Source organism: Singulisphaera rosea (assembly GCF_054877945.1).
In genome coordinates this window covers 1-57,671 of record NZ_JBTYIP020000042.1, presented here as the reverse complement: position 1 = coordinate 57,671, position 57,671 = coordinate 1, and the positions used below count along the sequence as shown (strand labels likewise).

Annotated in this window: 37 protein-coding genes and 2 pseudogenes (1 of these 39 running past the window's edge); 25 read left to right on the top strand and 14 right to left on the bottom strand. The window is 66.1% G+C overall.

Annotation, left to right across the window (positions count from 1 at the left end):
* The 4 genes from ACYOEI_RS38105 to ACYOEI_RS38090 form a co-directional block, all read left to right on the top strand.
* Positions 1 to 1,503: the 3' end of an efflux RND transporter permease subunit gene (locus ACYOEI_RS38105; RefSeq protein ID WP_462855717.1), read on the top strand. It extends 1,668 nt beyond the left edge of the window; the window shows 1,503 of its 3,171 coding nt (coding positions 1,669-3,171); its start codon lies beyond the left edge, outside the window; its stop codon occupies positions 1,501 to 1,503.
* A gap of 13 nt (positions 1,504 to 1,516) precedes the next feature.
* Entirely contained in the window at positions 1,517 to 2,887 is a 1,371-nt protein-coding gene (locus ACYOEI_RS38100) for an efflux RND transporter periplasmic adaptor subunit (RefSeq protein WP_462855715.1), read from the top strand.
* Positions 2,888 to 3,116: 229 nt separating this feature from the next.
* Positions 3,117 to 4,730 (top strand): TolC family protein, encoded by a 1,614-nt coding sequence (locus tag ACYOEI_RS38095; protein WP_462855714.1) that lies wholly within the window; start codon positions 3,117 to 3,119, stop codon positions 4,728 to 4,730.
* Positions 4,731 to 4,759: 29 nt separating this feature from the next.
* Complete coding sequence (locus ACYOEI_RS38090; protein ID WP_462855713.1) at positions 4,760 to 5,416, top strand: hypothetical protein; 657 nt, start codon at positions 4,760 to 4,762, stop codon at positions 5,414 to 5,416.
* A gap of 135 nt (positions 5,417 to 5,551) precedes the next feature.
* On the opposite strand, the gene ACYOEI_RS38085 is transcribed toward ACYOEI_RS38090, so the two are convergent.
* Positions 5,552 to 5,971, bottom strand: coding sequence for a RidA family protein (locus tag ACYOEI_RS38085; protein WP_462855712.1), 420 nt, complete (start codon positions 5,969 to 5,971; stop codon positions 5,552 to 5,554).
* A 296-nt stretch (positions 5,972 to 6,267) separates the two neighbouring features.
* On the opposite strand from ACYOEI_RS38085, the gene ACYOEI_RS38080 reads away from it, so the two are divergent.
* From ACYOEI_RS38080 to ACYOEI_RS38070, 3 genes are all read left to right on the top strand, one after another.
* Complete coding sequence (locus ACYOEI_RS38080; protein WP_462855711.1) at positions 6,268 to 6,600, top strand: FKBP-type peptidyl-prolyl cis-trans isomerase; 333 nt, start codon at positions 6,268 to 6,270, stop codon at positions 6,598 to 6,600.
* A 235-nt stretch (positions 6,601 to 6,835) separates the two neighbouring features.
* Positions 6,836 to 7,294 carry a hypothetical protein gene (locus ACYOEI_RS38075; RefSeq protein WP_462855710.1) on the top strand — a complete coding sequence of 153 codons (459 nt, stop codon included), beginning with the start codon at positions 6,836 to 6,838 and terminating at the stop codon, positions 7,292 to 7,294.
* A gap of 314 nt (positions 7,295 to 7,608) precedes the next feature.
* Positions 7,609 to 10,473 carry a sigma-70 family RNA polymerase sigma factor gene (locus ACYOEI_RS38070; protein ID WP_462855709.1) on the top strand — a complete coding sequence of 955 codons (2,865 nt, stop codon included), beginning with the start codon at positions 7,609 to 7,611 and terminating at the stop codon, positions 10,471 to 10,473.
* A gap of 209 nt (positions 10,474 to 10,682) precedes the next feature.
* Here ACYOEI_RS38070 and ACYOEI_RS38065 read toward each other — a convergent pair whose 3' ends face one another.
* The gene (locus ACYOEI_RS38065) at positions 10,683 to 11,711 is read right to left on the bottom strand and encodes a S41 family peptidase (protein ID WP_462855707.1); all 1,029 of its coding nucleotides are present in this window, start codon (positions 11,709 to 11,711) and stop codon (positions 10,683 to 10,685) included.
* Between the two features lie 229 nt (positions 11,712 to 11,940).
* Between ACYOEI_RS38065 and ACYOEI_RS38060 the strand changes: the two genes are divergently transcribed.
* Positions 11,941 to 14,994, top strand: a complete 3,054-nt coding sequence (locus tag ACYOEI_RS38060; RefSeq protein WP_462855705.1) for a hypothetical protein — start codon at positions 11,941 to 11,943, stop codon at positions 14,992 to 14,994.
* Positions 14,995 to 15,000: 6 nt separating this feature from the next.
* Here the strand turns inward: ACYOEI_RS38060 and ACYOEI_RS38055 are convergent, their stop codons facing one another.
* Positions 15,001 to 16,866, bottom strand: coding sequence for a GspE/PulE/PilB domain-containing protein (locus ACYOEI_RS38055; RefSeq protein ID WP_462855704.1), 1,866 nt, complete (start codon positions 16,864 to 16,866; stop codon positions 15,001 to 15,003).
* A gap of 209 nt (positions 16,867 to 17,075) precedes the next feature.
* Between ACYOEI_RS38055 and ACYOEI_RS38050 the strand changes: the two genes are divergently transcribed.
* A complete protein-coding gene (locus ACYOEI_RS38050) occupies positions 17,076 to 17,885 on the top strand; it encodes a 3-keto-disaccharide hydrolase (RefSeq protein WP_462855703.1) in 810 nt (269 codons plus the stop codon).
* 523 nt (positions 17,886 to 18,408) lie between these two features.
* Here the strand turns inward: ACYOEI_RS38050 and ACYOEI_RS38045 are convergent.
* Positions 18,409 to 19,599: an acetate/propionate family kinase gene (locus ACYOEI_RS38045; protein WP_462855702.1), complete on the bottom strand. Its 1,191-nt coding sequence runs from the start codon at positions 19,597 to 19,599 to the stop codon at positions 18,409 to 18,411.
* Positions 19,600 to 20,030: 431 nt separating this feature from the next.
* Between ACYOEI_RS38045 and ACYOEI_RS38040 the strand changes: the two genes are divergently transcribed.
* The 10 genes from ACYOEI_RS38040 to ACYOEI_RS37995 all read left to right on the top strand — a co-directional run bounded on the left by ACYOEI_RS38040 (position 20,031) and on the right by ACYOEI_RS37995 (position 31,201).
* Complete coding sequence (locus ACYOEI_RS38040; protein WP_462855701.1) at positions 20,031 to 20,777, top strand: hypothetical protein; 747 nt, start codon at positions 20,031 to 20,033, stop codon at positions 20,775 to 20,777.
* Between the two features lie 91 nt (positions 20,778 to 20,868).
* Positions 20,869 to 22,122: a pyridoxal phosphate-dependent aminotransferase gene (locus ACYOEI_RS38035; RefSeq protein ID WP_462855700.1), complete on the top strand. Its 1,254-nt coding sequence runs from the start codon at positions 20,869 to 20,871 to the stop codon at positions 22,120 to 22,122.
* A 166-nt stretch (positions 22,123 to 22,288) separates the two neighbouring features.
* Positions 22,289 to 23,398, top strand: coding sequence for a TlpA family protein disulfide reductase (locus ACYOEI_RS38030; RefSeq protein WP_462855699.1), 1,110 nt, complete (start codon positions 22,289 to 22,291; stop codon positions 23,396 to 23,398).
* A 397-nt stretch (positions 23,399 to 23,795) separates the two neighbouring features.
* On the top strand, positions 23,796 to 25,358 hold the full coding sequence (locus ACYOEI_RS38025; protein ID WP_462855698.1) for an N-acyl-D-amino-acid deacylase family protein: 1,563 nt from the start codon (positions 23,796 to 23,798) through the stop codon (positions 25,356 to 25,358).
* A 66-nt stretch (positions 25,359 to 25,424) separates the two neighbouring features.
* Positions 25,425 to 26,366, top strand: a complete 942-nt coding sequence (locus tag ACYOEI_RS38020; protein ID WP_462855697.1) for an STM4015 family protein — start codon at positions 25,425 to 25,427, stop codon at positions 26,364 to 26,366.
* A 6-nt stretch (positions 26,367 to 26,372) separates the two neighbouring features.
* On the top strand, positions 26,373 to 27,533 hold the full coding sequence (locus tag ACYOEI_RS38015) for an STM4014 family protein (RefSeq protein ID WP_462855696.1): 1,161 nt from the start codon (positions 26,373 to 26,375) through the stop codon (positions 27,531 to 27,533).
* Positions 27,530 to 28,177 (top strand): HAD family hydrolase, encoded by a 648-nt coding sequence (locus ACYOEI_RS38010; RefSeq protein ID WP_462855695.1) that lies wholly within the window; start codon positions 27,530 to 27,532, stop codon positions 28,175 to 28,177. Before ACYOEI_RS38015 ends, ACYOEI_RS38010 begins: the two co-directional genes overlap by 4 nt.
* Entirely contained in the window at positions 28,174 to 28,983 is an 810-nt protein-coding gene (locus tag ACYOEI_RS38005) for an STM4013/SEN3800 family hydrolase (RefSeq protein WP_462855694.1), read from the top strand. The genes ACYOEI_RS38010 and ACYOEI_RS38005 overlap by 4 nt, the downstream gene beginning before the upstream one ends.
* Positions 28,980 to 30,299, top strand: coding sequence for an STM4012 family radical SAM protein (locus tag ACYOEI_RS38000; protein WP_462855693.1), 1,320 nt, complete (start codon positions 28,980 to 28,982; stop codon positions 30,297 to 30,299). The genes ACYOEI_RS38005 and ACYOEI_RS38000 overlap by 4 nt, the downstream gene beginning before the upstream one ends.
* Positions 30,296 to 31,201 (top strand): STM4011 family radical SAM protein, encoded by a 906-nt coding sequence (locus tag ACYOEI_RS37995; protein WP_462855745.1) that lies wholly within the window; start codon positions 30,296 to 30,298, stop codon positions 31,199 to 31,201. The genes ACYOEI_RS38000 and ACYOEI_RS37995 overlap by 4 nt, the downstream gene beginning before the upstream one ends.
* 519 nt (positions 31,202 to 31,720) lie before the next feature.
* Here ACYOEI_RS37995 and ACYOEI_RS37990 read toward each other — a convergent pair.
* Positions 31,721 to 31,900, bottom strand: a complete 180-nt coding sequence (locus tag ACYOEI_RS37990) for a hypothetical protein (RefSeq protein WP_462855692.1) — start codon at positions 31,898 to 31,900, stop codon at positions 31,721 to 31,723.
* An 86-nt stretch (positions 31,901 to 31,986) separates the two neighbouring features.
* Positions 31,987 to 33,279, bottom strand: coding sequence for an aldo/keto reductase (locus tag ACYOEI_RS37985; protein WP_462855690.1), 1,293 nt, complete (start codon positions 33,277 to 33,279; stop codon positions 31,987 to 31,989).
* Between the two features lie 433 nt (positions 33,280 to 33,712).
* Between ACYOEI_RS37985 and ACYOEI_RS37980 the strand changes: the two are divergent.
* Both ACYOEI_RS37980 and ACYOEI_RS37975 read left to right on the top strand, forming a co-directional pair.
* Positions 33,713 to 34,009: pseudogene (locus ACYOEI_RS37980) on the top strand (TetR family transcriptional regulator C-terminal domain-containing protein); the annotation flags it as partial.
* Positions 34,010 to 34,140: 131 nt separating this feature from the next.
* Positions 34,141 to 34,478: pseudogene (locus ACYOEI_RS37975) on the top strand (transposase).
* 102 nt (positions 34,479 to 34,580) lie between these two features.
* On the opposite strand, the gene ACYOEI_RS37970 reads toward ACYOEI_RS37975, so the two are convergent.
* Both ACYOEI_RS37970 and ACYOEI_RS37965 read right to left on the bottom strand, forming a co-directional pair.
* Positions 34,581 to 35,753: an NHL repeat-containing protein gene (locus ACYOEI_RS37970; RefSeq protein WP_462855689.1), complete on the bottom strand. Its 1,173-nt coding sequence runs from the start codon at positions 35,751 to 35,753 to the stop codon at positions 34,581 to 34,583.
* A gap of 103 nt (positions 35,754 to 35,856) precedes the next feature.
* Entirely contained in the window at positions 35,857 to 36,633 is a 777-nt protein-coding gene (locus tag ACYOEI_RS37965) for a helix-turn-helix transcriptional regulator (protein ID WP_462855688.1), read from the bottom strand.
* A gap of 543 nt (positions 36,634 to 37,176) precedes the next feature.
* Here ACYOEI_RS37965 and ACYOEI_RS37960 point away from each other — a divergent pair.
* Positions 37,177 to 37,647 carry a thiol-disulfide oxidoreductase DCC family protein gene (locus ACYOEI_RS37960; RefSeq protein ID WP_462855686.1) on the top strand — a complete coding sequence of 157 codons (471 nt, stop codon included), beginning with the start codon at positions 37,177 to 37,179 and terminating at the stop codon, positions 37,645 to 37,647.
* 295 nt (positions 37,648 to 37,942) lie between these two features.
* Here ACYOEI_RS37960 and ACYOEI_RS37955 read toward each other — a convergent pair whose 3' ends face one another.
* Entirely contained in the window at positions 37,943 to 39,130 is a 1,188-nt protein-coding gene (locus ACYOEI_RS37955) for a trans-sulfuration enzyme family protein (protein ID WP_462855685.1), read from the bottom strand.
* Positions 39,131 to 39,188: 58 nt separating this feature from the next.
* Entirely contained in the window at positions 39,189 to 40,349 is a 1,161-nt protein-coding gene (locus ACYOEI_RS37950; RefSeq protein ID WP_462855683.1) for a PP2C family protein-serine/threonine phosphatase, read from the bottom strand.
* A 410-nt stretch (positions 40,350 to 40,759) separates the two neighbouring features.
* Here ACYOEI_RS37950 and ACYOEI_RS37945 point away from each other — a divergent pair, with 410 nt between their 5' ends.
* Positions 40,760 to 43,417, top strand: coding sequence for a M16 family metallopeptidase (locus ACYOEI_RS37945; RefSeq protein WP_462855682.1), 2,658 nt, complete (start codon positions 40,760 to 40,762; stop codon positions 43,415 to 43,417).
* 97 nt (positions 43,418 to 43,514) lie between these two features.
* Here ACYOEI_RS37945 and ACYOEI_RS37940 read toward each other — a convergent pair whose 3' ends face one another.
* From ACYOEI_RS37940 to ACYOEI_RS37930, 3 genes are all read right to left on the bottom strand, one after another.
* Positions 43,515 to 47,765 carry a tandem-95 repeat protein gene (locus ACYOEI_RS37940; RefSeq protein WP_462855680.1) on the bottom strand — a complete coding sequence of 1,417 codons (4,251 nt, stop codon included), beginning with the start codon at positions 47,763 to 47,765 and terminating at the stop codon, positions 43,515 to 43,517.
* A 601-nt stretch (positions 47,766 to 48,366) separates the two neighbouring features.
* Complete coding sequence (locus tag ACYOEI_RS37935; protein ID WP_462855679.1) at positions 48,367 to 52,776, bottom strand: tandem-95 repeat protein; 4,410 nt, start codon at positions 52,774 to 52,776, stop codon at positions 48,367 to 48,369.
* A gap of 584 nt (positions 52,777 to 53,360) precedes the next feature.
* A complete protein-coding gene (locus tag ACYOEI_RS37930; RefSeq protein WP_462855677.1) occupies positions 53,361 to 55,244 on the bottom strand; it encodes a hypothetical protein in 1,884 nt (627 codons plus the stop codon).
* 355 nt (positions 55,245 to 55,599) lie between these two features.
* Here ACYOEI_RS37930 and ACYOEI_RS37925 point away from each other — a divergent pair, with 355 nt between their 5' ends.
* The gene (locus tag ACYOEI_RS37925; protein WP_462855676.1) at positions 55,600 to 56,085 is read left to right on the top strand and encodes a hypothetical protein; all 486 of its coding nucleotides are present in this window, start codon (positions 55,600 to 55,602) and stop codon (positions 56,083 to 56,085) included.
* A gap of 484 nt (positions 56,086 to 56,569) precedes the next feature.
* The gene (locus tag ACYOEI_RS37920; RefSeq protein ID WP_462855675.1) at positions 56,570 to 57,115 is read left to right on the top strand and encodes a hypothetical protein; all 546 of its coding nucleotides are present in this window, start codon (positions 56,570 to 56,572) and stop codon (positions 57,113 to 57,115) included.
* 288 nt (positions 57,116 to 57,403) lie between these two features.
* Here ACYOEI_RS37920 and ACYOEI_RS37915 read toward each other — a convergent pair.
* Positions 57,404 to 57,671 (bottom strand): hypothetical protein (locus ACYOEI_RS37915; RefSeq protein ID WP_462855674.1); only part of this gene is annotated, 268 nt, incomplete at its 5' end.

The following is a 57,671-nucleotide window of genomic DNA, read 5'->3' as shown; positions in this document are numbered from 1 at the left end:
CTGACGGCCTCGCTGGTGCCGAACCTCGGGGCCGAGTTCATGCCGGAGCTCGAAGAGGGTAACCTCTGGGTCCGTGCCCTGATGCCGAGGACCGTGTCCCGAGAGGAGGCGGCCCGGCTGGCCCCCCGGCTCCGCAAGCTGATCGCCTCGGTCCCGGAGGTGCGCGGGGTGATGTCGCAGGTGGGCCGTCCCGATGACGGGACCGACGTCACGAGCTTCTTCAACCTCGAGTTCAACGTGCCGCTCCGGCCGATGGAGGAGTGGCGCGAGGGGATGACGCGGCTGAAGATCGAGGAGGAGCTCACGAAGAAGTTCGAGGACTTCCCCGGCATCAGCTTCAGCTTCTCCCAGCTCATCCGCGACAACATCGACGAGGCCCTCTCGGGCATCAAGGGGGCGAACTCGGTCAAGCTGTTCGGCGGCGAGCTCGACAAGCTCGAGGAGGTCGGCCAGCGGGTCGTCAACACGCTCAAGACGGTTCCCGGCATCGAGAACGTCGGGCTCTTCCACATCGTCGGCCAGCCCAACCTGGAGATCCGGATCGACCGCCGCGCCTGCGCCCGGTACGGCGTGAACGTCGAGGACGTCGAGAGCGTGATCCAGGTCGCGATCGGCGGCCGGGCCTTTTCGGAGATGGTCGAGGGGGAGAAGCGATACGACATCGTCCTGCGGCTCCCCGCCGACCTCCGCAACGACCCCGAGGACATCGAACGGATCCCGATCGACGTCCCCGGCCACGGGGGGAAGTCCAAGGGGCGGATCCCGCTCTCGCACCTCGCGACCGTCGAGCCGCACAAGTCGGGGGCCTCTTATATTTATCGCGAGAACAATCGGAGATATATCCCGATCAAGTTCAGCGTGAAGGGCCGCGACCTGGCCTCGGCCATCGACGAGGCGAGGCACAAGGTCGAGGACCCGAAGGCGGGGGCGAAGCTCCCGGACGGCTACCGCGTCGAGTGGTCGGGCGAGTTCGCCCAGATGCAGGAGGCGAACAAGCGGCTGATGATCACCGTGCCGCTCTCGGTGGTGCTGATCATGGTGCTGCTCTACACGATGTTCAACTCGATGAAGGACGCCTTGCTTGTCATGGCGGGCGTGGTGACGGCGATGATGGGGGGCATCTGGGCGCTCCACCTGACCGAGACGGCATTCAGCATCTCGGCGGCGGTCGGGTTCATCTCGATCTTCGGGGTGGTGGTGCAGAACGGGGTCCTCCTCGTCAACGACTTCAACCGCATGCGGGCCGAGGGGGTGCCCGTGCGAGAGACCGTCGAGGTGGGCTCGGAGACCCTGCTCCGGCCGGTCGTGATGATCTCGCTGACGGCGATCCTCGGGCTCTTGCCCGCGGCGCTGGCGGACTCGGTCGGCTCGCAGGCGCAGAAACCCCTGGCGATCGTCGTCGTGGGGGGGATGCTCGCGGCGATGCTCCTGCCGCAGTTCCTGATCCCGATCCTTTATACGTACTTCCCCGCCCGCGGCCCCCGCACCGACGTCGAACAGTGAGGACTCCATGACCATGTCGCGATCGGAAGCCGCCACGGCCACCAGGCCGGAACACGCCGAAAGCCACTCCACGGCCAACGGACGTCCCCAGGGGCGGCCGAAGCGGAGGTTGCTTTCCGTGTTGGTCAAACTGGTCTTCACCCTCGCCCTGGTCGCCGGCGCGTCGTACGCCGCGTGGAAGTACCCGGATCAGGTCCAGGAGGTGCTGCGGGTGGTCTCGGGGTCCAAGGCCGCCCGGCCCATCCCGCCGACCATCCACAGCCCGGAGGGGCCCCGGCCCCCTTGGGACGGGCTGATCACCCTCACCACGAAGGCCGAATCGTCGATGGGCGTCCAGGCCGTCGAGGTCAAGGCCCAGACCGACCCGATCCGCCTCGAGCTCCTCGGCAGGACCGAGTACATCACCGACACGCTGACCAAGGTCCGCCCCATGTTCAAGGGGCGTGTCGACAAGGTCCACGCCACCGTCGGCCAGACCGTGAAGAAGCGCGACGTCCTCATCGACCTCTACAGCACCGACCTCGCCGAGGCCAAGAGCGCCTACGACATCGAGCGGATCCAGTGGATCTACGACAAGAAGCTCCTCGAAGCCCGCGAGGCCCTGGTCGGCACCAAGGCGATCTCCCAGCAGCTCTTCGAGGAGACCCGGAACAACGAGATGAAGAGTCGGCGCGAATACGAGGTCGCGCGCGACAAGCTCCACGTCTTCGGCCTCAGCGACGAGGACGTCGAGCGGGTCACGGAAGAGTCGGGGGCCCAGAAGGCCCGGATGACCATCCGCTCCCCGTCCGACGGCTTCGTGATCGAGCGCGACGTGGTCCCCGGCAACCTCTACGACGAGAACGATACCCTGCTCGTCATCGCTCCGCTGGACAAGCTCTGGGTCTGGGGCAACGTATTCGAGAGCGACCTCGATTTGGTCGTGCTCGGCCAGTCCTGGGAGATCCGCTTCCCGTTCCTCGAGAAGACGCTCCAGGGGAAGGTGGAGTACATCTCCAACCGCGTCGACCCCGACACCCACGCCGTGCGCGTGCGGACCTCGATCCCCAATCCCCAGAATCGGCTCAAGTCCGACATGCTCGTCCGGGGCATGCTCGAGATCCCCCCCGCGCCCGGCCAGACGGTGATCCCCAGGACCGCGTTGGTCGTCGAGGAGGGACGTTATTACGCCTTCGTCCGGACGAGCCATGAACCCGACCGGTTCGAACGTCGGGAAGTCGGGGTTGCGCAAGAGAAGGACGACCATGCGGTCATCACCCACGGGGTCAAGGCGGGAGAAGCCGTCGTCTCGGTGGGTGCGCTCATCCTCGCCCAGATTTATGACGATTTGAGAACTTCGCAGACCGGCGGTCCCGTCTCCCCCGAAGGGCCGGGCGTGGACTGACGGGCGGTCGACGAAATCATATTTCTTCGAATACAAGCCCGAAGCGCAAGCGAGTGAATGTCCCTCAAGTTTTGTAGGGTGGGCACTGCCCACCATAGATGACGGAAGGGTCGGTGGGCGATGCCCACCCAACGGGACCTTCCCGACGACCTACGATCGACGAGCCATCTCGACCAGGAGGGTCGGGGGCGGGTGTGAGCGTTGGGAAGAGGATAAGGGGTGACCAAGGATGGGAGTTCGCACGAAACCGGCCCGAGGGCGAGGCGCCCCGTGGTCGATCCCGGCGCTCTGGCTTGCCATCGCCCTGGTCGATGCCGGCGCCTATGCGCAAGGCCCTTCCGTCGACGTCTCGCCGCCCCCTGGCGTCTCCGAAGGACGGGGACGACTGGGGCCCCACCTCGGCTCGGCGGGGATCTCGGGCGCGGACGCGGGGCCGGGCGCCGAGGAAAACCAACCGCTCAGCGGACGGCTCGGGCCGTCGGGGAGCCGGGCGCCGGTCGGGGGCCTGAACCCGACCGTCCGGCCGAACGGCGAGCCCCCGGCACGGTTCCGCCCGCAGGTCCTCGAGCCGGCCTCGGTCCCCCGCTATGGTGAGCTCGAGATCCCGAGTGCCTCGGACTCGCCGCCGACTCCCGGCGGCATGACTCTCGACATGGCGATCGACCAACTGATCCGCCAGAACCTCAAGCTCATCGCCCTGCGCCACGAGATCCCGCTCGCCGAGGCCGACCTCCTGACGGCCAGTCTCCGCGCGAACCCGATCTTCTACGCCGACACCCAACTCCAGCCCTACGGACACTACACCCGGAGCAACGCCGGCGGCCCTGCGCAGTACGACGTCAACATCACCTACCCGCTCGACGTGACGCGCAAGCGGAAGGCCCGGACCCTGGTGGCCGAGAAGGCCAAGCGCGTGACCGAGGCCCAACTCCAGGACGCCGTCCGACTCCAGGTCGACAACCTCTACACCGCCTATGTCGACGTCGCCGCCGCCGAAGAGACTTTGCGCTACAGCAAGAAGTACCTCGAAGGCATCGCCCGGCTGCTCGACCTGAACCGCGACCTCCTGAAGCGAGGCCAGGTCACCGAGGCGACCACCGACGCGATCCGTTCTCAGGTCGAGCAGGCCCGGCTCCAGGTCCGGGCGTCGACCCAGGCCCTCGGGCGGACGACTCGGGTCCTCGCCCAGCAGCTCAACATCCCCCGCGCCGACGCCGCGTCGCTCCGCGTGCAGGGCACCTTGCGCGACGCCAGGGAACTCCCCCGACAGGCCGATGACCTGATCCGCACCGCGCTCGAGTCCCGGCCCGACCTGATCGCCATGCGGCTCGGTGTCCAGCGGGCCGACGCCGACGTCCGGCTGGCGCACGCCAATCGATTCTCGGATGTTTATATCCTGGCCCAGCCCTACACATTCCAGGACAATCGCCCCTACGGCCTCAAAAGCCCGACCTCGTGGGCCCTCGGCGTGACCGTTCCGCTGCCGGTCTACAACCGGAACCAGGGCAATATCCATCGCAGCCACATCAACGCATCTCAGACCCGCGTCGAGCTCGCCGACGCCGAGCGCGAGGTCGCCGACGAGGTCGACGAGGCGGTCCGCGAGTTCCAACTCAGCCACGAGGCGATGCTCGACCTCGAGCGCGAGATCATCCCCGCGTCCCGACGGGTGCGCGACTCCGCCTTCCGGCGGTTCCAGGGGGGAGAGACCAGCGCCATCGAGTATCTCGAGGCGCAGAAGGATTACAACGAGGTGGTCCGCCAGTACCGCGATTCGTTGGTGCGACACCGGCGGAGCATGCTCGACCTGAACACGGCCGTCGGGGTCCGTGTCCTGCCTTGATGAGGACGCGCGAAAGGAGTTCTCTACGGATGGAGATCGGAAACGATCGCAAAGCCGCCCGGAGGCCCGGGCCTCGGGTCGAGCGGCTCGAGTCGCGCGACCTCCCGACCGCGCCCACCCTCCTCGCCGGCTCGACCGGGGCGAGCATCGTCGCATCGCTCGCGCCTTCGACGCAGCAGGCCGCGGACGTCGCCCAGGTCCCCACGCGCCACGAACAGTTGCGCGAGGCGTTCTCCGCCAGGTTCGCGGGCTCTTATGTGACCGGCCGAGGCCGGTTCACCGACGAGGCTTCGCAGACCTTCCTCAAGGGAGGGGGCAACTCCAACGCCTTCCTCCACGGCGATCTCCAGATGGCCTTCTACACCCCCAAGGACCCGGCCAACCCGACCCCAGGGACCGCCGCGTTGATCGTCAAGAACGTCTCGAACAGCGGCAACCTCCTCGTCCTCGACCTCCAGAGCGACGGCCACTCCGTCGACCGCGCCGGCCGCCCGACGCGGTTCACCTGGACGGTCGACGGCTCCAGCGGCGGCACCTTCAGCGGCGCCACCGGCCAGGGGACGGTCCAGATCTCCTACCGCCCCGGCGGCAAGCTCCCCGGCGGCTCGACCGGTGCCGGCTCCTTCGGCGCGACCTTCCGGGGCTCGATCATGACGACCAGCATCACGAACGTCCTCAGGACGTGAGTCCCTCTCTCGAAACCCGGTGCTTTCTTCAACACCGGGTTTCTGTGGGATAAGGTGTTGCTGTTCCGAGAGGGTGCTCGGTTTCGACGTCGTTAGAAACCCGGTCTTGAAGAAAAGACCGGGTTTCGGGGCCGTTCAACCCAGGACGATCGCGTCGGCCTCGATCTCGACGAGGGCGGCGTCGTCGATCAAGCGGGCGACTTCGACCATGGTCGTGGCGGGGCGGATCGAGCCGAAGACCTCGCCGTGGGCCTCGCCGACTTCCTGCCATCGGGCGATGTCGGAGACATAAATGCGGGTCCGGACGACGTCCGCCATCGTGCCGCCGAGCGCCTCGATGGCGGCCCTGAGGATCGTCAGGGCCCTCTGCGCCTGGGCCTTCATCGAAGGGGCGAACGTGCCGTCGGGCTCGATGCCCACCGTCCCCGTGACGAAGATCGCGTTGCCGGCCCGGACCGCCCGCGAGTAGCCGATGACGGGCTCCCACGACGACCCGGTCGAGGCATACTGGCGGCCTTCGCGCTCGGTCACGGTCACTTTCACCGAATTCGGCATGATTCTCACCCCGGTCGTTCGAAGAGGTCCAGTTCCGTCGGACGATTGACGGGCCTCGAGGCGCCGAGAAGAGTTCCTCGCATTCAAGAACTCCTGCGCTTGGCCCGGCCCAGATTATCCCCTCGGGGGTGGATTCCGCAACCGACCTGTCCTGCGGGCGACGCCCGAGTCCGTCGTCGGGTTGCCCGCCTCGCGTGTGAGGGGTTACCATGTCGGCATTCGGGTCGGAGCCCGCGCCGAGACATCCTCCGCCGCGGCCCGCCCTCCTCTCCACGTCGCGACGGAAAGGGACGGCCATGGCCGACTTCAACACGCTGATCAAGGACATCAAGGTCGGGACCGGTCCCGAGGCCAAGGCGGGCGACATCGTCACGGTCCACTACACGGGCACGCTGACCAACGGCTCCAAGTTCGACAGCTCGCGCGACCGCAACGACCCGTTCCAGTTCACCCTCGGCCAAGGGCGCGTCATCCGAGGCTGGGACGTCGGCGTCGCCGGTATGCAGGTCGGCGGCCGACGCACCCTGACCATCCCCCCAGAAGAAGGCTACGGCTCCCGAGGCGCCGGCGGCGCCATCCCGCCGAACGCCACGCTGGTGTTCGACGTCGAGATGCTCAAGATCGTTTGAACGTTTGCCCCGAAACCCGGTTGGCTCAAGGGGCAAAATCGGTGCTGGACGTGGCGGATCAAGGGTAGCACCGGTTGGAGCAACCGGTGCTACCCAGATTACGCAGGAGCGACACCACACAGCCGACGCGTGTGACAGCACCGATCTCGTCCCTTGAGCCAACCGGATTTCTGACGTGGTCAATGCCGATGTCGCGCTCGCAGAACGGCCGACACCTCTCCGCAGAGTTGCCGTGATGAACTCATTCTCCGACGTTTCCGCGGTGCGTCGCCTCGACCTCCTGCGGGCCGAGCTCAATGCCAGCGCCGCGGGCTACTGGCGGCTCGCGGGGGATCACCTCGAACAACTCGCCTTTTCCCCCGCCTCCGACCTCCCCGAACAAGTCGCGCGGGGCTTCGCCGAGGCCACCCGATCCGTCCCCCTTTCCCAAGCCAATCTGGGCATCGTCCGGGCGGCCCTCACGGGCGAAGTGGCCGTCTCCCTGGCCCGCGACCTTCCCGCCGACTCCGGTTCCGGCTACTGGATCCGCGCCTTCGGCGCCTCCCGATCTGTGGCTGTCCCGCTCCGCGACCCCGCCGGCTCCGTCCGCGCGGTCCTCTCCCTCGCGCTCGGCGACACACCCGATGACATCGCCGTGGCCGAACGCATCGCCTCGACCGCACGAACCTGGCCCCCCCTGCCCTACAGCGGTTAACGTCCGGGTCGCTCCTCTTTGATACAAGCCCGAAGCGCAAGCGAGTGAATCTTCGTCGAATTCTTGCGATCGGATTCACTCGCTTGCGCTTCGGGCTTGTAAAAGTCATTCCGAAGGAGGCATCTGGTGGACGCAACCCGATCGTGATCCTCTCTAACCGGACCTCAAGGGATCCGGTAGGGAGGCTGTGCTCCGTCGTCGTTGCAGGGCGAGGGCTTTCTCCGTAAGGAGAAAGGAAAGTTTGCAAGATCCCGGCGACTTCGGAGAAGTAAGACGACAAAGCGGTCGGAGGAATCTCCCAAGGGAGCGTCGTCATGCGAAGCGAGTGTTCCAGGACCGTTCAGAGCCGGCTCGAGGTCCTGTTCAACGACGGAAACCTTGCCGCGCTCACCGATGCTCAATTGCTCGACCGTTTCGTCACGCGCCGCGAGGAGGCGGCGTTTCAAGCACTGGTGCTCCGGCACGGAGGCATGGTGTTCCAGGTCTGCCGCGCCCTCCTGGACAATCGTCACGACGCCGAGGATGCCATGCAAGCCACCTTCCTCGTCCTCGCCCGCAAGGCTCCGCTCCGCGATCCCGAGTCGCTCGGTTGCTGGCTCCACGGCGTGGCCTACCAGGTCGCTCGGAAGTCGAGATCACGCGCCACGCTCCGCCGTCGTCGCGAGCGTGAGCTCGGTTTGGCCCAGGGGCGAGATCCTGCATTTGATCGGCAAGGGAACACCCTGATTGCCCATGAAGAGAATGCCATCCTCCACGAGGAGATCGCGCGCTTGCCCGAACACTATCGCGTTTCCGTCGTGCTCCACTACCTCGAAGGTCGGACGCAGGACGAGATCGCGCGAAGATTGAGGTGCCCCCTCGGCACCGTGAGCGCCCGGATCTCCAGGGCCCGCGACTTGCTCCGCTCGCGGTTGGCTCGCCGAGGAGTGGCGCCCGCGGCCGTGCTGACGTCCCTGGGCGTCTCCGATACGACTTCGCTTTCCGCCGAGCTTCTCCGGTTGACCGCCCAGGCCGCCTGCCGATTCGCGGCGGGGAGTGCTCCCCTGAGCTCGTCGGTTTTGGCGGCGAACGCCGTGCTTCGTCATTCCTTCTGGATGCCGATTCTCAAGCTGGCAACCTATGCAGCGATCCTGACCCTGGCGGCGGTCGGCCTCACGACACAACGAGCGCCCGCGTCCGACGAGCCGGCTCCGGGTCAATCACCGGCTGCATCCGGCCCGACCTCGGCTCGAAGCGAGACGCCTCCCGTGGCTCCCTCGGCCCCGGCCTCGGATGCGAAGATCAGGGGACGCATACTCGACCCCGATGGCAAGCCCATTGCCAACGCCAAGGTCGCCTTCGTGACATCGGTGAACGTCCCGAGGGGCGGCCCTCTTTCCCGCATCGTGATCCCCTCGCAGGCGACCACCGACACCGCCGGCCGATTCGAGCTCACGCCGCCCGCACGCAATCCCGGAGACCGAGCGCAAAGGTACGTCCACGCCGCGGCGCCCGGCTACGCGTTCATCCGCGCTGTGCTCCCGGCCGTTGCGGCGAAGCCGGAAACACTGGAGTTGAGGCTGAAGCCCGAGCAGCCGATACCCATCCGGTTGATCGACCTGCAAGGGAAGCCGGTCGCCGGCGTCTCCATTCGCGTCGTGCACCTTCTCGACGCTCCCCCGACCCCGATCACCGCGCGCCAGCGATATCCCGAACCGCCCCTCATCACTGCGGCCGTCTGGCCGGGTCCTTTCCCGTCCGACAACGACGGTCGCTCGACCCTGCACGGGCTTGGCCGGAATATGGCCGCGATCGTGGACGTTGCAGACGACCGCTTTGCTCGCGAGCGCTTTACGGTCGTCACCGGCGAAAACTCCCTGCCCGCGACGCTGGTCCTCGCCCCCGGCCGCACGCTTGCCGGCCGCGTCCTCGACTCGGACACAGGCCAGCCGATCGCGGGGGCGACGGTCATCCTTCAGGCCGACCAGGCGTCGCAGGGATCGGCCGAAGTTCGTTCCGATGCCGATGGAACCTTCTCGTTCGTCGCCCCGCCGGGCGACCGTGGTTCCCTGCTCGCCTTCGCCCCGGCCGGATCCAGCTACCTCCCGTCGCGGATGACCGTCAATGCGACCAGAGAACTCGGCCGGTCCGTCGAGGTGAAACTCACGCGCGGAGTCATCATCCTCGGGCGGGTGATCGAGGCGTCGGCGAACAAGCCGGTGGGAGGCGTCGCCATCGAGTATCGGCAACAGCAGGTTGATAACAAGTATTTCCGTGTTGAGTATTTGGCAATCGGGGCCAGTCTTGGCAACGCACTGACCGGCCCCGACGGCACGTTCTCGCTCGTCGTCCCGCCGGGCCCGGGCACATTGCTGGCTATCGCCTCGAGCACGGACTATATCACCCTCGAGACGAACACCGGCTTGCTCGGAAAAAGAGAGCCCGGTGGTGTTCGGCTCTATCCGCACGTGATGGTCCACTTGAATGCCAATCTCCCGACGGCTCTCGACCCGAAGGCCGACCAACCGACTGGGGAAGCGAACGTCGAGCAGGTGGAGATGACGCTTCGTCGTGGTCGTGTCCTTGACGCGCGGGTGGTTGACACGGCCGGCGTCCCCGTGGCAAACGCGGTGCTGGTCTGCCCGACGGGGCTCACGGTGGGCCTCCACAATGGGCAACAATCGCAGCCGATCCGCGACGGTTTCCTCAAAATCCCCGGCCAGGACCCCGACCAACCGGTCACGGTCTACATCCTCGACCGCGAGCATGCCCTCGGCGCCCGCGCGGAGCTCCGCGTCAAAGCCTCCGGCGAACCCCCCGTGGTCCAACTCGAACCCTGCGGCTCGGCCCGGGTACGGTTCCTGTACGAGCACGGCGAGCCGGTCGCGGGCCGCCCCCTCTTCGCCGACGGTGTGATGATGACCCTGGAACTCATCGTTGAGCCCGGCGTCCCCAACGTCCCGCCGAGCAACAAGCTGGGGGCCTCGGCTATTTACAGTGTGAACCTCGACCGAGCCCGCCACAAGGCACTCCGCACCGACAACGAAGGCCGCGTCACCTTCCCCGCCCTGATCCCCGGCGCGACCTACCGGGCGTTGGCCGTCGAAGGTCGAGCCCACGGCTACGTCGACTTCACCGTCTCCGCCGGCCAAACCACCGAGGTCGGCGATGTCGTCATGAAGCCTCGCGGGCTGCAATGAAGCCGCCCGGTTCGTCTTGCGGGGATTGTTGATCACCTCCCATGCATGGACCTAGGAGAGGCCTTGCCTCGCGCTTGGCGACGCGCCGGATGCCCACGCCGTGGGCGAGCCGATCGTCGCGACCGTCCGAACCTGGCTCCCCGCGCTGTCCTGGCCTCGAACACATCGCCTTGGAGTTCGTTCACCGCCGTGGACGACGGCCGGGCAGATCAGCGTTGAGTCCGGAGGTACGCGACGGCCTCCGCCAGCACGAGTTCTTCTTTCGGAGGGGCGGTCGGGGTCTTGATGGCGAAGTCGGGGACGACGCCGACGATGGTCTGGTCACCGTTCGGGCGGACGAAGTGGGCTTTGGGGTACGAGACGACGACCTTGGTGTTGGGGAGCGTGAAGCTGACGATGGCGGCGAAGCTCGTGGGGAGGTCGGACGTCTCTTCGCCGAGGACCTTCGCGATCCCGTCGTCCTGGAGTTGGGCCGCGAGGCACGTCGACATCGAGTCGCTGTGCCGGTTCACCGGAACGTAAACCTTCGCGCGGAAGTTGGGATCCCGCTGGGGACGCACTTGGGTCGGCGGCAATTCGAACCGTTCGCCGTCCTTGTGCGTCCGAGTCGCTTCCACCAGAGGGGCCAGCGCCTCCAATTGCTTGGGATCGTTCTTGGCCCTCGCGGCCGATTCTTCGATCGAGGCGCGCGTCTGGCGGCTCATCTTCATCCGGAAGACGGAGCAGAACCGCGAAGGTTTCTCGGCGAGCCGCGCGATGAGGAGGTCGCTGAACGAGTTGTCCCCACCGGGGTCGTCGCGCAGGTCGATGATCAGGTCACGCGCCTTCTTAGCGATCATTTCCCGAAAAGCCCCGTCGAGGAATTCGGAAAACTTCGTCGTATCCATGTCGATGCGGTTATCGACGAGGTTGAAGAAGACTCCCGGCCGCATGTACGCAACCCCGTCCGAGAGCCATCGGAACTCGCGCGAGCCGTCCATCTTGTTCGCTGCCGCCGAGATTTCTCCCGCCGGTGCGGCGGTGACTTCGAGCTCGCGGACGGCCCCGTCTCCCAACTTCACGCCCAGCCGGAACGTGTCGACCCGGCCGATGGCGAACCACAGCCGGTTTGCAAACCCGGCCTCGAGCAGAGCCCCGGTCATATAAGGACGCTCGGCCGAGGCGTATCTCCCGAGCGTTTCGAGCCATTCCGTCATCGGCCTCCCGTTGATCGAGACCAACTCCGACAAGTTGTCCATCGGGTAGACCCGGTGGTGGATCGGGCTGGGGCCGTGGCGTGCGTCGGCTCGTCGGGGAAACCCGAGAGCTTCGCGCCGAACCGCTGGACTCTTGCCCAGATCTCCGCGAAAATCTCAGAGGAGGGTGAGGGGCTCTCCCGAAACCCAGTTTTTCAGCAGAAACCGGGTTTCGGGACGGCGTGGATTTTCGTGGATGAATTGCGCTGGGGTGGGGGACGCGTAGCGGACGATGGTTCCCGATTATTACGCGATGTTGGGCGTGGAGCCGGAGGACGACCGGGAGTCGATCGAGGCGGCGCTGGCGCGAAGTCAGCCGACCTGGTCGTCGGGGACGAGGAATCCGAAGAACAAGCATACGTACCAGTCGCGCCTGGACCAGATCCCGGCGATGCGGCAGGCCTTGCTGGGCTCGCCCGAGGCGAAGGCGGCGTATGACGCCGAGCTTGCGGCCGCGAAGAGGGTGGAGCGGGACCGGAAGCTCGACGCGCTGCAGAGGCTCGTGCGGCTCCGGGCCGCGAAGGGGGGGCTGACGGTCGCGGACCGGACGCTCCTCCGCGAGCAGGCCGTCGCGATCGGGCTGACGCACGACGACCTCGACCGGCTCGCCGAACCGATCCCCCCCAAGGCCGAGGCCCCGGCCGAGGAGGACATCCCCGATCCCCCCGCCGACGTGCTCGACCCGGCGATGAGGCGCCAGATCCGCGTGACCCTCGAGCACCTCCGCCGCCGCGACCTGTATGACGCCCTCGGCCTGACCCGCGATGCGCCAACTTCGGAGATCGCCGCGAAGGCCGACGCCGAGCGCAGGCGATGGATGCAGAAGGCGCAGGTCACCGCCGAGAAGACGGCGTGGCTCGAGTTGGTCTCGCACGCGCAGTCGCACCTGACGACGACCGCAGCCCGAGGTCGATACGATCGGACGCTCCTCGCCGAGGCGGAGGACGAGCTCGGCGAGTCGATCTCTTTCGCGCTGCGAGGATTGACCCGGCTCGACCCGGGGACAAGGTCGGCCCTGCTCGATGAGGCGGCCGCGCTCGGGATCGCGGCCGATCGCGTCGATCGACTGATTGCCCGGGCCTGCCGGACTCTCGGTGTTTCGCGCGACGTCGGTCTCGCGGCTCCCATCGCGACGTCGGGGCCGCCCCGGCTCTTGCGGTGCAGGAACTGTGCGGGGGTCACGGATTTCGGCATCGTCTCGCGCGCCACGAAGCCCGAGTGCAAGCACTGCCGGGCCCCGCTCCGGTGGGACTGCCCGATCTGCCACAAGTCGCGCTGGGTGGATGAGCCCCGGTGCCTTTGCGGGTTCCCGCTGGAGCAGGTCGAGCCGTTGGTCCGGCGGTTCGAGGCCGCGCAGCAGGCGTTCCGGGCCCGCGACCTCGACGCGGCCCAGGCACACCTCGAGCGGATCCAGGACTTCGCGCCGAAGCACGTCGGCACGCGGAAGGCCCTGGAGAAGGTCCGCCAGCATCGCGAGGAGCTCGACCGGGCGCGGACGGCCTGGGAGTCGGCCCGCGCGTCGGGGCACTGGGTCGCGGCGGGCAAGGTGATCGAGGCCTGGGAACGCCTCGTCCCGCCCGATCACCCCGAGGTCCGCGCCGCCCGAGACGAAACAAGGCGCGTGCTCCGCGAGGCCAGGGCCGCCGTCGCCCGAGGGCGAGCGGTCATCGCGACCGACCCGAAGGCCGCGCGAGGGTTCTTCCGCCAGGGGCTTGCCCAGGTCGCGGACCTGACCGAAGCCCTCGACGAGCTCAAACGCTGCCCTCCCGATCATCCGACCGATCTCGTCGTCGAGTTCGAAGCCGGCCGCGTCCGGCTCCGCTGGGCACCTCCCGCTCCAGACGGCCTCGGGCCGGTCTCGTTCGTGATCGTCCGCAAGACGGGGGGGCCGGTCCTCCACCTCGCCGACGGCGTGAGGATCGCCGAGGTCTCCGCGACCGAGTACGAGGATCGCGACGTCGTCGCGGGCGGGACCATCGGCTACGCGGTCGTGTCGAAGCGGGGATCGGTCGAGTCCATCGCCGCAACCTCGGCCGCCCCGATTCTCTTGCTCGCGTCGGTGGCGGACGTGCGCGTCGAGGCGGGGGACCGCGAGGTCTCGATCGTGTGGAGTGTCCCCGAGCAGGCCGCCGACGTGCGGGTCGTGCGCAAGGTCGGCTTGGCCCCGACTGGCCCGCTCGACGGCGAACGGGTCGAGGCGCTCCGCGACCGCCTGCACGACCGAGGGCTCGAGAACGACCGGGTCTACCACTACGGCCTCTTCGCCACCTACGCCACCGCCGAAGGCCCACGCCGGGCCGCCCGCGGGGTCTTCGTCTCGGCGCAACCGCATCCTCCCACCCAGGTCCTGGCCTCGCCGACGCTCTTGCAGGATCCCGACGGCCGGGTCCGCCTCGACTGGATCGAACCGAGCCGGGGGATGGTCCGGATCCTCCGCACCCCGTCCCCCCTGCCCCACGCGCCCGGCCATCGCCTGAGGGTCTCCGAGGCCGAGAGTCTGGGGGGCCACTGGCTCGAGGCCAACGGGCCGGAGCGGGCGTACGACGCCGAGCCTCCCGCGTCCGGTCTCTGCCACTATACGCCCTTGCTCGCGACGGCGGGGATGTTGACGGTCGGACACGGCGTCGTCTACTCGTGCGTCCCCGACCCGTCCGACCTCCGCGCCAACCGGATCGGCCACGGGCGGGTCCTGATGCGCTGGCGCTGGAGCCCGCAAGGGGCGCAGTCGTGGATTATCGCCCGCGCGGGCGCGCCGCCGATCGGGCCGCTTGACCCCAAGGCGGTGCGTACGGTCGTCCACGAGGCCGAGTACAGCCGGCTCGGGCACTACACCCTGAACCTCCCCTTGAATCAGGAGGGGCCGTGGCACATCCGGGTGTATAGCACGGCCCAGGTGTCGGGCGAGACGCTGACCTCGCCGGGCCTCGACCCGACGGCGCGGATCGTCGTCCCGGGGCCCCACCCTGAAGTCACGGTGTCTTACGACTTCCGCCGCCCGAGCTTCCCCGGCCGTCCTTGGTCGCTGACCTTCCGGACCGAGCCGGCCGGCGCCGAGATCCCCCCGACGGCCCTGGTGACGCACCCGAGGACCGTGCCGCTTTCGGTCGACGACGGCCAGATCGTCGCCCAGTTCCCCGCCGCCCGAGACGGCTCGACCTTCCCGATCCAGTCCAAGGTCGACTTCACCCGGCACCGGGCCCGGATCTTCGCCGACCCCCACGTCCAACCCGACAGCCTCCCCCCCATCCGCCTCCGCCACCCCGAGAACGGCACGACTCGCGTTTGACTCGCGTCAGGAAGGGTCGACCGGCGTCCCATTCGACCGCTGGGCCGAGTCGAGGTGCAGGTGGGTGACCCCTTGGGGGCCTCGGAGCTCGATGACGCGATCGGCGCGGGACTGGGTCAGGTAGGCGGTCAGGTCGACGCCGAGGGCCCGCAAGGCGTCGAGGTGGGCGCGCATCTGGGTGTCGCGTTCTTCCTGGATCCGGCTTCGCACCTCGGCGTCGAGCTTGGCCTGTTGCCGATCGAAGGCGGTCCGGGCCTCCCGGTCGCGGAGCTCGGCTTCCTGGCGGAGGCGTGCGAGCCCGGCCTCGTGCTCGACCTCGCTCGACTGCTCGCCCCGACGCTTCCCGGCGCGGAAGAGCTGGCTCTCGAGTCGGAAGCTCTCGAGGTCCTGGGCCTGTTGCTCGGTCGCGCGGTCGAGTTGGAGCCGAGTCCTCGCCTCAATCGCCTGGTCGTGCATCTGCTGGAGCCGGTCCGGTGCGCCGTAGCCTCGGTAGACGACCTTGGTGATCCGGTATCCGCACTGGCCCCCCCGGCCGGTGAGCTGGCGGTACGTCTCGAGCTCGTTGAGCTTGTCGGTGTTCCGCTTGAACGACTCGAAGTCGTGCCGGCCGGTGAAGTCGACGACGTCGGAGGTCGCGGCGTTGACGAAGTCGCCGATCGGGTCGTGGGTCGCCTCGAGCATCCGGTCGATGTCCGTCAACTCGAAGAAGATCATCAGGCGGATCGTGAGCACGGCGTCGTCGGCCGTGCGGACGTCATGGACGTCGTGGTACATCTGGTCGGGCATCAGCCAGAGCTTCTGGAAGACCAGCCCACGAGCCTGCTTGCGGGCCCCTTGCGAGCCCCCTTCGGAGGAGTGCCAGGCGAACGTGTGGAGCCACTCGCCGGGCCTGGGCATGAACAGCGTCGGCCCGTACTCGATCCGGCGCTGGACGGCGGCCGTCCCCTCCTTGCTGCTGTAGACGACCACGGCCTCCTTGGCGGCGATCTGGAGGGCATCCTGGGCGGTGACCTCCTGGTGGACTCGGGCGTCGAACCAGACCTCGGACGGCCCCGGGAGGTGCTCCTGGCGGCCGTCTCGGTAGCGGACGATCAGGTATTCGCCGGGGTGGGCGACGAAATGCGGCATGGACTGGAATCGGTTCCGCCCCCGCCAGACGCGCTTCGGCCCGACGACCACGTCCATCGTCCCGTTCGACCGCTTCATGAGGACGCGCTGGCCTTCTTCCACGACATACGTGAACACGCCGAGGCCTCCTCCATCAGAATGCGTCAGATCAAGACCGGGGGCCGCTTTCGCCTCCGCGACGGCTTCCTGGCGGGCTCTCGCGGCCCATGTGGGCTCCGCCGCCACACTCTTTCGCAAGGCTCCGCCGATTCTTGCGTGTCCGCGGGGTGCGGCCATTGCGGGGGCCGGTGCGAGGGTCGCCCCGAACGGCTGGTCGTCGAAGTCAAACTCCTGCAACAGCGAGTCGACGCTCTCCGACTCCGTGGCCGGGCCGGTGTAATGGAGGGCGATGAATGCGTCGATCTCTTCGCGAGTGGCCTGGGCGAGCCGGATCCTGCGTGCCGTCAGCGCCGAGAGCCGATCGCTCAGCGCGACGTTCTGGATATCCGTGGTCGCGACCGTGAGGACCTCGCCCTGGGCCGAGACTGGGACGACCCGGTACTCCCTCACGAACGACTCGGGCAAGAGCGCGAGGACGTCCGTGGGGACGCGCTGACCTCGCCAAGATGGCCCTCGCCCCAGACTCGTCAACGATGGTGGCGGCATCATCGACGGAGGCAGCGGGGGCTGGGCCGGCGCCGGCGCAGCGGGGCCGGTCCTCGCCTCGTTGATCGCCCCTCGAGTCGCCAGGTACTGATACTTCATCACGCCCCCCGCGATGTCCTCGGGCCACCCTTGGCGGGGGCCGTCGAGAACGGAGACCGGTCCCCCATCTTATCCGCAGTCCCCGACCCGATGCGAGACGGCGATGGTCCGCGGTCGGGGAGTCTCCAACGCCCCCTCGGTTCCCCCTGACCGCCCTGCTATCCTGGGGCCGAGTCCTCGACGGACAGACTCTCTCGGAGCCCCTCGCCATGAAAACCCTGCGTCCACGACCCCTGCTCGTCGCGTTGCTCTCGACCTCGGCCCTGACACTCGCCCTCGCGTCGTCGACGCGGGCCGAGGAGCCGTGGATCTCCCTCTTCAACGGGAAGGACCTCTCCGGCTGGAAGTTCCGGAACCCGGCCGCGAAGAACCTTTGGGTCGTCTGCGACAACGTGGCCGTCGACCCTTCCGACGCGGCGAAGCTCGTGCCGGTCGGCAAGGGGGGCGGACCCGACGCGGCCCTCCTCTGCGGCGGGGACGGCCGGAGCTCCGACATCATGACCTCGGCCGACTTCGACGACTACGAGCTGCACCTGGAGTTCACCGTCCCCAAGGGGAGCAACTCGGGCGTCTACAACCGGGGCCTCTTCGAGATCCAGATCTTCGACAGCTTCGGCGTCAAGACGCCCGCATTCCACGACTGCGGCTCCCTCTACGAGCGTGCGAAGCCCGCCGAGAACCTCGCCAAGGCCCCCGGCGAGTGGCAGACTTACGACATCACCATGAAGGGTAAAAAACTCTCGCTGACCTGGAACGGCCGGGTGGTCTACCGCGACAAGGACGTCCGCTTCGGCGAGACCGACAAGGCCGCCTTCGAACGCCTGACGGCCGAGAATCCTGGCAGACCCTCGGCGCTTCGCGTCCACCTCGAGGAGAAGGACGGCAAGTACTTCGGCCACTTCGGCTACGGCGGCACTCGCTCCGGCCTCGACGGCCCCGACCGCCCCGGCCCGATCCTCTTCCAGGGCGACCACGGCCCCGTCGCCTTCCGCAACATCCGCATCCGCCGGCTCGACTGACCGAGATGGGTGGAGAAGGGATAAGAAGGAAGTCGAAAGCTACCCACAGATGACGCCGATCGCCGCAGATGAGAGTCTTCTGAGATTGAATTTTCATCTGCGGCGATCGGCGTCATCTGTGGATAGGATCGCCTGCCTCATGAGGCGAAGTCCGTTTGAATCGAATGCGACGAGTCGTGCAATCCTCGAATCGCGTGAACTCGAGAGGATCCCGCTTCTCGGTACAACCCGGCCGATCCGCTTGCGGCAATGTCGTCGCCGCGACGAGGGCCTGGGCAACCCAGGGTTTGGCATGTCCTTTGCGGTTTCACAGACATGCTGCTCTCCTTAGTAGACCCCGTCGCGAGGGGCCAAGCCTCGCGACGGGGTTTTTCCTTGCGCCCAACGCCTTCACAGGCCAAAAAGACGAAGGGCTGCGTGAAAGTTTGGGAAGTCCCGTCCTCTCTCGATCCCCTTCTTACAATCGACGAAAAAACGGATCAGGTGGATCGTGAGGGATCGTCCCAGGGAAGGAATTCTGTGCTCAATGGGCGAGCCCGACGCGTCGAGTCTCGCGGGCGATCATGAGCTCTTCGCGGGTGTGGATGACGAGGATTCGCGTCGGAGAGTCCGCAAAGGCGACGTCACGATCGGTCGGCCCTTCGGCGTTCCTGGCAGGGTCGAGCCGGATCCCGAGGAAGGCCAGGCCGTCGCAGGCGGAGGCGCGGAGGGCCGCGGAGTTCTCGCCGACGCCGGCGGTGAAGATCAAGGCGTCGGCGCCGCCGAGGGTCGCGGCCAGGGAGCCGATCGCCGAGCGGACCCGCGCCGCGTAGATCTCCAGGGCGAGTCGGGCGCGGTCGTTCCCCTGCCGGGCGGCGGCCTCGACCTTGCGGTAGTCGGAAGACACGCCCGAAACGCCGAGCAAGCCCGAGCGATGGTTCAGCGCGTCGTCGAGTTGGTCGGCGTGGAAGCCTCGGCGCTGGAGCAGGTGGAGGAGCAGCCCCGGGTCGACGGAGCCCGAACGCGTCCCCATCATCAGGCCGTCCAAGGGTGTGAAACCCATGGTGGTGTCGAGGGCACGCCCCCCACGCACGGCCGTCGCGGAGCAGCCATTGCCGAGGTGGCATGAGATGAGGCGGAGCCCGCTCGGGTCTCGCCCCAGCACCTCGGCCGCCCTCCCCGCGCAATAGGCGTGGCTGATCCCGTGGAACCCGTACTTGCGCACGGCCCAGTCCTCGTGCCACTCGTAAGGGAGGGGGTAGACGGCGGCCGAACGCGGCAAGTCGGCGTAGAACGTCGTGTCGAACACCGCAACCTGCGGGATCTCGGGCCGCGCCTTCACCATCGCCTCGATCACCGCGACCGCTTGCGGGTTGTGCAGGGGGGCCAACTCGTCGAGCCGGGCGATGGCGTCGATCACGCCCCGGTCGAGCCGCACGCTCTCGCGGAAAGTCGGCCCGCCGTGGACGACCCGATGGCCGACCGCCTCGATCGTCGACATCTCCCGGCCGTCCGACTTCAGGGCCTCGAGCGCCGCGATCGCGGCCGAAGCGTGGTCCTTGGCGTGGCAGGGTGTCCGCCGTTCGCCACCTCCGCTCGTCCGCACGACGAGCTCCGACGAGTCGTCGCGGCCGTGCCAGTCGACCTCGCCCGAGGTCTGCGCCTCGGGCGAGTCGGCGCCGAAGAGGCCGAATTTCAGGCTGCTCGATCCGGCGTTCAGGACGAGGATGTTCACGAGGCCTGCTCCCTGTCGCGGATTCTGAGTCGGGCGGGCCATCGGCGGACCCGATACCCGTCTCGGCTCTACTGCTGCTCTTACCACGAGCGAGCCGCGGTGGTCCAGCATTCCTTCTACGGCTTGGGTGCAGGCCGAGCGTCCTGTGTCGGTCGTGGCCCTGAAGTTAGGTTCGCAGGCTCAGCGGGGCCGGGAAGGCCGTCGAGCCATCAGTCCCTTCGAACCGATTCTGGGTGGCTCGTCCGGAAGTAACTTTCCCCAATCTTCCCAAAGTGTGGTACCGAGTGGCGACAGGCCCACGCCGCGGAGCCCTTGGTTCCGCCTTGCCGTCGCATCTGGTACAATGGAAGTTTCTTCGCACGACGGAACTTCCGCTCGTCCTCCGGCCGCCCGGAACCGGCACTGGTGGACGAGCTTTCAGGATCAGACGGATGAACCGGTACACTCAAGACGCCGACGACTTTTATGTGAATATGCACCTAAATACGGAAATGGAGCTTCCGACGGGCCGCGACACGGTCCTGCATTATTTCGAGCAGATGAAGAAGGCGTTCCCGGAGCTGCGCAACTTCTACACCAGGGAGAGCGGCGACCTCGTCCTGGAGGGGGATAAAGAGCAGGAAGCCTATCGCTGGCTGGCGATCGAGACGAAGCGGCTGTGCTCGGGGCACGTGAACCCGGACTCGCCCGAGGATGCGTACCGCCAGCACGAAACCGTCCTGGAGCTGGCACCGCACCTGCTGATGATCAGCCTGCTCGACTGCGAGGCGCTCGACGTGATGTACGGGTTCGACTTCAACTACGAAGGGAACCACGACGAGGTGGTGGCCGATGCGCTGGGGTTCAGCCCGGGGTTGGAGGGCCTGCTCGAGATCCCCGGCGGGCGGGTGATCAACTACGAGCCGTCGGTGACCTTCGCCCTCGACGAGGCATGCCGGCTCCAGTGCCGGCTCTCGATCGGGACCCGGACGAACGACTACCAGGTCCGCACCGGTGACTTCTCCTCCGACGACCAGATCAGCGTCTACTTCACGGTCCGCCAGTACTGGGGGACGGGCCCCGAGCAGTCGTTCCTCGACTCGTTCCGCCGTCAGCGCGAGGTGGGCGAAGAGATCGTCCTGAACAAGGTGATCCCTCGGATCATCCAGCCGCTCGCCCAGGCGATCGCCTCGCGGTAAGCTCGTCGGAACGTCGTCCGGGCGCCTGCCTCCCATTCGTTCGTCGAGGCGGGCGACGTCTTCTGAAGGGCACGACGAGGGGGGCGGATCGATGGTGAGACTCAGCACGCTGGCCCGGAACCTGACCGCCGAGACGGCCTTCACCGTCCTGGCCATGGCCCGGGCGCTCAAGGCGAAGGGGAAGGATGTCGTCGAGCTCGAGATCGGCGACAGCCCCTTCCCCAGCCCGCCGCACGCCAAGGCGGCGGGCATAAAGGCGATCGAGGAAAATCAGACCGGCTATGGCCCGAGCCTCGGCCTCCTGGAGTTCCGGGCCGCCGCCGCCCGGTTCGTGAACGCCGAGTTCGGCTTCGACGTCTCGGCCGAGCATGTCGTCGTCGCCTCGGGCGCGAAGCCGTTCGAGCAGTTCTTCGCCGAGGCGCTCCTCGACCCCGGCGACGGCGTCCTCGTCTTCAGCCCGCACTTCCCGACGTACGTCCCCAACCTCGACCGCCGGGGAGCCCGCGCCGTCCTGTCGCCGCTCCGTGCGGAGGACCAGTTCCGCCCTCGCGCCCAGGCCGTGGCCGATTTCCTCGCCAACGATCCTAAGCCCCGTGCGATCTTCCTGAACTCGCCCCACAACCCGACGGGCGGCGTCGCGACCCGGGCCGACCTCGAGGCGATCGCCGACTTGGTGCGCGGCACCGAGGTCATGGTCTTCTCCGACGAGCCCTATTGCCACATGGTCTGGCAAGGCCGCCACGAGTCGATCGGGGCCCTGCCAGGGATGCTCGAGCACACCGTCGCCGCCTATACCTTCAGCAAGTCCTACAGCATGAGCGGCTGGCGGATCGGCTTCGCCGTGGCGCACCCCGAGGTCGTCGAGGCCATGGGCAAGCTGATCAACACCACGTCCTCGTGCAGTCCACTCTTCGTCCAGCGCGGGGCCCTGGCCGCACTCGAGCAGGACGCCGAGACCCGCGACGACTACATGGGCCGGTTCCGCCGCAAGGTCGAGCGTCTCGCGGAAGGCCTTGCCAAGATCGACGGCTTCCGCGTCGCCCCTCCCGTCGGGACCTTCTACGTCTTCCCCGACGTCCGGGCCGTTTGCAACCGCCTCGGAATCACCTCGCACGGCCTGGCCCTCTACCTCCTCGAAGGCGCCGACGACGCCTTCGGCGTCGCCTGCCTCGGCGGCGAATCCTTCGGCGCCGCCGGCCAGGGCTTCCTCCGCTTCAGTTGCGCCGAGGCCGACGAACGCATCGACCAGGCCCTCGCGTTCCTCCCCGAAGCCCTCACCCGCACCGATCGCGTCGCGCGGTTCCTTTCGACGCATCCCCAGTTCAAGCTTGCCACGCCTTACTGAGGTGGCGGTCGACTCTCGGTCCTCGCGGACGGGCGGAATGGCCTCCGGCGGGAAGACGCGGTAACATTGTTGGATCCCATCCGTGCCGGAGGGTTGGTCGGAGACGAGCGGGCGACTTCTCACGGTGCGACCACGAATCGGACCGCAAACTCTCCCGGAGGGATCGATGGCCGGACCGTTCGCTCGAAAATGCGGCACGCTCGCGCTGGGCACCTGGTTCTTGGTCGCGGGGGCGGTCTTCGCCGAGGATCGTCCGGCCGAGAAGATCCTCGAGGACTTCAAGGCCGTCGAGATTCCCCAAGCGGGGGCGGCCAAGCGCAAGACGGCCAGGTCGGTCCGCGAGGCCCGGCTGAAGCGGCAAAAGGCGCTGACCCGCAAGTGCGACCTCGCGCTGGAGCTCTACCGGGCCCACCCCGAGCATGAGGAGGTCGCGACCCTCATGGCCGGTCGCTGGGACCTGTTCCTGACCGACCCGAAGAAGGCCGCGGCGCTCGACAAGGAGGTCGCGGGGGTCCTCGCCGACGCCAAGAATGAGGCGTTGCTCAAGGAGGCCGCTTTTATCAAGGCAACGCTCACGCTTCGGAAGGATCGCACGAGTCCCGACGTTCTCCTCGCCTCGATCGACGACTTCATTCGTCGCGACCCCAAGGACGATCGGGGAGCGATGCTCCTCGCCAGTCTGGTCGACCGCCTCCCCGACTCGGAGATGCAGACCAATCTTTCCAAGAGGTTGACCGACGAGTATCCCGACACGTCCTACGCCAAGGACATCAAAGAGATCAGGGAGGCCAAGGGGGGCGCGGGGACGGGAGTCCAGGCCGAAGGGATCGGCAAGCCGTTCGACCTGGCGTTCATCGAGGCGAGCTCGGGCTCGAGGGTTACCATGCAGGCCCTGAAAGGGAAAGTGGTGGTGATCGACTTCTGGGCCACCTGGTGCGGCCCTTGCGTGGCCGAGATGCCCAAGATGAAAGCGCTCTATCAGAAGTATCGGAGCAAGGGGGTCGAGTTCATCGGCGTGAGCCTCGACCAGCCGAGGGACGCGGGGGGCTACGACCAGCTCATCAACTTCGTCGAGTCGAACGAGATCCCCTGGCCGCAGTATTATCAGGGCAACGGCTGGAAGAGCGAATTCAGCGCGGCGTGGGAGGTCAAGTCTGTCCCCACGGTCTTCCTCGTCGACGCCGAGGGGAAGCTGGCGGACACGAAGGCCCGCGGCAAGCTCGAGGACTTGATCCCGAGATATCTGGAACGGGCCAAGAAGTCGCCCCGGCGTTGACACTGGGCCTCCAGGGAGGATCGGAGCCGCTCGCGTCCCCACGACGGGATGGGGGCATCTTTACGTCGCGGGGACGGTGATGGTAAAACGTCAACGGACGCTCGGACTTCATCAAAGCGTCCCCCCATGCGATGCCCCAAGAGTGAATCCGATTCGCAAATCCCCAGGCTTCGGGCCGCCCTCCCCGGCGGAACGGCCGGATGGGGAAGTCCACTCCGCGCAGGTCCCAGGGGAAAGTCATGAAGAAATCGTCCGGCGACTCGTCCGCGATTTTCTTCGGGGTCTTCCCCGACCGGGGCCTTGATCCGTGCCGGCCGCGGGCCGTGACGAGGGATGGCTCCTCGTCCTTCGCGGTGACCCCCCTCCCCTAGCGCCGACGAAGGCAAGCGAGCGACCGTTGAATTTCGACGTGATCATCAGGAACGGATGGGTGATCGACGGCACGGGCGGCCCGCCGTACAAAGCGGACGTCGGCCTGCTCGACACGATGATCGGCGCGATGGGCCGGCTCGAGGGGGCGACCGCGTCAAAAGAGGTCGACGCGACCGAACGCTACGTCGTCCCCGGCTTCATCGACGCCCACGTCCACGGCGACGCCATGCTCCTGGCCGACCCGGTCCACCTGCCGGCGCTCAAGCAAGGGGTGACGACCTACATCATCGGCCAGGACGGCAGCTCGTTCGCGCCCGCGTCCCCGGCGACCCTCGACTACATGAGGCGCTACACGGCCGGGTTCAACGGCAACCCGTCCTCCATCGAGTACGACTGGTCCACGGTCGCCGAGTACCTCGCCCGGTTCGACCGCAAGACGGCGATCAACGTCGCGTATTTGATCCCCAACGGGAACGTCCGGATCGAGGTCATGGGCCTCGACCCGAGGCCGGCCACCGACCGCGAGCTCAAGTCGATGCAGGCGGTGGTCCGCGAAGGGATGGAGGCGGGGGCGATCGGGCTGTCGACGGGGCTCGACTACATCCCGAGCCGCTACGCCGACGCCCGGGAGATTTCCGCCTTGTGCGAGGCGATCGTCCCCGATGATGGGGTCTACGTCACGCACATGCGCGCTTACGGGGTCAGGGCCGCGATCGGGATGAACGAGGTCTATGAGATCTCCAAATCCTCGGGCGTCGCCACGCACATCTCGCACTTCAACGGCCCGGCCGACCTCCTCCTCCCCATGCTCGACCAGGGGAGGGCGATGGGGCTCGACCTGACCTACGACTCGTACCCGTACCTCTTCGGCAGCACGATCCTCGGGATGGTGGCGCTCCCGCCCTGGGTCCAGGAGGGGAGCATTGATGAGACCGTGGAGCGGCTCGCCGACCCGGCGATCCGCGACCGGCTCGATCGCGAGTGGTTCCCGACCGACGGCCCCTACCCGTTCGAGACGACCGCCATCACGATGACGGCCCACCCCGACTGGCGCTGGGCCGAAGGGCTGAAGGTCACCGAGGCCGCCGAGCGGGCCGGGATGACGCCGGGCCGGTTCGTCTGCGAGAGCCTGGTGGCTTCGGGGATGGCCGTCGGGGTCATCGCCGTCCGGCACGGCGACCGGACCGAGGCCGACGTCCGCGCCATCTTGCGGCACCCCGCGCACATGGCCGGGTCCGACGGAATCTACTGCGGCGGTCACCCCCACCCGCGAGGCTGGGGTGCCTTCGCCCGCTACCTCGGTTTGCACACCCGAGAGCTCGGCGACTACGACTGGGCCGAGGCGATCTCCCACCTCGCGACCCACGCGGCCAGGCGGTTCCGGCTCAACGACCGGGGGATCCTCCGCCCCGGGTTCGTCGCCGACATCGCTATCTTCGACCCGGTGACCGTGACCGACCGCTCCACCTACGCCGAAGGGCGGACCTACGCCGAAGGCGTCGACCATGTCTTCGTCAACGGCACCCTCGCCCTCGAGAACGGCGAGCCCACCGGCGCCACCCCCGGCCGGGCCCTCCGCAGGGGCTAATTATTCGGCGGCCGCAGGTCGTGTCGCGCCGCGGATTGATCTCCCGATCTCTTCGGAGTATCGATAGTGACGATCCAAGAGAACCTCGATGAGTTCGCGGGACTGCCCGTCAAGGATTTCGACCCCGACGAGGGGATCGAGGACCCGTCGGGCATTGCCTATCGACTTCGGCTCGACTACGACGCGTCCGAGTCCGGCGCGACGATGGTGGCACTCATCGCCCGGTTTCTCGAGGATCCCGGGGCCGGCGAGATCACCACGCTCGTCATCGGGGCCTGGGAAGACGTCTACGACACGTCGAACAACTCGGGATCGATCGTGAGGGCGTTGGCTGATGCGAGCGGGAAGCTGACGCAACTCCGTTCGCTCTTCCTCGGCGACATCGTGGCCGAGGAGGCGGAGATCTCCTGGATCGCCCAGTCCGACGTAACCCCCCTGCTCGACGCCTACCCGGCGCTCGAGACCTTGCGCGTCCGAGGGGGCTCGGGGCTCGCCCTGGGCACGGTTCGCCATCCGTCGCTGACGACGTTGATCATTGAGACCGGCGGGCTCGGGGCCGAGGTCGTGCGGGCCGTCGCGAAGGCCGACCTCCCCCGGCTCCAGCACCTCGAGCTCTGGCTCGGAAGCGACTACTACGGTGGCAATGCAACTGCGGAGGACCTCGCCCCGATCCTCTCCGGGGACCGATTCTTGAGCCTCACCTACCTGGGGCTGCGGGACGCCGAGATCGCCGATGAGATCGCCAAGGCCGTGGCCCGATCCCCGGTCTTGCGCTGGATCGAGATCCTCGACCTGTCTCTCGGCAACCTCAGCGACGAAGGGGCCCGGGCCCTCGCCGAGAGCCCGGCCGTCGCCTCGCTCGACAAGCTCGACATCCACCACCACTATGTTTCCGAGGAATGGGTCGAACGCCTGACGGCGCTCGGGATCGAAGTCGACGCCGACGACCGGAAGGAGCCCGAGGAATACAATGGCGAGGTCCATCGCTACATCGCCGTCTCGGAATGAGGGCCGATGCCCTCCACTCCTCGATTCGTGATCGTGGGCAACCCGACAAGTCGTCGGGTCGAGCTCTTCCAGCAGGCCCTGGCCGGCCTCGGCCTGGCGCCGGCGGTCCTCGTCCCGTATCTTGATCTCATCGCCGGCCGGGTGACGCTTGAGCAGGTCCTCGTCGAGGGGGCCGTCCTCCGGATCGAGTCGCCCGGCCAGGATTTCGAGGTCGAGCGTGCCCTCCTGGCGGCCGGCGCGGACGTCGAGGACGAGTCCGGGCCGGCGCGGGTCGGCCGCGAGCAGGCCTATCGGCTGGGCTTCGATCGCGGCCGAATCTTCTTCCCGAGGCAGTGGTATCTCGGCTTTCTCGAGGTGCTCGCGATGATCGAGCGCCAGCGGGCAAACGCCCCTCACACCGTCATGAACCGGCCCGACGCGATCGCGTTCATGTTCGACAAGCGACGCTGCCATGGCCGCTTCCAGGCCCTCGGGATTGCGGTCCCTCGCTCCCTCGGACCGGTTCGCTCCTACGAGGAGTTGAAAGAAGGCATGGAACGCACCGGGATCCGACGAGTCTTCGTCAAGCTCGCCCACGGCTCGTCGGCCTCGGGCGTCGTGGCCTTCGAGTGCGGGCCAGGCCGTCAGCAGGCGTTCACGACGGTCGAGATGACCCGCGAGGGGGGCGAGCTTTGGCTCTACAACTCGCGGAGGATCCGACGCTATGATCGGGAGGCCGAGATCGTCGCGCTGATCGATGCCTTGGCCGGGGAAGGCGTCCAGGTCGAGCAGTGGATCCCGAAGGCGGGGATCTCGGGTCAGGCGTTCGACCTCCGCGTCGTCGTGATCGCCGGCAAGGCCGAGCACGTCGTGGTTCGGTTGAGCCGGAGCCCGATGACCAACCTCCACCTCAAGAATGCCCGGGGTGACCTCGATGCGCTCCGGACGAGGATCGCGCCCGACGTCTGGAGCGCGGCGATGCTGTCGTGCGAGCGGTCGGCGCAGGCGGTCGAGGGATGCTCCTACGCGGGCGTCGACCTCGTCATCGCCCGGGGCGATCGTCCCCACGCCGTGCTCGAGATCAATGCGTTCGGCGACCTCCTCCCCGGCGTCCTCCACCAGGGACTCGATACCTACACGACCGAGATTCGGGCGATCCTTGGCGCGTCGCGAGAGGGGGAGGCATGATCCGGGCCCTCCTCCTCGACCTCGACGGGACGCTGATCAACCTCGATGCGATCCGACGCCGGTTTCTCCTCAGCCTGGCGGAGCACCATCCCGAGGCCTTCCCGCATGGGGTTGTGGAGGAAGCTCATCCTATCACGACGATACGGGAGGGAGACTTCCGATCCTTCGCGAGGGAGGTCGCCCAGGCATTCCCGGGTCTTGGGCTCACCCCAGAAGAGGTTGCCCGCGAGTTCACGCGTCGCCTGCCCGAGATGGTTCGGCCCGACCCGGCGATCACGCGCATGGTCGCCGAGCTGGCCGACCACTATCGCCTGGCGGTCGTGAGCAACGGTTCCGGGAAGGTCCAGCGGGCCAAGCTCGAAGGCTCGGGCCTGGCGGGCCTGATCGGGGGTGTGTTCATCTCCGGGGAAGTCGGCGTCGCCAAGCCGTCGCCGGCCTTGTATCGTCGAGCGTTGGAGTGGGTCGGATGTGAGCCCGTCGAGGCCCTCTTCATCGGCGACGACCCGGTCCTCGACGTCGCGGGGGCGGCCGGGGTCGGGATCGCGACGTGCTGGGTCGCGGACGGCCGCACGTTCCCGGAGGGACTTCCCTGCCCTTCCCTGACGATCGATCGAATCGAAGACCTGCCGGGTGCCCTGCGATGATCCGCACCGACGAGTTGATCGGCAGCCACGACATCCTGTTCTTGACGATCGACACGCTCCGCTACGACGTCGCGCGCGACTCGCTCGCATCGGGTCGGACTCCCAACCTCGCGTCCCTCCTCGGGAACACCGGGTGGGAGGAGCGTCATACTCCCGGCAGCTTCACCTATGCCGCACACCAGGCGTTCTTCTCCGGGTTCTTTCCCACGCCGGTCGCTCCCGGCAAGCACGCTCGCCCGTTCGCCGTCCGGTTCCCGGGCAGCGAGACCATCGGCGACTCGACCTGCGTCTTCGAGGCTCCCGACATCGTTTCCGGGCTCGCGGCGCGGGGGTATCACACGATCTGCATCGGCGGCGTCGGCTTCTTCAACAAGCAGAGCCCGCTCGGCAGCGTCCTCCCCGGCCTGTTCGCGGAGAGCCACTGGGCCCCAACGCTCGGCGTGGCCGATCCCCGTTCGACCGAGAACCAGGTGACGCTGGCCGTGGAATGCCTCGCCCGACAACCGAAGGGACGTCGGATCTTCCTCTTCCTCAACGTCTCGGCGGTGCACCAGCCGAATCGCTTCTACCTCGAAGGGGCATCGGGGGACTCGATCGAGTCGCACGCCGCCGCGCTCGCCTATGTCGACCACCAGCTCCCGGCTCTCATCGACGCGTTCCGAAGTCGCGGCCCCCTCTACGGCATCCTCTGCTCGGACCACGGCACCGCCTACGGCGAAGGCGGCTACGAGGGGCATCGGCTCGGACATCCCGTCGTCTGGACGGTCCCCTACGCGGAGTTCCGTTTGCCCAAGGGGGGAGCATGACCGCCCGGGAATCGTTGATCGAGGGGTCGCCCTACCAGGCGTATTCGTACTCATATCCGCACAAGACGGCGTACCGGCCCCTCGAGCCGGCCGTCCCGCTCGGCCCGCTCTGGGAGGCCGAGGACCGACACGCCCTCTTCCTCTACATCCACATCCCCTTCTGCGGGATGCGCTGCGGGTTCTGCAACCTCTTCACCAGGGCCGGGGCCGACGCCGGGCTCGTGAGTCGCTACCTCGATGCCTTGACGAGGCAAGCCGGACGGGTTCGCGAGGCCCTTGGTGACGCGAAGTTCGCGCGCTTCGCCCTCGGCGGCGGGACGCCCACGTACCTCGACGTGGATGGCCTGAGGCATGTCTTCGACCTCGCCGAGAGGATGATGGGCGTCGACCTCAAGGCGACTCCCACTTCGGTCGAGGTCTCGCCGGAAACCGTCGACCAGGCCAGGCTCGCCCTGCTTTGCGCCCGCGGTGTCGATCGCATCAGCATCGGGGTCGAGACGTTCGACGAGGCCGAAGCGGCGTCGGTCTATCGCCCGCAGACAACCCGCGCGGTGGTCCGCGCCCTCGACTTGATCCGCGAGTCGGCCGTCCCGACCCTGAACATCGACTTGATCTACGGGCTGCCCGGCCAGTCCGTCGCGAGTTGGATCGCCTCGGTGACGGAGGCGCTCCGGTTCTCGCCCGAAGAGCTCTACCTCTATCCCCTCTACGTCCGACCGCTCACGGGCCTGGACCGCTCCCGACGCGAGTGGGATGACCTCCGCCTGGCCTGCTACCGCGAGGCCCGCAGCTTGCTCCTCGCCGAAGGCTATTCTCAATCCTCGATGCGGCAGTTCCGCTCCCCTAAGGCCCCTTCCCCCTCCGGCCCCCCCTACCGTTGCCAGGAAGACGGCATGATCGGCCTCGGCTGTGGCGCCCGCTCCTACACCCGGACACTCCATTACGCGAATGAGTACGCCGTCGGCGCCCGAGGAGTCCGCGCGATCATCGACGCCTACGTCGCCCGCCCCGACTCGGCCTTCGAATTGGCCGACCACGGCTATCACCTCGACCCCGAGGATCGCCGCAGACGCGACATCCTCCAGTCCTTGCTCTCGGAAGACGGGCTTGATTTCGCCGACTATGCGCGGCGATTCGGCACTGCGCCGATCGAAGACTTCCCCGAACTGCACGAACTGGAAGAGCTCGAGCTCGCGTCGAGGAGGTTGGGAAAACTCGTCCTGACCGATTCGGGCCTCGAGCGTTCCGACGCGATCGGGCCCTGGCTGTATTCGGAGAAGGCCATGCGGTTGTCGGAGGATTACTCGTGGCGCTGAGCCTGTCGATCCTGTATCGGGGTCCGCTCTCCAGTTGCAACTACGGCTGCGACTACTGCCCCTTCGCCAAGCGGCACGAGACCGCCTCCGAGCTTGCCAAGGACCGGCGGGCCCTCGAACGGTTCACCGATTGGGTCTCGGGCCGCGAGGCTGACCGCATCGCGATCCTCTTCACCCCCTGGGGCGAAGCCCTGACTCGCCGCTGGTACCGCGAGTCCCTCGCCCGGCTCACCGCCCTGCCCCACGTCGACCGTGCGGCGATCCAGACCAACCTCGCCTGCCCCCTCGACTGGGCCCGCGACTGCGACCCCCGTCGCCTCGCCCTGTGGACGACCTTCCACCCCTCGCAGACCGACCGACTCGCGTTCCTCGCGAAATGCCGCCAGCTCGACGCCTGGGACATCCGATTCAGCGTCGGGGTCGTGGGCCTGAAGGAAAACCTCGCCGAGGCCGAGGCCCTGCGCCGGGAGTTGCCGCCCCACGTGTATCTCTGGATCAACGCCTATAAACGCGAGCCTTCGTATTACACCGAAGCCGACCTCCGGCAATTCGAAGCGATCGACCCCCTCTTCCCCATCAACAACGTCCGACACCCGAGCCTCGGCCGCTCCTGTCGCGCCGGGCGCTCGGTGATCTCCGTCGACGGCGACGGTACCATCCGCCGCTGCCACTTCATCCGAGAGCCGATCGGGAACCTCTACGAGCCCGGATTCGAATCGGCCTTGGTCGAACGCCCGTGCTCCAACGCCACCTGCTCGTGCCACATCGGCTACGTCCACCTCGATCATCTTGGCCTCTCCACCGCCTTCGGCCCGGGGATCCTCGAACGGATCCCCCGGGCGATTCCGGGGTCGCGCGAGGACGACGCTCGTCGCGGCAACGCCTCTCAGTCGGGCGGATGACCCTTGGCGATAAGCTAGGCTCGAGGCCGGAGGATCGACTGAGAAGTCGTTAAGGTCGACATGCGATAATAAATAGGGACCAGAAAAGGGGACATAACGAATTTAGGGTTATATTTCTGAGAATTGTGCTATTCTTTATACATGAGTCGCTGTTGGTATAGAATTTCGAGTTGGTCTTCGCGGTATTTCATCATGACCCGAGGTGGGCGGGTCGGAATGGAGCGAAGCCCCGGGACTCCTGCACGTCTCGCGGGCCGGGGCGTCGCTCCGCTCCGTCTCGGCCACCCCCTCCTCGTCCCCCTTCGATCCATTGAGGGGTTCGTGGCCATGCCCGCGCCCGAGGGGCTATCCCCGAAGCCACCAGACCTGGAGGGCGTCCCAATCGGCGAGGGCCAGGGATTTTTCGCTCAGGAACTCCGCGTCCCGCCGATTACGGAAGGCGAGCGGGTTAGCCGAGCTCCATTGTCAAGTGCCCGCGTCCTGACTCCCAGCCTTCGCTGGTCTCCATCAGCACCGTACTCACCAGTCGGAGGGCCGGTGCCTCGTACGGGAACAGACCCATTCCGAGGGATGCGACCGCCCGATCTTCATGACCTCGTCGAGCGGGGCGGTGACGGCCTTCGCCAGGCCGCCGAAGCCGTGCTCGGCCAGCCGTTCGGTGATCTGGTCCGAGGCGGTAGGCGACGTCGGGTGGATCATCCACCGATCGCACCGGCCTTTGAAAGGCGACGGCCCGGGGCGAGCGCCCCGGGCCGTCTCGTTCGCGATCTCCGATCCCAGACCGATCAGGCGAGGGACTCGTCGACCTTCGGGAGCAGCTCGGCGAAGTTGAGGTGGTTGGGGCAGGCGGCCTGGGCGGCGGCGAGGTCGGCACCCTTCCAGTCTCGGGACTGCTCGTCCATCTCGGCGTAGAGGCGGCGGGCTTCGGCTCGCTCGCCGCTGTGCTCGTGGTAGGCGTAGTATCGGGCGAGGTTGCCGAGCTCGGCCGTGGTGCCGGCGGCACGGGCGCACGACCCGTCACAGCTCGCGCAGTGGGTCGGGTTCGAGGCCAGGTAGAGGTCGCGGATCGCGTCGAGCTCGGCGGCCTTGAGCGGCTCGAAGGTCCGGGCGGCGTGGGCCCCCTCGTTGATCTGGTCGACGTTCTTCAGCGAGACGCAGCAGGTCGAGATCCGCTCGTCGGACCAGATCGCGTGCAGGAGCATCTCGTAGGGGGCCAGGCCCTTCGCCTTGAGGGACGCGGGCATCTTCTCGGCGATGGCCTTGAGCCGATCCGCCTCCGAGACCGTGGGGCCTTGCCTCTTGAACAAGGCCTCGAGACTCCCGAGGAACTCGGTCGAGCCCAGGAGCTGCTTCATCGAGATCAGGCCGATGTTCTTGGCATGGCAGGCGTCGAGGGCCTTGTTGAAGGCGTGGTCCTTCGGGGTGAAGGCGCTGTATTTGACCATGATCGCGTCGACGACGTTGGCCTGGGCCGCGGTCTCGAGCATGATCGCCAGGTCCTTGTTGTGGCACGAGAACCCGATGAACTTCGCCTTGCCCGACTTCTTGATCGCGTCGGCCGTCTCGCGGAACTCCTTGCCCTTGAGGAACTCGAGGCAGGTGGCCGTGTCGTGATGGTCGCCGAGCCCGTGGAAGAAGAACATATCCACGGTGTCCAGCTCCAAGGTGCGGAGCCGGTCGTCGAGTTGGGTGATCAGTTCCTTGGGAGCCCTGGGCGTGTCCTTGGTGACGATGAAGGTGTCCTTCTTCGCCTGGGGCACGGCCTTGAGGAAGCGGGCGACTTCGGGCTCGGTGCCGTAGGCCTTGGCGGTGTCGATGTAGCGGATGCCCTGGGTGTAGGCGGTCCGGAGCAGTCTCTGCGCGCCCCCCGCGCCCCTCCAACCGCCGGTGCCGACGTTGAGGATCGTGACATCGACGCCCGTCTTGCCCAGCTTGCGGGTCGGCAAGGTCGGATTGGCGTTCTCCTGGGCCTGGCCGGTCGTGCCGCCGCCGAGCGTCAGGGCGGAGGTGGCGGTGACGGCCGCGCCGGCCTGGAGGAACTCTCGACGGTCGACTTGCGGACGATCGTGCTCGCTCATCTCGTTTGGCTCCCCGTAGGATAGGATGCGCCCCGGTCGGCGGCCGATCCGGCCGGGGCTGGCGTCGAACCTTTTCCACGGATCCGCTCGCGCCGGGCTTCCGCCAGGCGGCGGCCCTCTCCTTAGGTTGATCGTTCCATCTAATTGGGGTTAGATGGCACTGTCGGCCGAATCAAGCGAATTAACTGGGTTGACCGCTACATTCTTGGGAGAGCCCATGCGCAAGGTCAATCCGGAGGAACATGGAACGAAGAGAACAGAGATACTCGAAGCCACGCGTCGATGTTTCGCCCGTAGTGGATTTCGCGGCACTTCCATCTCCGAAACCGAGCGGCGGCCGAGTTCGCCCGGCTGGAAGATGCCGCTGATCCGCTCGCTCCTTTGAAGCCCGAGCTGCAAAGGTTCGTGCAAGAGAGCCGCGGGCGGCGAACGTGCAATCGCGATCGAAATCGAAATCCTTGCCGAAGCCGCGCGCAATCCCGCGATGGAAAGAATCGTAAGGCGGCATACCGAACGGATGAAGGAACCCCTGGCCGGACGGCTTCAGCGGGCGCGGAAAGACGGGTATGTCGACCCGGCGCTCGATCCGCATCAGGCCGCCAGCATGTTAATCAGCCCGTTTGATGCAGTAAAGATACTCTCGATCCGTAATGCCCAGGTCAACGCCCAGGAGACTCCGGAAATGCTCGACACGCCGTTGGTCGGGTTTCTCGTTATATTTGATTGTTAAATTGATATTACAGTGATGATTGTTATATTTCAAAATCATTTATATAATTAATTATAGTTGCAACGAGTCAAAAACCCTCGCCTTCAGGCGAATCCATTAGGTTTTGCGGCGTTCGACTATGCTGGCGCGGCTTGGAACACTACCGGACCGGACCGCATAGCCGCTTTGACCTGAAGTATCACTTCGTCTGGATCACCAAGTACCGCAAGGGCGTCTTGGTCGGCGAGGTAAGATCATGCGGGACATAAAGGGAAAGACGTCGCGGAGGCTGCTCATGGAGTTCCGGCATCTCCATAAGCAGTATTGGGGACGCCACTTGTGGGCGAGAGGGTGCTTCGTGGCGTCAAGCGGTAACGTGACGGACGAGGCGATCATGGAGTACATCCGGCGACAAGACGGGACGGAGCCGGACGGAGGACGCAGAGCGTCCGAAGACAGCATTCCCACGGGGGACCGTGGGGACGAGTGATTGATATTTTATGATCTACGATCAATGGGTAGCGGAGGACGTGGGAACGAGAAATGGGAATTCAGTGATATAACTTGTATATCATGGTCAATGGGTTGCACGTCAGGGCCGTACCGTCAGCTTGCGGATCAGGTGATTGCCGTAGTCGGCCGCAAAGACGTTGCCGCGGTCGTCCGCCGTCATGATGTCGAGGATCGAGAGTTCGGCCTGAATCGCCGGGCCGCCGTCCCCCGCGCGACCGTTCCGCCCGGTCCCTGCGACGGTCGTGATCTTCCCGTCCGTGCCGACCCGGCGGATCCGGAAATTGCCCCCGTCGGCAATTAAGAGGGACCCGTCCGGACACACGGCCACGCCGCCGGGCTCGTTCAGTTGGGCGCGGATCGCGGGGATGCCGTCGCCATTGAAGCCTCGGGCGCCGGTCCCGGCCACGGTGGTGATGGTCCCGCTCGGAGCGATCCTTCGAACCGCGTGATTCGCAAGGTCGCCGACGAACAGATGACCTTGCGGGTCGATCGCCAGGGATCCCGGCACGCTCAGCTTCGCGCGAGCCGCCGGACCGCCGTCGCCGGAATAGCCCCGGTCCGAGCCCGCGACGGTCGTAATCGTCCCGTTCGCGTCGACCTTGCGCACCCGATTGCTGCCCCCCTCGGCGATGTAGAGGGTGCCGTTGTCGTCCGAGACCGTCGCGTCGGGGTGGTCCAGCTCGGCCCTTATGGCCGGTCCCCCATCGCCAGCGAACCCTTTCCTGCCGTCGCCGGCGATCGTCGTGATGGTGCCGGACAGGGTGATCTTGCGAACCCGATGATTTCGCTGGTCGGCGACGAAGACTTGACCGTGTCGGTCGACGCTCACCCCATAGGGGCTATTGAGTTGTGCCTGCGTCGCGGGGCCGCCGTCACCGCCAAAGCCCGGTTCGCCGGTCCCCGCGAATGTGGAAATCGTCCCGTCCGGTGCCACCTTCCGCACGCGGTGGTTTCCGGAGTCCGCCACGTAGATGTTCCCGCGCAGGTCCACCGCCACGGCGCAGGGCCGGTTCAGCTTCGCCTTGGCTGCGGGACCACCGTCGCCGCCGAACCCCGACTCGCCGTTGCCTGCCACCGTCGTGATCGTGTACGACGCCCCGGTCGCTCCCCGCACGTCCGGCTCGGTCGAGCTCGGGGTCGATGGCACCGCCTCCGGTGCAGGCTCGCCGCGGGCGAACGAAGACAGGGCGGCCACGGTGGCAATCCCGATCACATTCCAGAGACGTGGAGCAGGCCGAAGCGAGAGCGACATGGGAACACCTCGGTGGGGAATTTCGACCGGGAACAGACTCGTTCCAATCCACCCACAGTGTTGCGGCCCGACGTGTCGCCGTCTTGAACGGTTGAAACCCGGCTCATCTTTTCGCCAACGCCGCCCGAGCCGGCCAGAGGCTCTTCGGCGGGAGTCCGACGGTTGCGGAAAAGGACCGCGAGAAGTGCGCCTGGTCGGCAAATCCTGAGGCATGCGCGGCCTCGGCCAGGGATGCCCCCTGCAACACCATCCGACCCGCATCCGCCAGCCTCAGCCCCCGGAGGTACTCGCTCACCGGACAGCCGAAGTGCTTGCGAAAGACCCGTGCCACGTAGACCGGGTGGAGCTCCACTTCCCGAGCGACTTCCCGCAGGCTGATTGGCTCGCGCGACTGCGCCCGCAGGAATTCCTCGGCCGTACGAACCCAGGTCGGGGGGCGTCCCGAAGCGCCGTGTCCGGGCGGGTCCGCCACCGGCGCGAGAAACTCCAGGGCCTGGGTCTCCAGATCAGATTCGGCGCGGTGATCGGTCCGGAACGCGTTGACCAGGAGCCGGAGTACCGCCGGCCGAATCCAGGCCTGGTCGAGCGATCGATGCTCGGACAACTCTCCACGATCGAGCTGATTTCGCTCGAGCCAGAGCGGCTCGTACTCGATGTTCAACCCGCGCATGCCTTGAGGGCCGTACTCCGCGGCGTGGGCATGCCCGGAGGGATGGAACACCAGGCTGAAGTGCGGCTGATCGTACCGACCGTGCGCAGTGCGGGCGTGGTCGCGGTGGCCGCCGTCCAGGAGGAGAAAGAACGTCGGGTTGGCATGTTCGTGCCAGGGCTCGATCGGACCAGGCCTGTAGGCTGACCCGGTGAGAAGGAGGCCGTTCACTCGCCGCTCCCAGGAAGAGTGGCCAAAGAACTCGCCAGGTCGAAGCCGCTTCACCGCTTGGTTACTCCCGCCGCAACACGGCCATCGTCCGGTATAAGATAAACGTTGAACTCCGTGCGAAACAGCACGACGGTTGTGGGTGACCCCCGGAACCATGATATCCAAGTCCTTGGCGTCAAGCGATCTGGCGAACCTCGCCATACCCCGCAGCGTGCCCGCTCATCGGTTGGGAGGCCTACCACGTCCCGGGTACGTCATGAGGTTCGGTTTTGGCCCTGGGTTTGCACCTCTCGTCCCAGTCCGGAGCGACGACAGCCTGAGAAAGGGGTCAGTCTTCTGAACGGGGGGAGTAACGGGCGTCGGAGAAAGGCACGATGGACCACGAAAAATCTATAGATTGCACATTATTGTTTGATAGAATGAGCTATCAATTGTATGTGGGTAATATTTGATTTTTGTAAATGCGGCTCGCGGTGTCATGAGCTTGAAGATCGATTCCTGATCACGCTGTCGAAGGCCCCTGGCCTTCCTCGTGGAGAAGCTATGAATCATTGGCGTTTTAAGATTTTGTACGATGGCCAGTGCCCGTTCTGTCGGCACGAGGCCCGATGGCTGGGACACCTCAACCGATCAGGGCACCTGGCCCTCGAGGATATCGCCGCTCCCGACTTCGATCCGGGGCGATACGGGCCGACGACGACACTCGACGGACTGATGGGCACCATCCATGGCGTCTTCCCCGATGGCCGGATAACACGCGGGATGGAGACGTTTCGTCAGGCGTACGGGGCCGTGGGACTGGGCTGGGTGCTGGCTCCGACGGGTTGGCCGGTGATTCGGCCCATCTTCGACGCGCTATATCGGCTCTTCGCTCGCTATCGCCTCCGCCTTGGCCGGGTCTTCGGAAGTCGGTGTGCGAGCGATCGTTGCTCGTTGGGCGGTGATAGCCCGATCGTGGACGAAGCCAAGAGAGAAATGGGATCCAATCCTGCGGCCAAAGGGGGGCAAGAATAGAGCGCTTCGCGGCTGACTTTCACACGAGTTTGGCGAGTTGGGAACGCGCCGTTCCCTTCGCATCCTGGGGGGGCAAGAGTGCCCCACCAACCCTGCGAACTCCGCAAATCGCCGGTAGGCGGGGCACTCCTGCCCCGCATTCGTGGGCGAGACATTTGGGAACCGCTCTAGCTTCATGGCACGAACGAGGCCATATCGGGTGGGTTTGCGCGGTCGGTGGAGCGGTTACCCCGCGGTCATCCATCGCTGGCATGGCCCGCGTGATTTAGGCGTTCCGGTTCGTGAGCGGGGCCGATCACGTCGTCTCGAGGGCTCGATTGATCTCACGCCAGAGGTCGTCGGGGTCTTCGAGGCCGATCGAGAGGCGGACGAGGCCGGGGGTGATGCCTTGGGCGGACCATTGCTCGGGGGATTGGCCGCGGTGGCTGGTGGTGGCGGGGTGGCTGAGGGTCGTCGCGACGTCGCCGAGGCTAGGGGCGAAGGGGAGGTGACGCGAGGCGCGGATGAAGGCGTCGGCTTGCTCACGGCCGCCGAGGTCGATGGTCGCGATCGTGCCGAATCCCCCCTTGAGGAGGCGGTAGGCACGCGCGTGGTCGGGGTGAGAGGGCAGGCCGGGATAGTGGACGGCCTCGACGCGGACGTGGGCGGCGAGGCGCTCGGCCATCGCGAGTGCGTTGGCACACGCTCGGGATGAGCGCAAGGCGAGGGTCGTCAGGCCCCGGAGCGCCAGCCAACTTTCGAACGGGTTGCCCGAGAGGCCGAACGTCGAGGCGACCGAAGCCGCTCGTGCGATGAGGTCGCGTGACCCGGCGAGCAGGCCGAGCGTCAGGTCGCTGTGGCCGCCGATGAGCTTGGTCGCCGAGTGCGTGACGAACGAGGCCCCCAACTCAAGCGGCCGGCACAGGAGCGGGGCGAACGTGTGGTCGATGACCAGGGGAGCACCGACACTCTGGGCCACTTCGGCGAGGCCCTCGATGTCGGCGAGGCGCACCAATGGATTCGAGAGGGTCTCGGCGAAGACCAGGCGCGTGGCCGGCGTGAGGGCCTGGCGGAGCGACTCGGGGCGGGTGGGGTCGAAGACGCGGTGCCCGACCCCGAATCGCGAGAGTTCTCGGCGGACGAGCGCCGCCGACCGGCCATACAGACCCTCCGCGATCGCGATCTCATCCCCCTGGCCGAGCATCGCGAGGAAGACGGCCGCCTCCGCCGCCATCCCCGAGGCGCAGACCAGGCCTGCCTCCGCCCCCTCGATCGCGGCGACCTTCGCGGCCAGGTGGGCGGCGTTCGGGTGGCCGTCGCGCGCGTAGATGAAGCCGGCCTCCCGCCCTTCGTACAGGGCGTCGACCTGGTCGAGCCCCTCGATGCGGTAGACCGCGCTCAGTTGCAGCGCCGGTACCAGCGGGCTCGTGCTCGACGAAGGCCCGTCGGCCGCCGCCCTCGCACACGTCGTCGAGGGATCATCGTCGGGTGGAGTTGTGGGCATGCGTTCAGGCCAGGTGAGGTCGCTCGGCTTTGGGGAAGCCGCCGGGCTCGGGAGTCGCTCAAACCGCGTGGCTCGTCTTTCGGTGGAACCGAGCGGCGACCCCGAGGAGCGAGATCATCTCGCCGAGGTTCTTGAGCGATCCTCGGAGGTTCTCGGCGGCTCGAGCTTCTCCTTCGAGGCGGCGGAACAGGGCGAACTGATTCCAGTCGAGGGACCAGGCCTGCTCGATGGCGACGACCTGGATCTGCCGGACCAACTCCGAGTAGCGGTCGAGCAGCTCGGGGGTGATCGGGCACTCGGCCGTGCGGTAGGGATGGTCCTCGACGACCGCGGTCGGGGCCTTGCGGCCTCGGCTGAAGACCTTCGCGAGGCTGGACCGCCAGCCGCCCGACGCCTTGCCGTTGGACGAGTCTTTGTGGGCAGGTTCGGTCGGGATGTCCTCGTCGGTGTCCGGCTCGACCCAACGGCCGATCCGCAGGACGACGACGGTAATGTTGTCGTGTCCGCCCCGCAAGTTGGCCAGGTTCAACAGGTAGCGGCAGGCATCCTTGGGATGGAATTGCCCTGCGAACACCCCGAGTTCGGGATCGGTGATGGGGCCGGAGAGGCCGTCGGAGCAGAGCAGGTAGACGTCGTTGGGTTGGACGGCCAGGGGGCCTTCCAGGTCGACCTCGACGTTCGGGTCGGGGCCGAGGCTTCGGGTGATCACGTTCTTGGGCACGGCGATGTTCGCGTGCTCGGCGGTGAGATGATTGCGCCGGACTAATTCCCAGACCAGGCTGTGATCGAACGAGAGTTGGTCGATCCGCGAGTCGCGGATCCGATAGACCCGCGAATCCCCCACGTGGGCGATCAAGGCCCCTTCGGGCAGGAGGAGGAGGGTCGAGCAGGTCGTCCCCATCCCCTGGAAGTCGCGATTCGCGGTCGCCCGGCTATGAATGAGCGTGCCGACCTCGCGATAGGCCTTGGCGATCGCCTCGGAGGCCGTGCTCGTTTTGGTCTTGGTGTAATTATGCGGGATATTGTCGCAAGCCAACTTGCTCGCGAGCTCGCCGACGGCGTGCGCCCCCATGCCGTCGGCCACCATGTAGAGATGGCCGCGCTGCTTCCAGGTCTCGGCCGTCGAGGCTCGGACGACCGAATGGCTATCCTGGTTATTGGAACGGCGCAGCCCGGTATCGGTTGCGGCGGCGTCCGTGATGATGTCGTTCCAGTTCACGACCCGACCTTATGTCTAGATCCGCCCAAGGCCGCCGTCATCCGGCCTGACCATTCGGCCGGCCTCGTCGCGGCTCGCGGGCCGATATCGTGGATAGATCACGACCCTTCGTTATTCGGACCCGACCTTCCCCGTCCGCCAAATCGGCCGACTTGTCGTTGGAATCCGGCTCCTCCGAGCGCCACGTCGAGTCCTTTCAATCACAAGGCATTGTAACGCTCGTACGAGGGTCGGAAAGACAAAAAACTCGACCGGACCCGTACGATTCTTGACGGTAGGATCCCTCGAGGCCCGTTGAGCGACGTCCCCGACCTCACTCATTGGCCTGCATAGGCATGAAACCTTACTTGCGGTATCGTGAGTTTGTGACCGAAAAATCGTCCTAAGACCCCGAGAATCTTCGTCGCCCCATGACATCGCCCCTCCGCCTGCCGGAAATTGCGTTCACTAAAACCACGCTCGGCAACGGGCTTGACGTCATCACTCGGCGGCAGGGCCCCCTCCCCTCGGTCGCCGTGAACCTCTGGTATCACGTCGGTTCCAAGAACGAAGAGAGGCGCCAGCGGGGGTTCGCGCACCTGTTCGAGCATCTCATGTTCGAGGGCTCGGAGCACTATCCCGGCGACTTCTTCAAGCCCCTCCAGCGGCTCGGGGCGAGCATCAACGGTTCGACCTCGACCGACCGCACGAATTACTTCGTCGACCTCCCGGCCGCCCACCTCGAGCGTGCCCTGGCGATGGAGTCGGACCGGATGGGCTGCCTCCTCCCGGCCCTGAGCGACGAGAAGCTCCGGGTCCAGAAGGACGTCGTCAAGAATGAGTATCGGCAAAATTACGCCAATCGCCCATATGGAATGGTCTGGCGCGTCCTCGCCGAGGCGATGTATCCCCCCGACCACCCCTATAGCTGGCTCACGATCGGGGTGATGGAGGAGGTCGAGGCGGCGACCCGCGAGGACGTCGAGGCCTTCTTCCTCCGCTACTACGTCCCGAGTAACGCCAGCCTCTGTCTCGTCGGCGACCTGGACGAGGACCGGGCCCTCGCCCTGGCCGAGCGCTACTTCGGGCCCCTCGCCGGGGGCGTCAAGGCGCCCAGGACCTGGGCCCCCCCGGTCCCTCCCGGCCTGGGGCAGGAGATCACCCTGTACGACCGGGTCGAGCTCGACCGCTATTACGAGCTCTGGCCGACGGTCCCCCACTTCCACCAGGACGACGCCCCGCTGGTGCTCCTCGCCGACATCCTGGCGCGGGGGCGTTCGAGCCGGCTCTATCGCGCCCTGGTCGTCGAGGCCGAGCTGACCCAGGACGTGACGGCGTACCACTCCGGCCGCGAACTGGCCGGGAGCTTCGGCATCATTGCCACCCTCCGGCCCGGGCGTTCCTGGGAACACGCACGCGAAATCGTCCTCGACACGCTCGGCGACATCGCCGAGGGAGGGCTGGAGGCCGGCGAGCTCGAGCGGGTCAAGAATAGCCGGATGGCCGGCTTCATCTACGCGCTCGACAACATCGGGGGCTTCGGCGGCGTGGCCGACCGGCTCAATGCCTACAACATCTATCGGGGCGACCCGGCCAGCTTCGCCACCGACCTCGAACGGTTCCAGTCCGTGACTCCCGAGGCGATCCGGGAGGTGGCACGCCGGTATGTCGTCGGCCGGCCTTCGGTCCGGCTCACCGTCCTGGGTAGGAAGGCACCGGCCGTGGCCGCCCCTCCCCTGGACCGCTCGATCGTTCCCGAGAGCGCGGCGGCGGTCCCGTTCCGGGCCCCCTCCCCCGAGGTGGTGACCCTGCGCTGCGGCGTGCCCCTGTGGGTGATCCCCCGCCGAGACCTGCCGATCGTCGCCGGGACGTTCGCCCTTGGCGGAGGCGCCGGGGTCCAGTCGCCCGAGTCGGCCGGGCTGGCCCAACTCGTGGCCTCCATGATGGACGAGGGGACGACCTCGCACTCCTCGCTCGAGCTCGCCCGAGCCGCCGAGGCGATGGGGACGAGCCTCTCGGCCAGTTGCGGCTGGGACGGTTCCTACGTCGGCCTCCTCTCCCTCACGCCCCACTGGCACGCCAGCCTCGACCTGGCGGTCGACATCCTGCGCCACCCGACCTTCCCCGAGTCGGAGTGGCCTCGGATCCACGGCCAGACCCTGGCCGGCCTGAGGTCCGAACGCGACAGCGCCGAGGCCCGCGCCCATCGCGGCCTGCTCAGCGCCCTCTACGGCCCCGAGCACCCCTATCGCCTCCCGATCGACGGCGAGGACAGCCTCGTCGCCCGCCACTCCCGCGAGGACCTTCGACGGTTCCACGACCGCTTCCACGGTCCCGTCGGCGCGGCCTGCATCGTCGCGGGGGACGTCGAGATCGACGAGGTCGCCAAGGCGCTCGACGAACGCCTCGCCGGCTGGGCAGGGGTCGACGCCGCACGGCCCGAGCTCCCCGTCCCGACCCGAGGCGATCGCCCCCGGATCCTCCTCCTCGACCGGCCCGGCGCCCCTCAGGCCGTCGTCCGCGTCGGCCACGTCGGGATCCGCCGACTCGACCCCGACTTCACCGACGTCCTGGTCGTGAACCAGATCCTCGGCGGGCAATTCACCTCGCGCCTCAACTCCAAACTCCGCGAGGAGAAGGGGTTCACCTACGGGATTCGGAGCCACTTCGACTGCCGTCGAGGGGCAGGACCGTTCTCCATCGGCGCGAGCCTCCAGAGCGATCGGCTCGCGGAGGCCCTCGAGGACCTCCGCGACGAGGTGGAGGCCCTCGTCGGCGACCGACCGCCGACCGCGACCGAGCTCGACGACGCCCGACGTGCCTTGATCGAAGCCCAGGCCCGGCAGTTCGAGACCCCGTCGGCCCTGGTGGCCCGCTACGCCGGCCTGTTCGTCCACGGCCTCCCCGTCGACCACCACGCCCACTTCGCCGAGCGGCTCGAGGCCGTCAGCGTCGCCTCGCTCGCCTCCGTCGCCGCCCGGCAGATCCGGCCGAATTCCCTGGTCGCCGTGGTCGTCGCCGACGCCTCGAGCGTCCTCGCCCCACTCCAGGCCCTCGGCTGGGCCGAGGTCGAGCTCATCGACGACTGAACCCTCGACGCGATCCTCAACCCTTCTGCCTTAACTCGCGCGAGGGCCGTCGACGCGACGGCCCTCGCACACAGAAAAGCCTGAGGCCGTCGGCCTGTCACGACCCCATGATCTTGTCTCGCGTCTTGTCGTAAAAGACCCAGTCGGGTGTCGGGGCCGAGGGGGAACCATAAATCAGATCGACGGCAAGGTCATCGAGCACGGTCGTCCCGGCGACGAGGAAGTTGTTGCCATTGAGCCGGGTGCCGGTCCCGGTCCCGGAGAGGTTGGCGACCCTCGCGGCTCGCGATCGGGTCGAGGTCCACTCGGCGTCGATGGCGGCGAGCGCGGCGTCGTTGGCGTCGAAGGTCGTGGTGCCGGCGATGATGAGGTTGTTGGTGCTCTGGCCGTAGACGCGGTCGGCGCCGTCGCCGGCGATGATGAGGTCGACTCCGGAGCGTCGGTTGATGATATCGTCACCTGCGCCGGCGATGATGACATTGTTGCCGCCGCCGCCCGCAAGGTCGTCGTTTCCGTCGCCGCCGTAGAGCCATGCGGGTGACGTGACGCTGGCATCGACGTGGATGTAGTCGTTTCCGGCCTGTCCGTAGACGATGACGCGGGCGAAGGGCGCCCCGTTTGGCGTCGTGAACGTCGGCGGCACGACACCGTCGATGGAGGCCTTGAGTGAATTGGAGTTCGTGAGCCGGCTGAGGGTGATGGTGTCTGCGGCGGTGGTGCCGCCGATGACGAGGTCGGAGGCGCCTGATGTATAAGGATCGGGCTGGATGGCCCAGGAGGTGATGGCCACGTTATTGATGGCAGCGGGCCCTGTGGCCCCGTCCTTGTCGGTGGCGGAGACCTTCACGCTGTAGTTTCCCGCGGCGAGGAACGTGTGCGTGAGGGACTTGGACTGCGAAGGGAGCACGACCTGTGTGGGGGAACCGTCGCCCCAGTTCACGGAGAAGGTCAATCCGGCGACGAGGTCGGCCGAGGAAGGGTCGGTGCCGGTGAGGTTGAAAGATCGGGCCTGCCCCCGGACGCCGGTCGAGGAGCCGGAGATGGAGGCGGTGGGGGCCACGTTGGAGACGGTGAAGGTCTGGGTGACGGACCTCGATGCGGTATTCCCGGTCGTCGCCGCGGTGGCGGTGGCGGTGACCATGAGTCGGAAAGTGGAGTTGTCTGGAGGTATGCAATAGAGGCCATTGAGTTGGGCAGGGGTGAGAGCCCAGAGCCCATTCCCCTTGTAGGACCCGGCGGAGAGGAAGGTCCCCGAGGGGATCCCGATGAGGGAGATGGCGAGCGACTCGGAGCCGGTCGAGTTGGAGGTGGCGGCGGAAATCTTCAGAGGAAGATGTCCCCCCTCGGTGCCGGAGGCGGGGGCGAGAGTGAGCGCGGGTGCGTGGGCGACCTGATTGATGTTGATCTGACAGTACTGGTAAGTGCTGGTGTCAATCCCGTAATTGGCGGTCCCGCCGGAGTCCCTGACGGCGAGCTGGAAAACGGCCGTCCCGAAGGCATTGGGCGCGGGGGTGAATGTGAGCGTGCCGCTCGGCGAGACGGCGGGGGCGACCGAGAAGAGCGTCGGGTTGGAGAGGTTTGAGAGGAGATAGGTGGCGGTCTGCCCGGCATCGCCGGGCCCGGACCCTGGGTTGAAAGTGGCCCAGTTGGTAAAGGTCTGGGGACCACTCTCCTCGTTGGCAATGGCGGGGCTGGCTGCGGTGAAGCTGGGGCGATAGTTGACGAAGTAGACGTCGATGGATGCGGTGGCGATGCGAGAGTTCAACTGGCCGTCGGTCGCACGATACGTGAAAGTGTCGGTCCCGACGAACGTGGTGACCGGCGTGTAGACGAACGTGCCATCGGCATTCAGTGTCAGTGATCCGTGACTCGGCCCCGAGACGAGGAAGGCTGTGATTATTCCACCGTTGGGATCGTAGTCATTGTTGAGCACGCCGGAGTCGCCGGCCTTCAGCGTGCGGCCTTGTTGGATGCTGAACGCGTCATCGAAGACGGTCGGTGGGTCGTCGGCCCCCGAGATGGTCAGCGTGACCGTGGCGAAATTCGAGTAAGCCTTCCCGTCGAAGGCGCGGTAGGTGAACGTGTCAGTGCCGATGTAGGCACCAATGGGTGTGTAAGTGAAAGAGCCGTCGGGATTGAGCGTGAGGTTGCCCCGCGACTGTCCTCGCCCGATGACAACGGAGAGCGTGTCCTTGTCGATGTCGGTATCGTTGGCGAGCACTCCAGTAGCGGCCGGGATGGTCAGCGCGACACCTTTGGCTACCGCATATCGGTCGTCGACCGCCGTCGGAGGTTGATTGACGTGATTCACGGTGATGGTCGCCGTGGCGGCCGTCGAGTTGAGCGTGCCGTCGTTCGCACTATAAGTGAAGGAGTCGGCCCCCCAGAAATTCGCCTTGGGCGTATAGGTGAAGGAGCCGTCCGCGTTCAGGACGACGGTCCCGTTCGCGGGGCCGGCGACGAGCGTGGCCGTGATCTTGTCGCCGTTCGGGTCGCTGTCATTGGCCAGGACACCAGGCGCCGACACGGTCAGGCTGGAGTTCTCATTGGCCGTGTAGGCATCTTTGACGGCGACCGGTTTGTCGTCGGCCCCGGAGACCTTGAGAGTGACCGTGGCGGTGTTGGAAACGCTGGTGCCGTCGCTGGCGTCGTAAAGGAACGTGTCGGTGCCGATGAAGCCCGAGTTGGGGGTGTAGGTGAACGACCCGTTCGCGTTGAGCGTCAAGGAGCCGTGGACCGGCCTGCTGACGAGGGCCGCCGAGAGCGAGCCACCGCCCACGATGGTGTCGTTGGCGAGCACGCCGGGCATGGAGACCGCTAGTGCAATGTTCTTCGAGACGGCATAGGTGTCATTGGCTGCCGTCAAGACCGAGGTGGGTTGGGTCAGCTTCGAGATGAAGACGTCGGGGTTTTGGGGATCCGACGACGTGGCGAGGTTATACGTCGCCGTCGGACTTGGATCGAAGTCTTCCGCCGGCCCGTCCACCCTGCCAACGGTGAAGACGTTCCCCAAATGGTCCGTGGCGATTCCAAATCCTGTTTCATCTCCTACCCCGCCGAGGCTCCGGGCCCAGCTCAACGCCCCGGTCGACGTCTCGTAACGGTTCACAAAGACGTCGGCTCCCCCCGCGCTCGTCAAGGTGGTGATGCCGGTCCCGGGGTTGAAGTCGACCGAGCCTCCGTAGTCGCCGGTCACATAGACTCCCGAGCCGTTGACGGAAACACCATTCGCGCCGTCATACGATGTCGAGCCATAGCGGTTGGCCCAGACCAACCGGCCGTTGGTGTCGAGCTTCTCGAAGTAAGCGTCGTATTCCCCGGCGCTAACCAGGGTCGTCGTCCCGGCACCAGGGTCGAAATCTCCCGAGCCCTGAAACGAGCCGACCGTGTAGACGGCCCCCGAGCTGTCGGTAGCAATACCCGTCGCTTCGGTGTTCCCCGTCCCGCCAACACTCCCGGCCCACTGGTATTGGCCGTTGGTGTCGAGCTTCAGCAAATAGGAATTGAAGCCTGTCGTGGTGCTGAGTGAGGTGAGACTCCTGGAACTGGTAGGATCGAATTTGATCGAACCTTGGTAAATTCCTGATGAATAGACGTTTCCCGAGTTGTCGACGGCTATCGCGACCCCGGTCGAGTAGGAGGTGCTCCCGTAGGCCCGAGACCAGAGGTCGTTGCCATTGCTATCGAGCTTCTCGACGAACGTATTCGGCTGGTCGCCGACGGTGGTATGGTTGTCGGGCGGCGTCACCGCGGGATTGAGGTTGGCCGTCGTGTCGAAGGAGCCGGTCATATAGATGGCGCCCTGTCCATCGACGGCGATCGCTCGCCCCGTGCCGTCCATCGCCTTGGCCCAGATCAAGTTTCCCGCAGTATCGAGCTTGGTTACGAATGTCCCGACGTGGTCATCGACCCCGCCGAAGCCGTGGCTCGTGAAGGAGACCGCGTGGCTGGGGGACGGATCGAGGTCCACGGTTCCCCAGAAATCCCCGACGAGATAGACGTTGCCCTGAGTGTCGACGGCGATGTCGTCCACGTTGTTCATGCCGAACGCACCCGGTACCGTGCTCCTGCCGGCTCCCCCCATCTGCCCTGCCCAGACGAGTTTGCCCGTGGCGTTGTACTTCGCCACGTACATGTCGGGCGACTCGGTGAATCCGACGGAGGTCAGGTTGAAGGTGCCGGGGCCCGGATCGAAATCCTCGGTGCCGGCGAAGTCGCCCGTTACGTAGACGTTGCCCGCACCGTCGGCTGCGACGGCCGTGACCTGTTGGGAGCTGTACGGCGTGCCCAGGCTGAAAGCAAAGCCGAAATCGCCCGCAGGGGCGAGGCGAGCTTCCAGAAGTTCCAAGGTCGACGACCCGAAGCGAAGTCTCGACGCAGCCTGGCGACACCGTCGTCGCGGCGAACGACTCCCGTGAGCGATTCTCATGAGGCTTCCCTATAGGTGGTCGGTCATCCGACGGCTGAGATCGATCCTCAAGCCGGAGGGACGCTGGCGGGGGGAACCATGCGTCAGAATGCGAAGGCAAGAATGTTGAATTCGGATAAAGGTACCATGCCAGCAGGACAGAATGCACCCTCGGTTTCTGCCTCGAACCAGCCGGTTTCTCCGACGCGGAACCCGGAAAACTAGACGGAGAACTCCCGGTAGAGGGCCTCGGAGTGGTCAATAACAGGACGTTGGTTGGCTCGTGTTTTGGTGAAAATGTTTGCTGGGATTAGACTTCGGTCGGCGAAGCCTGGTCCGTGCTCGGCCGCGCTGACGTCAAGCACCGAACTTGAGAACATGAGGCACTCGATTTCTAAGAACTCTCTTAGACTTCGGGATCCACACGAGTTTTCGAACCGAAATGCGTTGGCTCTGCGGAGCTGATGCACGAGAGCCAACGCCGATTTTGAATTCATCTCGGCAAGGAGCGAGGATCGCAAAGCTTGACCCTCGCGGTCATTTATTGAGCCTTAACTTTGTCGCGAGTCGGGTCGTAGAAGAGCCAGTCAGGGGTGGGAGCCCCGGCCTGGCTGTAGAGGAGGTCCGCGGCGACGTCGTCGAGCACGGTCGAGCCCGTGACGAGGAAGTTGTTGCCGTTGAGCCGGGTGCCGGTGCCCGTGCCGGAGAGGTTGGCGATGCGGGTCGCTCGGGATCGGGACGAGGTCCACTCGGCGTCGATGGCGGCGAGCGCGGCGTCGTTGGCGTCGAAGGTCGTGGTGCCGGCGATGATGAGGTTGTTGGTGCTCTGTCCGTAGACGCGGTCGGCGCCGTCGCCGGCGATGATGAGGTCGACTCCGGTGCGCCGGTTGATGACATCATCGCCGGCGCCCGCAACGATGACGTTGTTGCCGCTGCCGCCGAGGAGGTCGTCGTTGCCGTCGCCGCCGTAGAGCCAGGCCGGGGAGGTGACGTTGGCGTTGATGTGGATGTAATCATCGCCGGATTGACCGTAGACGATGACTCGGGCAAATCTGGTGCCCGTGGGGGGCGTGAAGGAGGCCGGCACCGCGCCGTTGATGGAGGCGCTGAGGGCGTTGGAGTTGGTGAGCTGATAGAGGGTGATGTTGTCGGAAGCCGTTGTGCCGCCGATGACGAGGTCGGAAGTACCGGGGGTGAAGGGATCGGCCTGGATGGCCCAGGCGGTGATGGCGACGTTGTAGGAGGCGGTGGGGCCGACGGCGCCGTCCTTGTCGGTGGCGGTGGCCTTCACAATGTAGTTGCCGGCTGCGGTAAACGTATGGGTGATGGTGGAGGATTGCCCCCTGGGAATGACCTGGACGGGAGAGCCGTCGCCCCAGTTGACGGAGTAGGCGAACCCCGCGGTGCGGTCGGTGGAGGAAGGATCGGTCGCGGAGAAGGTGTAAGTTCGGGCCTGTCCCCGGACGCCCGAGGTGTCGCCAGTGATGGAGGAGGTAGGGGCGACGTTGGTGACGGTGCAAGTCTGGAGGACGGTGGTGGAGGCAGTGGCGCCGTCGGAGGCGGCGGTGGCCGTGGCGGTGATGGTGAGCTTGAAGGTGGTGTTGTCCGCTGCGGTGAAGGCGAGGTCGTTGAGTTGTGCCGGGGTGAGGAGCCAGAGGCCGCCGCCCTGGTAGGAGCCCGCGGAGGGCCCGACCCCTGAAGGGAAGCCTCGGATGGCGATCGAGAGGGATTCCGACCCGGTGGAGTTGGTCGTCGCGGCCGCGATACCGAGGCGGGTGCGGAGTCCTTCGGTGGAGGAGAGCGAGGGTGCGGAGAGCGAGGGGGCGTGCGCGACCTGGGCCACGTTGATCTGGAAGGTCTGGTAGCCGCTGGTGTCGTTGCCGCCGTTGGTCGTCCCGCCCGAGTCGCGGACCGCGAGTTGGAAGGTGGCGGAGCCGAAGGCGTTGGGGGCGGGGGTGAAAGAAAGGGTCCCGTCGGGTGAGACGGTGGGTGCGACGGAGAAGAGCGAAGAGTTGGAGAGGTTCGCGACCAGATAGGTGGCGGTCTGCCCGACGTCTCCGTTCCCGGGTCCCGGGTTGAAGTGGGCCCAGTTGGCGAAGGATTGCGGCCCGCTTCCCTCGTTGACGTTGGGCGGGTCGGTTGCGGTGAAGGTTGGTGCCTGGTTGACGGGGGCGACGTTCAGCGAGACGGTGGCGACGTTGGAGTCGAAGGCGCCGTCATTGGCCTTGTAGGTGAAGCTGTCGGGCCCGCTGTAGTTGGCGGACGGCGTATAGGTGAACGAGCCGTCCGAGTGGAAGTCGACGGAGCCGTGGGCGGGGTTGCTGGCCAGGGTCGCCTGCAACGGGTCGTTGTCGGGATCGGTGTCGTTGGAGAGGACGCCGAAGGGGAGCCCTCCGGTGGCGTTGTACTGGACGTGGCCGGTGAGGGCCGGGGTTTGGCCCTCGCTGTGCTGCTCGAAGGTGGCGTCGAAGCTGACGATGTTTCCGTTGGCGTCGTAGTCGGCCTGGAGGACGGTGAACTGGCCGGTGAGGGTGTTGCTCCCTCGGCCGTCGCCGGAGACGTCGAGGCCCGGCTGAGCGCCCTGCTGGAACGGCCAGCGGACGGCGTTGTTATAGACGCCCGGCACGAGGGGACCCTGGTTCGGGGCGACGAAGGCGAAGGACCACCACTCGTTGGCGGGGCCCGAGACGATGATCCTGACCGTGCTGGTATAAGCACCGCCGCTCATGACGTAGCCGCCGAAGGTGCTCGCGCCCGGGCTGAAAGTGTAGCTCTTCCCCGCGCCGATGTAGTCGCCCGGTTGACTGCTCATGGTCACGAGCGACACCCCCGTGACCGCCGAGAGCGAGCCGTTTTCGGCGACCGTATAAGTGTCGTTCGTGGCCACCGGAGGCTGGTTGACGTGCGTGACCGTGATCGTGTCCGTGACGTAGATGCTGGACGACTGGCCGTCGGTGACGTAGTAGTTGAACGAGTCGGTGCCGTAGAAGTTATGGTTCGGGACGTAGGTGAACGAGCCGTCGAGGTTGACCGTGAGCGTGCCGTTCGGGGTGGTGGAGATCACGTAGGGGGTGAGCGTAAGGCCGCTCGAGGCGGAGTCGTTGGCGAGGATCCCGGGGGCGGATACGGTCAGCGTGGTGTTCTCGGCGGTCGAGTAGCTGTCGGCCGTGGCGGTCGGCGGGCTGAAGACCTGGTTGACGGTCAGCGAGACGGTCGCCACGTTCGAGTACAACGACCCGTCGTTCGCGCGGTACGTGAAGCTGTCGCTGCCGTAATAGTTTGCCGAGGGCGTGTAGACGAAGGCACCGCCGCTGCCCAGGCTGAGCGTCCCGTGGGCGGGCTGAGTGTAGACGTACGCAGAGATCGGCTGGCCGTTGGGATCGGCGTCGTTTCCCAGCACGCCGGGCAGGCCGACCGATAGGGTCGCGTTCTCGTTGATCGAATAGGCGTCGTTCCCCGCCGTCGGCGCGTCGTTCGTGCCGGTGACGTTGAGGTTGACGATCGCGTAGGACGACGAGTTCGCCCCGTCGGTCGCGCGGTAGGAGAAGGTGTCGAGCCCGAGGTAGTTGGAATTCGGGGTGTAGGTGAATGAGCCGTTCGCGTTCAGCGTGTAGGAACCGTGCGGTGTCGCCCCGCTCGCGGGGACGGCGGTGAACGGATCGCCGTCGGGATCGCCGTCGTTGGCCAGCACACCCGGGGCGCCGACGGTCAGGGTCGTGTTCTTGGACACGTTGTAGCTGTCGGCCGCGACCACCGGTGGCTGGTTGACGTGGTTGACCGTCAGCGACACCGTCGCGATGCTCGAGGATAGCCCGTTCGCGACGATGTGGTAGCGGAAGCTGTCGGCCCCGTAGTAGTAGGCCGTCGGCGTGTAGGTGAAGGCGCCGGTCTGGGTGTTGGGGGAGAGGCTCCCGTTGACGGGGTTGCTGTCGATCACGATCGAGAGGGGCGCACCGGTCGGATTCGTGTCGTTGGCGAGGACTCCGGGCGCGCCCTGTGAAAGCGACGAGCCTTCGTTGACCGAATAGGCGTCATTCGCCGCCGTCGGCGGCAGGCCGACGTCGACACTCCCGAAGTTGATCCCTGAGACATCCGTGGGGGCGGCGGTGGTGACCGACACGTTCCGGAACTCGTGGTAGTCGGACGTGCCCGTCGACCTCCAGGTCAGCGAGACGATGTTCGTGAACCCCGAGAACGTCCCCGTCTGGAAACCGAGCTGGTTGCTCAGCGTGAACGATTGCTGTATCTGCGTCCCGTCGGCCCGCGTCCCGGTGAACGAGACCGTCGGATAATAAATGCTGTTCCAGAACGTCGACAGGTCGATCGAGTTCGCCGAGAACGAGGCCCCGTTGTCCTGGGTGAGTGAGATCGTCGACGGGGACCACTCCGCACTCAACGCGGGGGCGCCGGCGTATCGTACCGAGTTCGAACTCCCGTAGATGGTGAACTGCATCGGCTGCTGCGCCGACGTGTTGAACGTGAACCCGTTCTCGTGGTAGGCCGGGATCGTGGTGTCGCTGGTGCTCGCGAGATTGTTGAAAGTAAAGAGGTAAGGGGCCACGCCCGAGAGCGATACCGTTTTCTCGGCGGTGGCCGGCGTCGGCGAGGTCTGCTGCCAGCCGTTCGGGACGACCTGGGCCACGTAATAGGTGCCGGCTGCCAGATTGGCGAAGGAGTAGGACCCGTCGCTCGCCGTCGTGGTCGAGACCTCTCCGTTGTCGAGGACGTGGTCCTGGTTCTGGTCGAGGAAGACCGTCCGCCCGGAGATCGCCGGCTCGCTCGCCCCCTTGACCCCGTCGCTATTGAAGTCGTTCCAGAGGGATCCCTGAATCGAGCCTGTGGGCGTGAGCCGGGCCTCCAGACTTTCCGGCCGCGGCCGCATCCGAGCCGACCTGCGGGCCGGGCTGAGTCGTCCTGGACGCCGGGTGGAGCCACCAATCGGGTGCGTCATCTCGGTCTCTCCTCGCAAGAGCGATGGTGCCGGGCGAATTCACTCGAGGCTCGAGGGGGAATCGTCGTCGTGCCGCCTGGCTTGCAAGGTCGCATCGAGCCCGACGAGCCCAGACGTCGAACGGTGGCCTCGGCAAATATCGCCGAGGTCGAAGGTTCGAGACGGGGATCGAACGGGATACCCCCAGGTCCTAGCTTCTAAGAGGATGGGGGTGGGATGACGGGCCTTGTACGTCCTTGTTGTTATCTCGACGGCCAAAAGAATTTTGTCGACTTACTGATATGCCTGCCGCTGCACGACTGTTCTTTTGTAACGTGGGCTCAACCTTGATACAAGTGAGTTTTCGATGAGGGTTCGGCCCCCGATGATGGCAACCAGCACGGGCGACGCAAACCCTGGCTGTGACCAGGGTTGTTGCATCCTTTGCCATTCTTCGTCGACTTGCCCTCGCGTGTTCCCTGTTATCAGCCGTATCGACCGAGTACCCCGATGCCGACGCGTGACGTCATGTACGCATCCCCGGATCGAGTACACCGCGGGGCCACGGTGCCCATCGAGCCGGGACTTCGAGTGAGGATCCACCTTTAGGGATTGAGAGCGTCGAGGATCTTGTCCCTGGTCTTCGATTGGTCGCAGAGCGTACGGAGTTCGGTCCTGGAGAGGACCTTACCGTCCTTGAGCTCGACCTCGGCGAATTCATCGACGGGGATGATGTATTCGGCCGTGGCGAGCTCGTTCGGTGGGACGGGATTCCATTCGCCCGAGCCGTCGGCGGGCCGGACTCGAGGGGCTCGTGCATAGCGGGCCTCGAGTGCAGTGAGCCGGACGCCGATGGTCATCCACAGTCGCACGGAGCCGGTCATCCGATTGTAGTAGATGGGGACGGCGACTCGGGTGTCGGCCGCGAGATCCGGGTCGGCCTTCAGGTTTGCGAGCCAGTCATTGGCGGCCTTCTCGCAAGCGTTGCGATCGGCGGCCTCGCCCTCCATCAGGCTGGGCTCCAGGCCAATATCCTCGGCGCTCAGGAAGTAGAGACCGTAGAAGAGCTCACGGATCGATCGCAGTTCGGTCTGGAGGTCGGGCTCGCGGGATCCGGACTCTCGGAGACCGTGGAGCGACTTCAGGGTTGGCTCCCCGAGGGCGGATTCGAGGACGTTCGCCAGGAACGCATAGGACCGCGCCGTCCTCAGGAAATAGGTTGGGTTCGGCTCGACTCGAAGCCGGGGCCGGACCTCCTTGAGGGGCATCATCGCCACCTCGGATTTCACCTCGGCGAGGTTCCGTACGTGCGTTTCTCGACGCTTGGTCAACAGGGCCTTAAAGGCCTCGAGCATCCGCTTCTTGTAGCTCTTGGTGAGCAGGAGCTTGGCCGACTCCTCCCCTTTCTCGGGCATTAGGAGGGTTTCCAACGCGTAGGCCTGGTAATCATACCAGCCGCCGTCCTTGCGAGGCTTGAGGTTGATCTCGCCGATGCGGATGGCCGTGATCAACTCGCGCATCAAGTCGACCTGGGGCAGACGGCCATTGGAGTAGAGTTCCCTGAAGCCGTTGGGGAAGAGCGAGTTGAAAAGGGTGGTTTCGCGAGACGACGAGGGGGGGAACATCGAGAAGTAGGCAGGCCGGGTCGCCGTCGAAGGAACGCCGTTGAGGAAGTCGACCGGCGTGAAGCCGACGAGGGGGTTGGTCATCTTCGCGTCGAGGGAATACGCCGCGACATAATCCTTACGGAGCGCCTCGTCTTCGCGGAGGACCCTGGCGATCTCGAGCGGGATCTCCTCGTCGCGGATCGACTGGGCGAAGAAGCGGAGGACGCGGAAGCACTCGGAGAGGCTCGGGTTCCAGGTGTAGACGCCGATCGGTTTGGAGAGGGCCGGTCTCGAGAGGAATTTCTCGGCGAGCGACCTGGCCCGAGGCGTCAACTTGGCTCCATCGCCCGCGAGGCTCAGCCCGGCGGCAAGGTAGTCGTCGGCGGGCGAGCCCTTGGTGACCTTCTCGCGGATCCTCTTGAGGGTCTGGAGCCGGCTCTTCATCGTGTCACCATGCCCGAGGTAGTACGCCTGGTCGATGGCGGCCATGAGGCCGTCGTCGAACTGCTTGGCCTTCCCGTCGATCATGTTGACCGAGGGGAGCAACTGCCCACGCATGTTTTGAGTCGCGGCCGTATAGCTGGGATGGAGGACGAGTCGGTCGGGATAGACATCCGGTTTGACGGCCGGGACGTCGAGGCGGATGACCGCCTCGCTCGCATTCAGGGACCAGCCCTCGAGCGTTCGTCGGTCGACGAGGGCCGGGTCGAAGGTGGTCTCCTTGTCCTCGATCCGATCGTCGTCGAGCGGGAACACGTCGTTCTTGGGGATCAGATAATCGGTCACTTCGATCGTGTCCGAGTCGTTCGTACAGGCAATGTCGGCGGTCACGACCAAAAGGGTCAGGAAGCCGAGCAACACCGTTCGAGAGAGGCGACTCATGGTGATGTCCCGTTCGTTGAGGCGAAGGAGCCAGATCGGAGCTTGGCCTGGAAACCGATGGGATCGATCATGATAACGTCGAAGCACTGGATCTTCATAATGGGAGTTTAAGGAAAGTAAGGTCTCTCGGCAAAGGGTGCCATTGGCAAAGATTGGGCAATTTGGCGGGCGTGGCTGTGCAAGGTGAGACCGTGCGGCATCTCAGCCCCTGTCTCGAGTAAACTCCCGAATTGAACCAAGCGTCTTGAAGCCTCGATGCGTCAGGCCGACCCTCGTGACATCGGTATTCGCCGAGGCGATGTGGACAACGTCGGTTCGGTAAGAAAAGCCTAATCTACGGGAGTCGAGGACTGCGATGCGATTTCCTCAATTCAGGTCCTGGAAAATCCAGCCTTTCGTCGCTGTCGCCATGTTCCTGGCTTTGTTGGTCGGGTTTGGATGGCAGGGATGGGCATTGCGACGTCCGACGGTCGACCCGAAGCTTCTCGTGAAAGCGGAAGCGGATCGCCCGCCGGACGCTTCGAACTCCGTGGCCTCAGGAGTGGGAACCAAACCGCCGGTGGTGGTCCACCTCGAACATCTCATCTCGTCAACCCCGAGGGAAATCCACGCGGAACAATGGACCTCTGCCCCGCAAGGGTATCGTCAAGGCGGGTATCCAAGAGGGGGTGGTCTTGCGGGGATGGGGAAATCGATGCGAGAAAATGAGAAGGAGGTCGAGAAGGCCCATGCCTTGTATCAAGACGCGCTTCAAAAACATGAATTTGATAACACAGAGATGATTTTGCTGAAGCATTCCTTGAAGCAAGGTGTCGAGAAATCGGGATCGTCGCGGCCATGACGGGATGCCTGGTCCGAAGTCCGGTTTCTGCTGCGATGAAAATCCTCTTTGTTGAGTAATGGATCGGTCTTTCGAAAGAGAACGCCAGGGTCTGAAACGCCGCGTCCGGCCGTTCACGGGTGCTTCACCACGTAACATACCGTTTTTCGACCAGGGATGCTGATCCGTGAAACGAGGAGTCGACGTATGGTTTTTGGAATATCAAGACTTGTGACTTGAGGTGTACTGCGTGATTTGGTTAAATTGGTGAATCCGTAGGGGTCGCTCTCCTCTCCGTCCAAACGTGCATGAGTGAATGAGTCGTTGATTCCCTCACGCGGGCATTCCACCCGAGCGGGGACGGCCGTGCCTTTGCTGAGTGGTCGGGTCACACACTCTGGATGCCCTTAAACCTCCAAGGAGCCATGCCTCGATGAATCGCCAACCCCAGAGGTCGGTTCGGACCCGGACTCTCTCCGTGGAGAGTCTGGAGGGTCGCAATCTCATGAGTGTCGCAACCGTCGCAGGACTGCCAGCCCCGCATAAGGTCCACGCGGCCGAGGTCGGGAGTCGACACGGTGGAATTCACGCGAGCGCCGCTCGGAAGGGTGCGGGTCAATTCATGCTGAGTATCGAGGTCGTCACCGGGACGACGGCCGTCACTCCGGCCGGGGGCTCGATCGTGGACTTCCAACTCCAGGGGACCGGCCTAAGTCGCGTCCTGGGGATGACGACTTATACCTACCACAACCCCGCCACCTTCTTCTTCCCATCGTCGGGTCCTCCGCAACTGACCATCAACGGCGGGACCTTGACGGTCAAGACGGCGTCGGGCTCCCAGTTGAACTTCTCTCCATACGGGGTCGGCACGCTCGCCAGCGACGGTGCCTCCTTCTCGGGCCAAATCGCCGGGACCCTGACGAGTGGCACCGGCAGGTTCGCGAGGGCGACCGCGTTTTCCCTCGGGCAACTCCAAGGGAACATCCAGACCGGAACATTCACGTTGACCAGTGAGATCTTCATCACGGGTGTGCGAGGCCGGTTGAAGTAGGTCGCCATACCATCGGGAAATGAGACTGCTTCCTCCTCAACAGGTGCCGAGTTTCAGGACGACCGCCCGCGCCGATCTCCACCAAGCCCTCTGCGGGCGAGCTCTTCACCACCAAGGCACGAAGGCACAACGGGGAGATGCCAGAGGGAACGATTCCTCCTCGGATAGGCTTCCGGTGTGCTTTGTGCCTTCGTGGTGAATCTCCAGCCGAAGGGAGCGGACAAAGCTTGGTGGACTTCGGCGAAGAGTCTCGAAATTGCAGCGATTCCTGGGGACTGCTCGCCCTGCTCACTTCCGGAGGGCTCCCAGGATCATCTCCTTGGTTTTCTGCTGGTCGCAGAGCGCACGGAGCTCGGCCCTGGAGAGGACCCGCCCTCCCTTGAGCTCGACCTCGGCGAATTCATCGACGGGGATGACGTATTCGGCCGAGACGAGCGCGCTCGTCTCGACCGGTTTCCAGTCGCCCGAGCCGTCGGCGGGTCGGACCCGAGGGGCTCGGGCGTAACTGGCCTCGAGCGCGGTGAGCCGGACGCCGATGGTCATCCAGAGGCGGACG

What these genes read in the sequence shown, in the direction of transcription:
- ACYOEI_RS38010 (WP_462855695.1), top strand. Translation starts at nt 27,530, where the DNA reads ATGATCCGGGCCCTCCTCCTCGACCTCGACGGGACGCTGATCAACCTC.
- ACYOEI_RS38055 (WP_462855704.1), bottom strand. Translation starts at nt 16,866, where the DNA reads ATGAAGTATCAGTACCTGGCGACTCGAGGGGCGATCAACGAGGCGAGG.
- ACYOEI_RS38070 (WP_462855709.1), top strand. Translation starts at nt 7,609, where the DNA reads ATGCGAAGCGAGTGTTCCAGGACCGTTCAGAGCCGGCTCGAGGTCCTG.
- ACYOEI_RS38000 (WP_462855693.1), top strand. Translation starts at nt 28,980, where the DNA reads ATGACCGCCCGGGAATCGTTGATCGAGGGGTCGCCCTACCAGGCGTAT.
- ACYOEI_RS38095 (WP_462855714.1), top strand. Translation starts at nt 3,117, where the DNA reads ATGGGAGTTCGCACGAAACCGGCCCGAGGGCGAGGCGCCCCGTGGTCG.
- ACYOEI_RS37955 (WP_462855685.1), bottom strand. Translation starts at nt 39,130, where the DNA reads ATGCCCACAACTCCACCCGACGATGATCCCTCGACGACGTGTGCGAGG.
- ACYOEI_RS38050 (WP_462855703.1), top strand. Translation starts at nt 17,076, where the DNA reads ATGAAAACCCTGCGTCCACGACCCCTGCTCGTCGCGTTGCTCTCGACC.
- ACYOEI_RS38005 (WP_462855694.1), top strand. Translation starts at nt 28,174, where the DNA reads ATGATCCGCACCGACGAGTTGATCGGCAGCCACGACATCCTGTTCTTG.
- ACYOEI_RS38035 (WP_462855700.1), top strand. Translation starts at nt 20,869, where the DNA reads ATGGTGAGACTCAGCACGCTGGCCCGGAACCTGACCGCCGAGACGGCC.
- ACYOEI_RS38015 (WP_462855696.1), top strand. Translation starts at nt 26,373, where the DNA reads ATGCCCTCCACTCCTCGATTCGTGATCGTGGGCAACCCGACAAGTCGT.
- ACYOEI_RS37935 (WP_462855679.1), bottom strand. Translation starts at nt 52,776, where the DNA reads ATGACGCACCCGATTGGTGGCTCCACCCGGCGTCCAGGACGACTCAGC.
- ACYOEI_RS38090 (WP_462855713.1), top strand. Translation starts at nt 4,760, where the DNA reads ATGGAGATCGGAAACGATCGCAAAGCCGCCCGGAGGCCCGGGCCTCGG.
- ACYOEI_RS38080 (WP_462855711.1), top strand. Translation starts at nt 6,268, where the DNA reads ATGGCCGACTTCAACACGCTGATCAAGGACATCAAGGTCGGGACCGGT.
- ACYOEI_RS37920 (WP_462855675.1), top strand. Translation starts at nt 56,570, where the DNA reads ATGAGTGTCGCAACCGTCGCAGGACTGCCAGCCCCGCATAAGGTCCAC.
- ACYOEI_RS37990 (WP_462855692.1), bottom strand. Translation starts at nt 31,900, where the DNA reads ATGATCCACCCGACGTCGCCTACCGCCTCGGACCAGATCACCGAACGG.
- ACYOEI_RS38060 (WP_462855705.1), top strand. Translation starts at nt 11,941, where the DNA reads ATGGTTCCCGATTATTACGCGATGTTGGGCGTGGAGCCGGAGGACGAC.
- ACYOEI_RS38075 (WP_462855710.1), top strand. Translation starts at nt 6,836, where the DNA reads ATGAACTCATTCTCCGACGTTTCCGCGGTGCGTCGCCTCGACCTCCTG.
- ACYOEI_RS38085 (WP_462855712.1), bottom strand. Translation starts at nt 5,971, where the DNA reads ATGCCGAATTCGGTGAAAGTGACCGTGACCGAGCGCGAAGGCCGCCAG.
- ACYOEI_RS37960 (WP_462855686.1), top strand. Translation starts at nt 37,177, where the DNA reads ATGAATCATTGGCGTTTTAAGATTTTGTACGATGGCCAGTGCCCGTTC.
- ACYOEI_RS38030 (WP_462855699.1), top strand. Translation starts at nt 22,289, where the DNA reads ATGGCCGGACCGTTCGCTCGAAAATGCGGCACGCTCGCGCTGGGCACC.
- ACYOEI_RS38065 (WP_462855707.1), bottom strand. Translation starts at nt 11,711, where the DNA reads ATGGACAACTTGTCGGAGTTGGTCTCGATCAACGGGAGGCCGATGACG.
- ACYOEI_RS37930 (WP_462855677.1), bottom strand. Translation starts at nt 55,244, where the DNA reads ATGAGTCGCCTCTCTCGAACGGTGTTGCTCGGCTTCCTGACCCTTTTG.
- ACYOEI_RS37985 (WP_462855690.1), bottom strand. Translation starts at nt 33,279, where the DNA reads ATGAGCGAGCACGATCGTCCGCAAGTCGACCGTCGAGAGTTCCTCCAG.
- ACYOEI_RS37970 (WP_462855689.1), bottom strand. Translation starts at nt 35,753, where the DNA reads ATGTCGCTCTCGCTTCGGCCTGCTCCACGTCTCTGGAATGTGATCGGG.
- ACYOEI_RS37925 (WP_462855676.1), top strand. Translation starts at nt 55,600, where the DNA reads ATGCGATTTCCTCAATTCAGGTCCTGGAAAATCCAGCCTTTCGTCGCT.
- ACYOEI_RS37945 (WP_462855682.1), top strand. Translation starts at nt 40,760, where the DNA reads ATGACATCGCCCCTCCGCCTGCCGGAAATTGCGTTCACTAAAACCACG.
- ACYOEI_RS38100 (WP_462855715.1), top strand. Translation starts at nt 1,517, where the DNA reads ATGTCGCGATCGGAAGCCGCCACGGCCACCAGGCCGGAACACGCCGAA.
- ACYOEI_RS38040 (WP_462855701.1), top strand. Translation starts at nt 20,031, where the DNA reads ATGAACCGGTACACTCAAGACGCCGACGACTTTTATGTGAATATGCAC.